Here is a 57,671-nt window from a genome sequence, read left to right as displayed (position 1 = left end):
TTTGGACGCTTTCATTGACCTTTCGGTTTACAAAAAGTGCCCCAATCGTTCGATTTTTTGAGTTTTACAGTTTCCGTAACGGTCTCTTGCACGACAAATTCGGGCTCGCCCTGACATAAATCTACCGACCGGTCGGTTTATAATCGCTCGCACTTCCACTTCATGACGGATCGCAAGCGATGGCTGTTTCTTCTGCACATTCGGTGAATTCGGGCGCGCTGGCGCAATCGGCGGTCGTCGGCGTGATCGGCGCGGGCGCGATGGGCGCGGGCATCGCGCAGGTTGCCGCGGCGGCCGGCCATGCGGTGCTGCTGTACGACCTGAACGAAGCCGCGTGCGACAAGGCGCTGGCCGGCATTCGCGCGCAGTTCGCGCGGCTCGCGGAGAAGGGCCGTCTCGAGCCGGCGCAAGCGGAGGCGGCCGGCAACCGGATTCGCGCGGTGCGCGCGCTGGCCGAGTTCGCCGGCGCGGCGCTGATCGTCGAGGCGGCGGCCGAGCGGCTCGACGTGAAGCGCGAGATCTTCGCGACGCTCGAGCGTCACGTCGACGATCGCTGCGTGCTGGCGACCAACACATCGTCGATCTCGATCACGTCGATCGCGGCCGGGCTGCGCGCGCCGCAGCGCGTGGCCGGCCTGCATTTCTTCAATCCGGCGCCGCTGATGGCGCTCGTCGAGGTGGTCAGCGGGCTCGCGACCGCACCGGAAGTCGCGCGGGCGCTGTACGACACGGCCGCCGCGTGGGGCAAGCGGCCGGTGCTGGCGAAGTCGACGCCGGGCTTCATCGTGAACCGCGTCGCGCGGCCGTATTACGCGGAGGCGCTGCGCGTGCTGAACGAGCAGGGCGGCACGCCGGCCTCGATCGATGCCGTGATGCGCGAAGCCGGCGGCTTCCGGATGGGGCCGTTCGAGCTGATGGACCTGATCGGCCACGACGTGAACTTCGCGGTGACCGAGTCGGTGTTTCGCGCTTACTTCAATGACCCGCGCTACACGCCGTCGCTGATCCAGCAGGAACTCGTGAACGCAGGCTTCCTCGGACGCAAGTCGGGCCGTGGCTTCTATTCCTATGCCGACGGCGCGACGCCGCCCGCGCCCGAACTCGAAGCGCAGCGCGATGCGCCGGCCGACGTCGCGCTGTTCGCGCAGGACGGCCCGGCCGCCGCGCTGCATGCACGCTTCGCCGAACGCATCGCGGGCGCGCGGCAGAGCGGCGCGCATGCCGACGAACTGCTGGCCGTGGCCGGCCGCGCGTCGATCGCGCTGACCGACGGCCGCACCGCGACCGTGCGCGCCGCGCAAACGGGCGTGGCCGACCTCGTGCTCGTCGATCTCGCGCGCGATTACGCGCAGGCCGGGCTCGTCGCGCTGACGCGCGCGCTCCAGTGCAGCGACGACGCCTATGCGGATGCGGTCGGCCTGTTCCAGCAAGCGGGCTTTCGCGTCGTCGGCATCGCGGACGTGCCGGGCATGGTCGCGATGCGCACCGTCGCGATGCTCGCGAACGAGGCGGCCGACACGGTGAACCAGGGCGTGTGCTCGCCCGCCGATCTCGATCTCGCGATGGAGAAGGGCGTGAACTACCCGTGCGGCCCGCTCGCGTGGGCCGATGCGATCGGCATCGGCCGCGTGCATCGCGTGCTGTCGAACCTCGCGGCGAGCTATGGCGAGGACCGCTATCGCGTGTCGCCGCGCATCGCCGCGCTGCACGCGGCCGGCCGCACGTTCCGCTAGCGGTCGGCAGCCGCACCCCGATCACGATAACGACATCACTCCATTGGAGGAGCACCCCGATGACTCACCCGACGCATCCCGCCGCCGCCCTCGAGCCGATCGAGACCGCCAGCCGCGACGAATTGCAGGCGCTGCAGCTCGAGCGCCTCAGGTGGTCGCTGCGCCACGCGTACGACAACGTCCCGCACTATCGCCGCACGTTCGACGCGGCCGGCGTGCATCCGGACGACCTGAAGACGCTCGCCGACCTCGCGAAATTCCCGTTCTCGACCAAGCACGACCTGCGCGACAACTATCCGTTCGGGCTGTTCGCGGTGCCGCGCGAGCAGGTCGTGCGCGTGCATGCGTCGAGCGGCACGACCGGCAAGCCGACGGTGGTCGGCTACACGGCGCGCGACATCGATACCTGGGCGAACGTGACCGCGCGCTCGATCCGCGCGGCCGGCGGCCGCCCGGGCGACACGCTGCACAACGCGTTCGGCTACGGGCTCTTCACGGGCGGCCTCGGGATTCACTACGGCGCGGAGCGGCTCGGCTGCATGGTCGTGCCGATGTCGGGCGGGCAGACCGAGAAGCAGGTGCAGCTGATTCGCGATTTCGAGCCGAAGATCATCCTCGTCACGCCGTCGTACATGCTGAACCTGATCGACGAGATGGTGCGGCAGGGCATGGACCCGGCCGAGTCATCGCTGAAGATCGGCATCTTCGGCGCGGAGCCGTGGACGCAGGCGCTGCGCGAGGAGGTGGAGACGCGCGTGGGCATCGACGCACTCGACATCTACGGGCTGTCGGAAGTGATGGGCCCGGGCGTCGCGTGTGAATGCGTGGAGACGAAGGACGGCCCGGTGATCTGGGAAGACCATTTCTATCCGGAGATCATCGATCCCGTGACCGGCGAAGTGCTGCCGGACGGCAGCGAGGGCGAACTCGTGTTCACGTCGCTGACGAAGGAAGCGATGCCGGTGATCCGCTACCGCACGCGCGACCTCACCGCGCTGCTGCCGCCGACCGCGCGCGCGATGCGCCGGCTCGCGAAGATCACGGGCCGCTCCGACGACATGCTGATCGTGCGCGGCGTGAACGTGTTCCCGAGCCAGATCGAGGAAATCGTCGTCGCGCAGACGAAGCTGTCGGGCCAGTTCCAGATCACGATCTCGCGCGACGGCCACATGGACCGGCTCGATCTCGCGGTCGAGCTGCGCTCCGAGGCCGCCGCGTGCGTGACCGACGGCGACCGCGCGGCGATCGCGCGCGAGCTGCAGCACCGGATCAAGACGATGGTCGGCGTGTCGGCGGGCGTGACGGTGCTCGGCGCGGGCGGCATTCCCGCGAGCGCGACCGGCAAGGCCCGGCGCGTGATCGACCGCCGGCAGGCCGCCTGAGTTTCGCCGTTCCCTGTTCTACCCCGAGGAAACCTGTTCGATGGATGGATTGAAGACCCTGGCCGTCGCCGTCGATGCGCGCGGCATTGCGACCGTCGCGCTGCAGCGCGGCGACGTGCTCAACGCGTTCGACGAGACGATGATCGCCGAGCTGACCGACGCGTTCACGACGCTCGGCGGGCGCGACGACGTGCGCGCGATCGTGCTGCGCTCGGACGGCCGCGCGTTCTGCGCGGGCGCCGACCTGCAGTGGATGCAACGCGCGAGCGCGAACGACGCGGCCGCGAATTTGCGCGACGCCGAGCGGTTCGCCGCGATGATGCGGGCGATCCGCCAGTGCCCGAAGCCGACGGTCGCGCGCGTGCAGGGCCACGCGTTCGGCGGCGGCGTCGGCCTGTGCGCGGCCTGCGACATCGTGATCGCGAGCGATCACGCGCGCTTCTCGGTCAGCGAGGCCCGTTTCGGGATCCTGCCGTCGGTGATCGGCCCGTATCTGGTCGAGGCGGTCGGCCAGCGCCAGGCGCGCCGGCTCGCGCTGACCGCGACGCAGATCGCGGCCGGCGAGGCCGTCGCGATCGGGCTGATCCACCAGGCCGTGCCGCCCGACGCACTCGACGCGGCGCTCGACAAGACCCTCGCCGAACTGAGCCGCAATGGCCCGAACGCGCTGATGGAGATCAAGCGCTTTTTCGACGCGATCGGCGAGTATCCGCCGTCGGACGAACGCGCGGCGTTTACCGCACAGACGATCTCCCGCGTGCGGGCGACGCCGGAAGCGAAGGAAGGCTTCGCCGCGTTCTTCGCGAAGCGGCCGCCGGCGTGGGAGCCGGTCGCCGAATAAGGGCGTCGCGCGGCCCGTCGGCCCGGGGCGCGATTTGCGTCGCGGGCGCGGGCGCTTGCTCTACAATGCGTGACCCCCGGCGCGCCGCCGGCCCAGCCCCGACCGTTTCCTCGCTTCCGATGATCGTCAATCGCCTTATCTCCGAGATCCTGTTCGGCTTCACCGGCCTGATCGGCATCATCAATCCGATCGGCATCGCGTTCCTGTTTCTCGAACGCACCGAGGCGCTGACCGAAGACGAGCGGAACCTGCTGGCGAAGAAGGTGGCGTTCAATGCGTTCATCGTGTTGCTGGTCGCGTTCTTCGCCGGCACGCCGGTGCTGCATTTCTTCGGGATTTCGATGGAAGCGCTGCGGATCGGCGGCGGCTTCGCGGTCGCCGTCGCGGGCTGGCAGATGCTGAACGAGCCTGACGGCCCGGCGGGCGGCGGCGATACGCCGATCAAGCCGATCAATGCGAACGCGATCATGACCCGCGCGTTCTTCCCGCTGACCGTGCCGCTGACGGTCGGCCCCGGCTCGATCGCCACCGCGATCGCGCTGAACGCGAACCGCACGCACAAGCTGTCGGAATTCATGCTGTCGAGCATCGTGTCGATCGCGGTTTCCGCGCTCGTCGCGGTCGTGATCTGGCTGACCTACAGCCGTGCCGCGCTGCTGTCGCGTTATCTCGGCACCGAAGGCACCAAGGTCGCGAAGCGCGTGTCGGCGTTCCTGCTGCTGTGCATCGGCGTGCAGATCATGCTGACCGGCTTCTCCGAATTCCTGCAGCCGCTCGCCGACCAGATCAAATAACTCCGTTCGTCATTCGACGCGCAACCCGGGCCGAGCGGCGCATCCGGGCTGCGGGGGCGGCGTTCGTCCGTCCGGCCTTGGCCGGTAGCGCGCGAGTGCACCGATACGCGTTTGCGCGCCGTGGGATACCATGCGACGTCCGGCGGATGCATGCCGCGGCGTTCGTGCCCGCCGCGGCACCGCCACGCACGGCGTTCAGCGCGCGGCGGCGAGCATCGGGTAGGTGAACAGCCCGAAGTGGATCGCGTTCAGCCCCGCATGCGCGAGCGCGGACGCGAGCAGCCCGCCGCGCCGCCAGGCGAGGCCATAGCCGATGCCGGCCACCGTGCCGAGCACGATCCAGGGCCAGCCGCCGGCCGCGTGCGCGGCACCGAACAGCACCGCGCCGATCGCAAGTGCGGCCCATGGCCCCCAGCCGAACCGGCCGAGCACGCGCGTGAGTCCACCCTGCACGTAACCGCGGAACAGCGCTTCCTCCGCGAGCGTGACGAGCAGCACGTTGTTGACGAGCCACATCCAGCCCGACGCCGGCCATTTCGGCGCCCAGCCGACCATCCCGAAGGCGAGCGCGCCAGCCAGGCAGGCCGCCGCCGTCGCGACGGCCGCCACGGCGCCGGTGCGCAGCGCGCGTGCCGGCGGGACGTCCGGTGCGGTCCACGGCAGCGCCCACAACAGCCACAGACCGACGAGCGGTTTGTCGAAATTCAGGTACATCGTGAACGGCACGGCATCCGGCGTGAAACGCGTCGGTTCGATCACGCGCGGATTGTGGAAGCCGGGGATCAGGTGCAGGCTCAGCGCGATCGCGAGCGCGGCAAACACGACGTGCGCGCCGATCCGCACCGCGACCGGACGGCCCGGCGCGACGCCCCAGGCGGCGGCCACGAGCAGCGCGAGCGGCGCGAGCACGATCGGCTCCAGCTTGCCGAACGCCAGCGCAGCGGCATAGCCGAGCGCGGCGAGGGCGATGCTCAGGCCGTGCAGCGGGCGCTGCCACGCGAATGCGGCGGCCGCGAACAGCGCGAGCCAGATCGTGGCACACGGGAGAAGCGAGAGAGACATGGGGCGATGCAGGGTCGGACGAAACGCCGCGCATCATACCCTAGCGGCCGTGACATGCCGCGGGGCGGGCGGTCAGCGGCCGGCGATTTCGGTGATGCCGTCGCGGCCAGGGATGTCGACGCGGTTGCGCTCGCGCATTCGCCGCCGGTACCAGAAGGTCCACAGCAGCAGCGTGCCGAACACCGTGTAGCCCATGATCGGCGACACGACGAGCACGCGCTCGACGGGCCAGGTGACGACCATCCACAGGCGCAGCAGCATCTCGAGCGTCATGCACGCGCCCCACACGAAGGTCATCAGCCGCAGCATCTGGCGCAGCCCCGGCTGCTCGGCCCAGACCGTCTCGAAACGCGCGGCGCCGCCGGCCATCTCGCGGGCCACCGTCGCGCGCGCGAGATAGAAGATCAGCGGACGATCGCGGAACAACGACAGCAGGAACACGACGCCGATCGTGCCGGACGCGAGCGATTCACGCATCAGCAGCGTGCGCGCGCTGCCGCCGAGCGCCATGCCGGCGATCGACAGCGCGATGCCGAGCAGCACGATGGCGGCCACCGCATCGATGCGGCGGGAGCGGATGAATTCGACGATGGACCAGACGATGGGCGGAATCGCCGACGCATACAGCGCGCCGGTTTCGCCGAAATACGGATGCGCCGCCCGGTATGCGACCCAGGGCAGCAGCAGGTTGACGACGAGTTCGAGGATCAGGCCGGCTCGTGGTTTCACGGAAGCGGGCGCGCGGGCGGCGCGCGGGGCGGTGATGTCGCTTCGAGTATATCGAAGTCCGACCCCGCGCGCGCGTGCCCGGTGCCGTTGTGCGCGCACCGAAAACGGGCGGGAACATGTGCCGGTCGGCCGGCCGTTTCGGCCGTGGCAGGGCTGCCCCGGCCCCGTTCGACGCCGCGTCCGTCCGGCACGCGGCGGTCGCCGGCCGGTCCCCGGTTCGTCAGGCGGTCGCGGGCTGGACGATGATCTTCACGTTCCGGTCCTTGTGGTTGACCAGCTCCTCGAAGCCGTGCGTGACGATGTCGCCGAGGTTGATGCGTCCGGTGATCAGCGGCTGCACGTCGATGCGGCCGTCCGCGATGAAGCGGATCACGTCCGCGAATTCGCCGTTGTACGCGAGCGAGCCGATCACTTCCTTCTCGGTCGACACGATGTCGAAGAAGTTGAACGAGGTCGGCTCCTCGAAGATGCCGACCATCACCGACTTGCCGGCCTTGCGGATCACGTCGATCGCGAGCTGCGCGGTGGCCGTGTGGCCGATGCACTCGAACGACACGTCGGCACCGTAGCCGTCCGTCAGCGCCTTGACTTCCGCGATCGCGTCGGACGCCTTCGGGTCGATGACGACCGTCGCGCCGACTTCCAGCGCCTTCTGCTTGCGCGCGGCCGACATTTCCAGCGCGATCACGCGTCCGGCGCCCGCGGCCTTCGCGCACATGATCGTGCACAGGCCGATCGTGCCGGCGCCGACCACGACGACGGTCTGGCCGACGATGTTGCCGGCCTTCTTCACCGCATGCAGCCCGACCGCAAGCGGCTCGATCAGCGCGCCGGCTTCGGTCGGGAAGTCGTCAGGCAGCTTGTACAGCAGTTCGGCCGGCACGTTGACGAATTCGGCGAACGCGCCGTTGTTCATCAGCCCGGTGAACGCGAGGTTCTCGCAGATGTTGTACAGCCCGTGCCGGCAATACCAGCAGGTGCCGCAATGCTGGCACGCGTCGGCCGTCACGCGTTCGCCGACCGCGAAGCCCGTCACGCCGGCGCCGAGCGCCGCGATTTCGCCGCTGAATTCGTGGCCGAGGATGCACTGGCCCTTCAGGCCCGTCAGCGGGTGCGGCGCGTCGACGGGGATGAATACGGGCCCGGCGACGTACTCGTGCAGGTCGGAGCCGCAGATCCCGCACCAGTGCACGCGGATCTGGACCCAGCCGGCCGGCGGATGCGCCGGAACGGGAACCTCCTCGACGCGGATGTCGTTGCGGCCGTGCCAGACGGCGGCCTTCATGCTGGGAGCGGTGTTCGGTGCCGGTGTACTCACGTTGCTGTCTCCGTCAGGTTGTCGTCGGACGCGCGGCAAGGGGGCCGGCGCGTCCGTCGCGCGATTGCGCGAGCGACCGACATGCAGGAACGGGGCCAGCCCGAATCGGCGGTCGGGTGGCGACGGAGCGGGAGGGGCGGTGTGCGGTGCAGCATCCGGTCTTGCGGCGAGATCAGGGCGTGCAGAGCGAATCGCAAGTGAAACTTGCTGCGCTTGCGACGGGCTGGAACGCGTGAGACGCCGGGACATTCGTCTCAGCCGATTGAGACGAAACGCGAGACGCTGCCACCGCTGGCGGGCAACCCATTGTGCCGATCGGCGAAACGCACCGTTGCGTTCGCCACCTCTTTACTTGAAGTTAACTTCAATTTGTATCATCTGCGGCAATGTCCGATCGCGAGCGTGCGCGGCGCGGCTCGTTTCAATCTTCACGGAATGTCGTCCAGCATGCCAAACCTCATCGAAAGCCTGATCTGCGAGTACGTGTCGTACCACATGCTGGTAGCCGACGAGCGGGACGCGATGTCGTTGCCGGCAGAGGTCGGGATGGCCCGGCAGTCGGAGCGCGCCGATCGCGCGCCGTTTCCGGAGCCTGTCGCGCCTGGCGTTTCACCGTTGCGGCCGCAACTGTTCGTGTCGATTCTGGAGGCTGGCGACGACGGCTTGCTGGTGCGCTGGAGCGAAAGCGGGCGCTGCCATTACGGCGAGCAACGCTGGCGCTTGCGCGTCGCGTTGCAGCCGGGCCGCTGCGCGATCTCGGGGCAGGCGATCGAGCCGGGCGAACCGGTGTACCGGCCGGTGCGGCGGCCGGTGCCCGTCAACGGCGACGAGATGATCCACCCCGCGTCGGTGCCGTCCGCGGCTGGCGCCGCGTGTCACGTTGCCCCAGCCTGCGGCGAGGCGACGGATCCGGTCGACGCCCTGGGCTGAGCGCGACCGGTCGCCCCCGCGCGTTACTTGAGATCCTTCCGGTACTGAATGAACCCCGCGTTGGTCGCGAGCTTGTCGTACAGCGCGCGCGCCGTCGTATTGGTTTCGTGCGTGAGCCAGTACACGCGGCTTGCGCCGGCTTCGCGGGCCCGTTCGTACACGGCCTCGATCAGCGCACCGCCCGCGCCTTGTCCGCGGGCGTCGGCCGCCGTGAACAGGTCCTGCAGATAACAGTACGGCCCTTCGGTCCAGCATGAGCGGTGATAGATCGCGTGCACGATGCCGACCAACGTGCCTGACGCGTCGAAGGCGCCGAGCACGAACATCGGTTCGGCGGGGTCCATCAGGCGCGCCCACGTCGTCGCGAACACGGCGTCGCTCAGCGCGGTCTCGTAGAACCTCTGATAACCCTGCCACAGCGGGCGCCATGCGGCTTCGTCGGCGGCGACGAGCGGGCGGACCGTGACGCGCGTCGCGTCGTTCGCGCGGCCGGCTGCGTCGCGCGCACAAGCCCGCGCGTGGCGGATCGCAACGAGCGACTCGCGCTGCGCACCGTTGGCGTCGAAGTTCTCCGGCGCGAGCCAGGCTTCGAACGCGGCGCGCACGTCCGGCCATTCGCCGTCGACGATCGAGAACCACGCCGTGTCGCGATTGCGGCCCTTGTAGATGATCGCCTGCCGGAACGTGCCCTCGTAACGAAAGCCGAGCCGCGCGGCCGCCTTGCGCGACGGCTCGTTGAGAGCGTCGCACTTCCATTCGTAGCGCCGGTAGCCGAGCGTGTCGAACGCATATTTCATCAGCAGGTACTGCGCTTCCGTCGAAATCGGCGTGCGCTTGAGCAGCGGCGAGAACGTGACGGAACCGACCTCGATCACGCCGTTGGCCGGGTCGATGCGCATCAGCGCGAGCGTGCCGACCGCTCGGTTCGTCGCGCGGTCGATCACCGTGTAGTGCAGCGGATCGGCGCTTGCCGCCGCGCCGCGCGCGTAGTCGCGGTAGCTCGACTCGTCGGTGTACGGCCCGTGCGCGAGATAGGTCCAGTCGCCGCCGTCGGGCGCCTGCGCATACGCGGCGTACAGGTCGGCGGCATGGCGGTCGGCGTCGAGCGGTTCGAGGCGGCAGTAGCGGCCCTCGAGCACGATGCGCTCCGGGCGCGGGCGCGCGGACCAGTCGGGAACGGGGTGGCCGATGGGCTGCTGGAAGTCGTTGGTGAGCGTGGACAAGGTCGATCTCGCTTCGGTTGGCGGCCGGCGACATGCCGGCATGCAGACGATCGTAGTCCCGGCGAGGTACCATGAGAAGCGCCAGACAATGGCAAATTTATGGTGCCACGAACGCGCGACGATGGCGCCATGCACCGAGACTTCCACGCCGCGATATCCCGATGACGACTGCCATTCCTTCCGGCGCCGCGCCGCTGCTGCCACTCGACGCGCCGCTCGCGCGCACGGCCGGCGCGCCTTCCTTGCAGCGGCAGTTGCTGCGTCGTGTACGTGACGCGATTCTCGGCGGCGCGATGCCGGCCGGCACGCGGCTGCCCGGCACGCGCGCGCTGGCCGAGACGCTCGGCGTGTCGCGCAACACGACCGCGGCCGTCTACGAGCAACTCGTCGCGGAAGGCTTCCTGCAATCCGATCGCCGTGGCACGCGCGTGGTCGGCCTGTCGCGGCCGGCCGCACCGCGTCGGCGGGCCGCGCCGCCGGCCGTCGCGCAGCGGCTCGGCCGGATCCGTCCGAGCCTGATCGGCACGGGCGAATCGGAGGGCTTCCGGCCGGGCGTGCCCGCGCTGTCGCATTTTCCGGTCGATGCGTGGCGGCACGCGATCGACCGCGCGTTGCGCCGCGCCGGCCGCGACCTGCTCGCGTACGGCGACCCGCTCGGCGAGCGCGCGCTGCGCGAGTCGATCGCGCGCCATCTGGCCGTGACGCGCGGCGTGCGCTGCGATCCCGAGCAGATCGTGATCACCGAGGGCGCGCAGGGGGCGATCGCGTTGTGCGCGCAACTGCTGACGAACCCGGGCGACACGGTCTGGGTCGAGGAGCCCGGCTATCGCGGCGCGCGCACCGCGATGCAGGCGGCCGATCTCGACGTCGTGCCGATGCCGGTGGACGCGGAGGGGCTGCGCGCGGAAGACGCCGACTGGTGCGAGCGGCCGCCGCGGCTCGTCTACACCACGCCGTCGAACCAGTTCCCGACCGGCGCGGTGCTGTCGATCTCGCGCCGGCTCGCGCTGATCGACGCCGCACGCCGGCATCGCGCGTGGATCATCGAGGACGACTACGACAGCGAGTTTCGTCACACGGGCGAGCCGATCGGCGCGTTGCACGGGCTCGCGGCCGATTCGCCGGTCGTCTATCTCGGCTCGTTCAGCAAGACCATGTTTCCGGCGTTGCGGATCGGCTTTCTCGTGCTGCCCGACGCGCTGCTGGCCGCGGTGCGGCCGGCGTTGCCGGAGATGCTGCGCGGCGGGACACGACACGTGCAGCTCGCGCTCGCCGATTTCATCGAGACGGGGGAATACGGACGGCATCTCGGGCGGATGCGCCGGCTGTATCGCGACCGGCGGCGCTTGCTGCTCGCCGCGCTGGACGACGCGTTCGCCGTGCCGCATCAGGTCGAGGGCGGGCCGTGCGGGCTGCATCTGGCGCTGCGGCTGCCGGCACGCTATCGCGACCGCGCGATCGTCGAGGCGGCGCGCACGCACGGGATCGGGCCGTTTCCGCTGTCGGGGTTTTCGATCCACGCGACGTCGGCGGCCAACGGGCTCGTGCTCGGGTTCGGCAATACGTCGGCCGATGCGTTCGCGCCGATGCTGCGGACGTTGTCGACGATCGCGCATCGGGTCGCGGGAGAGTGAACCGCAGCCGCGTCGCCGCGAATCGGAACTTACCGCACGCGTTCGTCGCGCATGATCCGGCGCGCAGCCGCCAGGCCGAGCACGAGCAGCACCGCGACATACGCGGCGACCGCGCCCCACGCACCGTGCTGCCAGAACGTGCCGCCGACCGAGCCCAGCACGCTCGACCCGAGGTAATAGGCCAGCAGGTAGAGCGACGCGGCGTGCCCCTTCGCAGGCCCGGCGAGCTGCCCGACCCAGCCGCTCGCGACCGCATGCGCGACGAAGAAGCCGATCGTGATCAGCACGATCCCGACGATGATCGCGACGAGCGAATGCGATAACGTGAGCGCGAGGCCGGCCGCGAACACGAGAATGCCGCTGACGAGGACGGGCGCGCGCCCAAGACGATCGGCGAGTGCACCGGCGCTCGACGACGACACCATCCCGAACAGATAGGCACCGAAGATCAGCCCGCATGCGGTCGCGCTCAGGTTGAACGGCGCGGCCGTCAGCCGGAACCCGGCGTAGTTGTACACGGTCACGAACGCGCCCATCACGAGGAAACCGATCGCGAACACGAACGGCAGGCGCGCGTGATGCAACTGCGCGCTCCACAGCCGCAGGTGGTGACGCAACGTCAGGTCGGTTCGCTTCACGAAGCGCCGCGACTGCGGCAGCAGCATCACGAACGCGATCGCCGCGACCAGGTCGACGACGCCGATCGTCAGCATCGCGGTGCGCCAGGAGAAATACTCCTCGAGCGCGCTCATCCCGATTCGCCCGATCATGCCGCCGAACGCGGTGCCGCCGACATAGAGCCCCATCGACAGGCCCAGCCCGTCGGCGGCGATTTCCTCGGCGAGATAGGCCATCGCCACTGCCGGAACGCCGCCGAGCGCGAAACCTTCGAGCGCGCGCCAGATCAGCAGCAGGTTCCAGTTCGGCGCGACCGCCGAGAGCACGTTGAACAGCGCCGCGAGCGTCATCGACGCGAACATCAGCCCGCGTCGGCCGAAGCGTTCGGACAGCGCGCCGGCGCACAGGATGGAGACCGCCAGCATCCCCGTCGACAGCGACAGGGACAGCGAGCTCGACGCCGCGCCCAGGTTGAACTCGCGCGCGAACGCGGGCAGCAACGGCTGCACGCAGTACAACAGCGAGAAGGTGGAAAAGCCGGCCAGGAAGAGCGCCAGTGCAATGCGCTTGTACGCCGCCGAGCGCGGCGACACGCCGGCGGGCAGCGCATCCGGCGGGGCGCTCGGTGCGCGAGTCGCGGTGGACGAAATCGCGGGATTCGACATGCTATGTACCCGATGGGCTGGGGAATGTCCGAATTCTTGCGCACGATCATATATATGTCCAATATATGAAAGAAACCGTAGCGATACTTTTTAAGAATGGCTCGATCGCCATTTCCATCGACCCGAGATCACATGGAACTTCGACATCTCCGATACTTCCTGGCCGTGGCGGCCACGTCGAACTTCACGAAGGCCGCGGAAGCGCTCGGCATGGGGCAGCCGCCGCTGAGCCAGCAGATCAAGGCGCTCGAAAACGAACTCGGCGTGGAGCTGTTCAGGCGGACCGCACGCGGTGCCGAGCTGACCGTCGCGGGAGAGGTGTTCGCGGAGGAGGCACGGCGCGTGCTCGACGATGTGGAGCGCGCGGCGCGGGCGGCAAAACGGGCCGCGCGTGGGGAAATCGGGCAACTGCGGGTCGGTTTCACCGGGACGGCGGCCTTCAATTCGAAAGTGGCCGACCTGATTCGCCGCTTTCGCGAAGCGTTTCCGGATACGGACCTGACGTTGCAGGAGGCGACCTCCGGCGTGTTGCTCGAGGCGCTGGACGCCGGGCGGCTCGATGTCGCGATCGTGCGGCCGGAGCGTCGCATCGCGGATACGTTGCTGGCCGCGGATTGGGACGAGGAGCCGATGTTCGTCGCGATGCCGGTCGCGCATCGGCTCGCGCAGCGGCGCCGGATCGATCTGGCGGAGTTGGCCGACGAGGCGTTCGTGCAGGTGCCGCGCGAAGCGGGCAGTGCGCTGTTCGACGACATCGTCGCGGCGTGCAATGCCGCCGGCTTCCAGCCGCGCATGGCGCAGCCCGCGCCGCAAATCGCGTCGGCGGTGACGCTCGTCGCGGCCGGGCTCGGCGTGTCGATCGTGCCGAAGGCGATCACGCAGGTGCAGGTCGCGGGCGTCGTGTATCGGCAGGTCGCGGGCAACGGGCTGCGCGCGCGGCTCGCGATTGCGTCGCGACGCGACGATCCGTCGGCGGTGGTGCGCAACTTTCTGCTGCTGGCCTGGTAGCGCGGGACGTACTTCGCCGCGCGCATCGCCGCGATGGCGGGTGAATGTTCCGATTGACGAACCGTGAACTTTGCCCGGAACGAACGCTGTCGCGGCTCCGACGCCGCGCGACGACCCGGCATGCGGGTTTCGATTCGTATGTTCCGCATGCTGCGTGGACTATAAATGGAGGGGTGTACCGGTGCTTGTCGGCGCCCGCGCGGGGCGGGGCCGCGACTGCCGGGGGAGGTGCACCGTGGTTCGCCAGACGCTTGCTCGCGCCGTGCTTCGCACCGCGTTGATCGGGGGCGTATTCGCCTCGTTGCTGTCGCCGTCGGCAGCCGTTGCCGGAACCGTCGCACCGCCCGCCACACCGCCTGTCATGAAGAACCGGCTCGCCGCATCGCCTCACGCGATGCCGGTCGACTTCCCGACGATCGTCGACCGATACGGCCCGGCAGTCGTGACCATCATGACCGCCGCGCCCGACCAGCAGGCCGGTGGCCCGTCCTTCGCGATGCTCGATTCCGACGATCCGCTCGCCGCGTTCTTTCGCCGCGGCGGTCCGCCGGCGTCCGCACAGGTTCCACCGGCGCCGGCGCCCGATACCGCGCCGCGCACGCTGTCGGGCAGCGGCTCGGGTTTCATCGTCAGCGCCGACGGGCTGATCCTCACGTCCGCGCATGTCGTCGACGATGCGACCGACGTCACGGTGCGACTCGCCGATCACCGCGACCTGAAGGCGACGGTGCTGGTCGTCGATCCGCAAAGCGACGTCGCCGTGCTGCATGTCGACGCGACGAAGCTGCCGGTCGTGCGCATCGGCGATTCGTCGCGGGTGCGCGCCGGCGAACCGGTGATGACGATGGGCGCGCCGGACGGCTCGGGCAACACGGTCACGGCCGGCATCGTCAGCGCGACGTCGCATGCGCTGCCGGACGGCAGCGCGTTTCCGTTCTTCCAGACCGACATCGCGGTGAATCCCGACAACTCGGGCGGCCCCGTGTTCAACCGCGCGGGCGACGTGATCGGCATTGCGGTGCAGGTCTATACGGGCGCCGACCGCTACGCGAGCACGACGTTCGCGATTCCGATCGCGCTCGCCGTGAAGGTGCGTGCGCAAGTGCAGGCGCAGATGCGGGCCAGTGCGCAGACGCAGCGCGCGTCGTCCGGCAACGCGTTGGGTGTCGACATGCAGGACGTCGGCGCCGGGCTGGCTGCGGCGTTCGGCCTGCCGCGTCCGGCGGGCGCGCTCGTCAACGGCGTCGATCCCGGCTCGCCCGCCGCCGCGGCCGGCGTGAGGCCCGGCGACGTGATCGTGAAGTTTGGCGGCAAGCCGATTGGCCGGTCGGCCGAACTGAACGACCTGGCCGCCGAATTGCCGTCAGGCGCGAAGGCGCCGCTGCGGGTGATCCGCAACCGCGTGCCGATGATGCTGACGGTTACCGGCGTGGGGACCGGTGATGCGATCGACAGCGCGGGCGTGACGGGGAGCGGGGGCAACACGGGCAGCGCGGGCAGCGCGGGTACGGTCGGCGTGGGCGGTGCTGCCGGCGTGGCGATGGCGGCACCGCGGGCGGCTGACAGCGGCGATCGGCTCGGGCTGACGATGCATCCGCTGAGCGACGCCGAACGACGTTCGACCGGGCTCGCGGTCGGGATGATGGTGGATGCGGTGCACGGGCCGGCCGCGAACGCGGGGATCCGGCCTGGAGATGTCGTGCTCGAACTCAACGACACGCTGCTCGAAACGCCGGACGACGTGCAGTCGCTCGAAGCGAAAGGCGGTGTGATCGCGGTGCTGATTCAGCGGGAGAACGCGCGGAAGTTTGTGTCGGTGCGGGCGCGGTAGGGGTGTTGATGGGGGCGTGGGGGGAGTGGCGGCGTGCGGCCATGAAGAGACGTTCGACGTCGGAGCTGAGGCCATTGACAATGGTCGTACTGAGACCAAGACTACCAACCCCGCAATCAGAAAATCAATCGACGGAATGGCGCCTGTTTCCATCAACATAATTGTTGCTGCAGTCGAAATTCTCGGTGCTCAAGAATGTATCGATGACGAAATCGAAAACCGAATTCGAGCATTAGTCAGAGATGACACGACAGTGCGTAGACTAGTCGATATCATTCCGGAAGCGTTCGGCTTGGTTGTGGCGTCGCATCTGCCGGCGGCAACGGGCATGACGCTACCGGACACTTTTGCAGTGCGAGATGAATCCGGGGCTTGGGTGGAGGTTCCGATCACTCATGAGCCGGTTTTCGTGGCGGCGCTGGAGATTGCCCAACACATCTTTCATTCCGGCCCTCGTCATGTATTGAGAAACAACGCGGCCAGGAGTGGCATTCTCGCTGCCGTATCCAGTGCTCTTAGTAGCGGTGGCTCGCTGGACGGGGCCACGCTCAGTGGCCCGAGCTTCCTTGGATTATCGGCTTCTCTTTATTCATGACATAGGCTATCCGTCTGCAAGCTAGGTCGATACCGACGACAAACGACCGATCGAGGCATTGGCCAGAGACAGCTCCGGGTCGATCTGCGCCGGTCGCGCGTTGCAGGGCGGCGGCCGGCCGTGATCGGCCATGAACCGTCGCTCGGCAGCTGTTCCGAGACAACATCCGTGCGGAGCTCTCGACAGATGGCTTAGAGGTAGGCGCCAGGACATGGACCCCGTGTATTCAGAGACCGGAAATGCACCCATTACTTCCACACGAGTGTCTCCGATCGGGGTGCACTTGCCGGCGGCCAGTCAGTGCTGCGGGGCGGTCGATTGCAGCAGCGCGCTCGACCGGTTGAATCCACCGCCACTTTGAGATACCTAACGTCGCCTCTGAGTAGTCAACTAGCAGTGAACAAAGAAGCCTACGCAGGTTCTGACGTATATTGACTTACGATCCGCGCTGTCCGCGAGTAGGATTTGAATTACGAAATACGGGCTTCGCACGTTGGATGCTGCAGGCAACGACGCCGAGGTATGGATGTAATGATCGCGAGATTGGCCGGCCGGGAAGTCTCCGCGTGTTAAATCCCGGCCTCAAAACAAACTAAGGACACATGGGATTCGGAAAGCACGGCGAGTCAACCGGCAATTCGACGATCGGCATGGCGGAAGGTCAGCGGTCCCGAGCCAATGATCACTTCACCACTCAACTTGAGCTGCGTAGGGCGTTTGCGGTTTTCAAGTGCTGCGCATCGTACGGCACATACGTCGATCTCAACGATATTGATACCGGGTGGAACTATCTAAGGGAAGAAGGTCTGTTTTCCACCAGTCTGGAGGCCGCTTGGAAAGAAGCAGCATGCATCCTGGCGACCTATTCCAATGCCGGAACGCTTGCCGAATCGGACAAGGAACGCGCCAGCAAGCTGATGGATGCCATCGAGGTCGGCCTCAACGCCGCAGAGGGGCAAGTCGAAGGAATTGTGGACGCCGTGGTCGCAATGAATGTTGCGCGGCTCAAATACCCTTCGAAGAGCTGGGTCGTCGATGGCATATTCGCTGCCCTGTTAGGTGTGCCTGTCGGTGCGGTCGTGGGTTCCTTGGCCGGCGAGCTTGCCGACAATACACCAGCCATCGGGAATGTGGTCTTCGGTCTCGTGATAATCGGTTCAGTTCTTGTGGCGCGTTATCGCCACCACCGGAAAATCGTTGCGGCCGACGCGAAAATTGCAGAGGCGCAAACCGAACTCGACCGCATGGTCATCCGAAACCTTTCACCTCGCGCTTTTCCGTCGCGATGATGGGGATCTCAGAATCCCCGTATTTGACGGCAGGGGATTGGCGATGCTATCGGATGGAATCGATGCTGGCCAACAGCCGGAATGTCAGCTTCGGGCCGACTAGATGCTCGATAGCAGTCATTGACCGGCATTCTGACACGTCGGCGACCGACCGCTGCAGGCAGCCTCAAGTGTGTTGCATCGACGGGTTGAATCCGCAGCCGACAAGCGACATCCACGTAAATCCACAAGCTCCTTTTCCATTGCGCACGCGCCACGTGCCCGGAGGCCACCCACTTGCAACCGAACCCGCCGATCGCTTCCGAACGAGCCGCACCGCGACCCGCAACGCTGATCCTGCTATGCGCGTTCTCGGTGCTACCGTTGAGCCTGTTCCTGCCGTCACTGCCCGCGATCGCGCTTGACCTGCGCGCCGACTACGCACTCGTCGCACTGTCTCTCGGCGGCTACGCAGCAGTCGCCGCGTCGCTCGAGTTCGTGATGGGGCCGCTGTCGGACCGATTCGGGCGGCGGCCGATCATGCTGACGAGCCTTGGCGTCTTCACGCTCGGATCGCTGGGTTGCGCGATGGCGACCGATATCCACGTGTTTCTCGCGTGCCGGCTAATGCAAGCGATGATCACGTCGGTCTACCCGGTGTCCATGGCGACGTTGCGCGACACAGCCAGCGGTTCACGCGCGGCGAGCCGGATCGGCTATGCGGCGATGGCGGCCGCGTTGGCGCCGATGATCGGGCCGACGCTCGGCGGCGTGCTCGATCAGACGCTCGGGTGGCGCGCGAGCTTCTGGTTGCTTGGTGCGACAGGCATCGCGCTGCTCGGCTGGTGCATGTTCGATCTAGCGGAAACCCATGCGACCCGCGCCGCGACGCTCGCCCAGCAGCTTCGCGCATATCCCGCGCTGCTCCGCGCGCGCCGCTTCTGGGCCTATGCGCTTTGCATGGCGTTTTCGACCGGTGCCTTCTACGCGTTCCTGGCCGGCGCGCCGCTCGCCGCGCAATCGGTGTTTCGCATTCCGCCCACGGAAATCGGCTTCTACATGGGAACGATCACGGCCGGCTTCGTTTGCGGGAGCTTTCTGGCTGCGCGTTACGCGCATCGCTATCCGCTGGCCACGACGATTCTCTGCGGCCGCGTGGTCGCATGCGCGGGGCCTGCGATCGGCCTCGTGCTGCTTCTCGGAGGGACGACGCACGCAATCGCGTGGTTTGGGCCGTGCGTGCTGATCGGCATCGGCAACGGGCTGTCGAATCCGGGTGCGCACGCAGGCGCGATGTCGGTGCGACCGGAACTCGCCGGCAGCGCATCGGGGCTGGCCGGGGCGATGACGATCGCGGGCGGGGCGGCGCTATCGTCGCTGACGGGCGCTGTGCTGACCGTCGGCAACGCCGGTCATGCGCCGCTGGTCATGATGCTGCTGTCCGCGGCGATCGCGCTGGCGGCCGCGGTGTGCATACGAATTTTCGACGCACGCGAACGGGGCGCGTAATCGATGTGACACGAACGGCATGCCAATTCGGCGCGATGCGATCACCGCCCGGATCGGCAGGGAGCGACACGACGCGACGTCCGTCGGACGAACGCCACGTCACATGCCCCCGCACACTGCGTTACGGCTTCGCCCCCATCACGAACTCGAACGTCGCGACGCCGTCGACGCCGCCCGTCACGCGGTCGCCCGGTTGCAGCGCGCCGACGCCGGCCGGCGTGCCGGTGAAGATCAGGTCGCCGGCCTTCAGCTCGACCGAGCGCGACACGTACGCGATCACGTCCGGCACGGCCCAGATCATGTCGGCGAGATCGCCTTGCTGGCGGGTTTCGCCGTTGACCGCAAGCCAGATCCGGCCGCTGGCCGGATGGCCGGTCGCGGTCGCCGCGCGCAGCGCGGTCACGGGGCCGGACGCATCGAAGCCCTTCGCCCAGTCCCACGGGCGGCTCAGCTTTTTCGCCTCGGCCTGCAGGTCGCGGCGCGTGAGGTCGACACCGACGCCATAACCCCACACATGCGACAGCGCCTCGGCCGGGTCGATCGACCGGCCGTCCTTGCCGATCGCGACGACCAGCTCGATTTCGTGATGGAGGTCGCCGGTCAGCGGCGGATACGGGACGGTGCCGGCGGCCGGGACGATCGCGTCGGCCGGTTTCGTGAAGAAGAACGGCGGTTCGCGGTCGGGATCGGCGCCCATTTCGCGCGCGTGGTCGGCGTAGTTGCGGCCGACACAGAACACGCGGCGCACCGGAAAGCGCGCGGACGACTGTTCGACTTCGACGGAAGGACGCTCGGAAGCGTCGATGACGTATGCGGACATCGGATGGCCTCGTTCGATGAAAAGACGGATGCCGTCGCCCGCGCAATCCACCACGGGCCGACATGCATGGAACGATACCCGACGCATGCGCGCCCGGATGCGACGCAACTGCGCTTTAACCGGACAAATCTACGCGTCGCCGGCCAACGTCCCTTCGTCGGCATCCGGCAGCGCGGCGTTCGCGTCGCGGTACGCCTTCGGCGACACGCCGACCCGCGCGCGGAAGCGCCGCGCGAAATACCCTTCGTCCCGGAATCCGACGGAACGCGCGATGTCGGCGATGCGCCGGCTCGTATGCGCGAGCAGCGATTGCGCGAGCGCGATCCGGCGCTCGGTCACGAGATCGGTGAAGGTGCTGCCGGTTTCCTTGCGCACCAGATGCGCGAGGTAGTTCGGCGACAGGAAGGCGGCCTCGGCGGTGGCCGCGAGCGTCAGGTCCTCGCGGGTCAGGTTCGCGCGCACGTGGCGCAGCACGCGCGCGAGCGCGTCGCGCCGGCCCGCGCGCTGGGCGCCGCGCTGCGCAAGCTTGTCGAGCGCGCCCGCGTACTGCGTGCAGACGAGCCCGATCAGTTGCAGCAGGTAGCCGCGCAGCAACGTGGTCGAGCCGAAGGTGCGCACGCGGTCGGCATCGAGCATGCACAGCGCGAGGCGGCGCGCCTCGTCGAAGGCGTCGCCGGTCAGGATGAAGTCGAGATGTTCCTGGAAGCGGAACGGCGTCAGCTCGGGAAAACGGTGCGCGGGCACGTCCTCGAGATCGAGCGGATCGACGTCGAGATCGGCGCGCAGGAACGCCTGGCTGAAGTTGATCACGATGAAGTGCGCGCCTTCCGGATGCGGAATCAGGTGCTCGCGGTGCGGCAGCACGAACGCGAGCGCGCCGCGCGGAAACGGCCGCGTGACGCCGCCGATACGCTGTTCGGTGTCGCCGCCGAGGTTGAACTGGATCTGGAAATACGCGTGCCGGTGCGGCTCGGTGATCGCCTGGCGCGACGCCTGGTCGCGGATGTAGAAATCGAGCCGGTCGCTGCGTTCGGGCATCCCGTACAGGCGCGGCGGGGCGGTGGAGGGCATGAAGGATTCTGCTGTTCGTGACGCGGTTGAGCCGCGATGGTACAGCGAACCGGGCGCGGCCGGAATCCGCGGGCGCGATCCGCATCGGCCGGCGGGGCGGCGCGCACCCGCCCGGCGACGAGTCAATCAGGCGGCCGGATGAAAGCCCAGGTAGCGGCAGCGCGTGCCGGCCTCGTCGGATGCGGCAAGCCGGCTGGATGCGCCGACCGAGCGGAGCGTGTCGGCCGTCGCGCTGCGATTCGTGAGCAGCGTCCATGCCGTCGAGGCGGCCTCGGCGGCGGCCGTCGCGCGCGCATCGTCGAGCAGGCTCAGCGCGGCCAGCAGCAGGTCGGCGGGCGGCGCATGAATCGCGAAGCCTTCGTTCGCGACGGCTGCCGTATCGATGTCGAGCGCCGCGCACAGGCGCGCGCGCAGCGGCGCCTCGGCCGCGCTTGCTTCCCGCGCGCGCACGATGTTCTCGCGCGTGAGCGCGTCGACGATCGTGCCGCCGCGGGTGAGCGGCGCGTGCTGCCACGCGTCGGACGGGCACTGCTTGCCGTCCGGCACCAGCGGCACGAACGGGTTGACTTCGGCCGGGTAGATCCGGCACACCAGCGGCCGTTCTTCGTAGATGCCGCAGCGCAAATCGTCGAGCAGGTTCGGGCATGGCCCGGCATGGGACGCGGTGAGCAGGGTAGTGACGCGCACCGGCAGCGTGCCGCTGAGCGCGGGCGACGAACGGGCGCGCTTGTACGCGGCGAACGCGTCGTCGGCGGCCGGTTCGACGGGCCATGGCATGGCGTCGCACAACAGTTCCACGTGGCCGCCGCGCCGCAGCCAGGCAGTGGCCTCGGCGACGGTCAGCGGAATGCGCAGGTCGTGGCAGCAACGGCCGCAGCCGGTGCATGAAAAGTCGATGTCGTTCTGATTCATTTCGGTAGGGAACGGGGCACGGCCGGCATGCGTCAGCCGGCGATCAGCGGCGCGATGCGCCGGCGCAGTTCGGGCACGATCTCGGCGTCGAACCACGGATGATGTTTGAACCACGCCTGATTGCGCGGCGACGGATGCGGCAGCGGCAGCACGCCGGGGCCGTAGTCGCGCCACGCGTGCACGGTGTCGGTCAGCGTCGCCTTGCGTGTGTCGCGCAGGAAATGCCGCTGCGCGTACTGGCCGATCAGCAGCGTCAGCTGGATCGACGGCAATCCGGCGAGCAGCCGGTCGAGCCACAGTCGCGCGCATTCGGGGCGCGGCGGGTTGTCGCCGCTCGCACCGCGGCCCGGGAAGCAGAAGCCCATCGGCACGATCGCGAAGCGTGTCTCGTCGTAGAACGTGTCGGGGCCGACGCCGAGCCAGTCACGCAGCCGCTTGCCGCTCGCATCGTCCCACGGGATGCCGCTCGCGTGGACGCGGGCGCCGGGCGCCTGCCCGACGATCAGGATGCGGGCGTCGCGATGGGCCCGCACGACGGGGCGCGGGCCGAGCGGGAGGTCGGCTTCGCAGGCGCGGCACGCGCGGATTTCGGTGAGCAGCACGTCGAGCGGCGTGCGCGTTCGTTTCGGCATCGATTCTGAACGGGGACGGAGTGGCGGCACGCACGCAGATGCGTCCATGCCGCACGGCGGGCCGGCGCGGACCGGCGCATCGCGTCAGGCGTTCCGCGGGATACGGCATGGCGCTGCGCGGCGGCTCCGGCAGCCCGTGTCGGGATCACCTGCCCGCCGCATCGCCCTCGGCGACCGCAGCATCATACAACGCCGTCTGCGCGATTGCCGCGGCGATCGCCGCGTCGTCGTGCGTGCCGTCGAGCATGCCCCAGCGCCGGTATTGCAGCAGGAACCAGCGGCCTTCCTGCGGATCCGGCCGGTTCACGGCGCCGCCGTCGTGGAAGCGGATCGGCAGCGGCGGCTGCGCGAACGGCCCCGCGCCGTAGTCGCCGAGCAGGCGCGGCGCGATCAGCCGGGCCGGCACGCCGAGCGCGTCGGGCGACGCGAGCCAGTCGGCCGCGTCGCGACGGTGCGCGGGGTTGTCGAGCCACGCGCACGCATCGACGAGCGTGCGGATCAGCGCCCGCGCGGTGGCCGGATACAGCGCGACGAAATCGCGCCGGGCCGCGAGCACTTTCTCCGGATGATCGGGCCAGATCTCGCTGGTGACGGCGACGGTCCGGCCCGCGCCGCAGGCTTCGGCCACGGCGTGCCACGGCTCGCCCGCGCAGAAGCCGTCGAGCTCGCCGCTCGCGAGCGCCGCGACCATCTCGGGCGGCGGGATCACGACGCTGCGCACGTCGCGCAGCGGATCGACGCCGTGCGACGCGAGCCAGTGGTTCAGCCACATCGCATGCGTGCCGGTCGGGAAGGTCTGCGCGAGCAGCGGCTTGCGGCCGAGCGTCGCGAGCGCCGCGCGGACGTCGCCGCTTGCGCGGTACGCGTCGGCGAGGCCGCGGGCGAACGTGATCGCCTGGCCGTTGCGGTTCAGCACCATCAGCGCGGCCATGTCGGCCTGCGGGCCGCCGATGCCGACCTGCAGCCCGCACACGAGCCCGTACAGCGCGTGCGCGGCGTCGAGTTCGCCGGTCAGCAGCTTGTCGCGCACGGCGGCCCAGGATGGCTGGCGGCACAGCTCCAGCGTCAGGCCGTGGCGCGCGCCGAGATTCAGGTGTTGCGCGACGATCAGCGGGGCGGCGTCGCTGAGCGCGACGAACCCGAGACGAAGATGCGCGCGTTCCGGCGCGGCGGGAGGCGAAGGTTTCATGGCATTCATGACGGGTGGGTCGCATCGAGCAGTTGGCGCGCGACGTCGACGATGCGCTGGCCCTGATCCATCGCGCGCTTGCGCAGCAACGCATACGCATCGTGCTCGGACAGCCTGCGCTGATCCATCAGCAGGCGCTTCGCGCGATCGATCAGCTTGCGTTCGGCGAGCTCGCGCTCGACGTCGGCGAGCCGGCGGCGCAATGCATCGTCGTGCGAGAAGCGCGCGAGCGCGACTTCGAGGATCGGCGCGAGGCGCTCGGCCGACAAGCCTTCGACGAGATACGCGCTGACGCCGGCGCCGACCGCCGCGTGAATCAGCGCCTGGTCGGCATCGTGGCTGAACATCAGCACGGGGCGCGGCGCGGTCGCGTGCATCACGGCGAGTTGCTCGAGCGTGTCGCGCGACGGCGAATCGGTATCGATGATCACGACGTCGGGGCGCTGCTCCTCGACGGCGGCGGGCAGGCGCGCGGGCGTCGCGACGTCGTTGAGCATCTCGTAGCCGAGGCGCGCGAGCGCGTCGCCGAGTTCGCCGATCGGCTTGTCGGTGTCGGTGACGAGCAGCACGCGCAGGCGTGCGGGCGGGACGGACGAACTCATGACGCGAACGGGGACGAGCGAGCGTCGGTGCAACGGTTGAACGGCGATTGCGGGGTGCGCACGGATGTCGACGGATTCAGGGCCTCTCGACCGCATCCCCGACAGCCGGCGCGAACGCCGCTGCGGTGACTGGAATGCCGATGCGGACCGCGCATGCTATGCCGCCCGGAACAGCATCGCTTCGCCGGCGGCATCGGTGCAGTGCACGGCGGCTTCGCCGATCGCCGCGCCGACGAGCATCACCGCCGGGCTGCCGAGCCCGGCTGCCGCGACGCCGCGCGCGAGGCCGCCGAGCGTGCCGGTCCAGCGGCGCTCGTGCGACGTGCCGGCCCATTGCACGGCGGCGGCCGGCGTTGACGCGGGCAAGGCGGCGAGCAGGCTCGCCGCGATGCTGTCGACGCGGCTCATGCCCATGTAGATCGCGAGCGTGGTGCCGGTCGCCGCGAGCGTCGCCCAGTCGGGTTCGCCGTGGTCCTGGCGGTGTGCGGTGACGAACGTGACGCCCTGGCAGTACTCGCGGTGCGTGAGCGAGACGCCGAGGCTCGCGGCGGCCGCGAAGCCCGACGAGATGCCGTTGACGATGTCCACCGGAATCCCGGCGGCGCGCAGCGTCGCGAGTTCCTCGCCGGCGCGGCCGAACAGCAGCGCGTCGCCGCCCTTGACGCGCACGACGTGCGCGCCGCGCAGCGCGTGGCGGCGCATCAGTTTCTCGATGAATGCCTGCGGCGTGGAGCGGCAGCCGCCGCGCTTGCCGACGCGGATCACGCGCGCGTGCGGCGCGAGTTCGACGATGCCGGGCGCGACGAGATCGTCGAGCAGCAGCACGTCGGCGGCCGCCAGCGCTTTCACGGCCTTCAGCGTGAGGAGATCGGGATCGCCGGGGCCGGCGCCCAGCAGCGTGACTTTTCCAGTCGTCATGTCGTGTTCCATTGCCGCGTGCGTGCGAGCGAGCGGCTGTCGATAACGCGTTGTTGCTTGCGGCGGCGGGCGGTCGACGTGACCATGGCATCCGGCCGTGCCGCGCACGGGGGGACGTCGTTGTCCTGATCTGCTGCGCCCGCCTGCGATGGCGGGCCGATTTGCGGGGACTGCCCACCGGCGCCGTTGCCGGTGTGTGGACGGAATTCAGCAATATCCGGGCCAACCTGACCTAGCGCGGCGGCGAGCGCGGCGACATGCGCGGCGCGACGCCCCGGGCGACGGAGGCCGGCACGCATGCGGCAGCGGGGACGCGGCGCACGCGATGCCGCATCGACGTGCATCGCGCCCCGTCATCGCGCACCGCGATGTCGCACGGCGACAGTGCTGCAGCGCACCACATCTGTGCCTGGCTGCATCGCGACGCATCGCGCGCCGCGCACCGCCGCCACGCGCCCGGCGGCCCGCGCGCCTTGTGCGACGGGGCCGCCGGTGCGATTCGGGCCGACATGGCATGGCGTTTGCGTAAGCTCGTCCGGGCGGATCAACGGCGATTCGTCCGCAGTACCGATTACCGACGCGCCCGGAAACGGGCTTCATGGGCAACGGCGTCCTACACATCGGGTCTCGACGAGACCGGGTGTGCAGGACGCCGTTTTTCGTTTGGCGGATGACATGACCGACAAAGCTACCCGTATCGATCTCTTCAGCTTCCGCACCGCGCCGATGCGCGCGTTCCACATGACGTGGATGGCGTTCTTCGTATGCTTCTTCGCGTGGTTCGCGTGTGCGCCGCTGATGCCGCTGATTGCGCGCGAATTTCACCTCACCGCGGCCCAGGTCGCGAACATCAACATCGCCGCGGTGGCCGCGACGATCGCCGTGCGGCTGCTGGTCGGCCCGCTGTGCGACCGCTTCGGCCCGCGCCGCGTGTATGTCGGGCTGCTCGTGCTCGGCGCGATTCCCGTGTTCGCGGTGTCGTTCTCGCACGACTACCTGACGTTCCTGATCTGCCGGCTCGGCATCGGCGCGATCGGCGCGGGCTTCGTGATCACGCAGTACCACACGTCGGTGATGTTCGCGCCGAACGTGGTCGGCACCGCGAACGCGACGACGGCCGGCTGGGGCAACGCGGGCGCGGGCGCGACGCAGGCGATGATGCCGCTGCTCGTCGCCGCCGGCCTGATGCTCGGCTTCGGCGACGACGCGTCGTGGCGCATCGCGCTCGTCGTGCCGGGCGTCGCGATGCTCGCGATGGCCTGGGCGTACTGGCGCTTCACGCAGGACTGCCCGCAAGGCGATTTCGTCGCGCTGCGCAAGCAGGGCGTGACGGTCGACAGCGGCAAGAAGGGCGGCTGGGCGAGCTTCTTCGCCGCATGCGGCAACTATCGCGTGTGGATGCTGTTCGTCACGTACGGCGCGTGCTTCGGCGTCGAGGTGTTCATCCACAACATCGCGGCGCTGTACTACGTCGATCACTTCAAGCTGTCGCTGAAGGACGCCGGCTTCGCGGTCGGGATGTTCGGGCTGCTCGCGCTGTTCGCCCGCGCGCTCGGCGGCTGGCTGTCGGACAAGATCGCCGCACGCCGCAGCCTCGACGTGCGCGCCACGCTGCTGTGCGCGCTGATCGTCGGCGAAGGGCTCGGATTGATCTGGTTCTCGCATGCGCAAGGCATCGGCATGGCGCTCGTCGCGATGCTGACCTTCGGCCTCTTCACGCACATGGCCTGCGGCGCGACCTATGCGCTCGTGCCGTTCATCGATCGCAAGGCGCTCGGCGGCGTCGCGGGGATCGTCGGCGCGGGCGGCAACGTCGGCGCGGTGGCCGCGGCGTTCCTGCTGAAGGGCGTCGGCGACGTGCAGCACACGCTGAGCCTGCTCGGGCTCGCCGTCACCGCGACCGCATTGTGCGCGATGGCCGTGCGCTTCAGCGAAGAACACAAGGCACGCGAGGCCGAGCTGCGCGATCGCGCGCTGGCCGCCGCCAGCGTCGCGAACTGATCGACCGAAGGACACGTCATCATGAAACTCATCGTCATCGGCCACGGGATGGTCGGCCACAAGCTCCTCGAATGCGTCGCTGCGCAAGCCGGCGCGGCGGGCACGCTGCAGGTCACGGTGCTCGGCGAGGAACCGCGCCCGGCGTACGACCGCGTGCACCTGTCGGAATTCTTCGCGGGCAAATCGGCGGACGATCTGTCGCTCGTCGAACCCGGCTTCTTCGAGCGTCATCCGCAGTTCGACCTGCGCCTGAACGCCCGGGTCGCGTCGATCGACCGTGCCGCGCACACGGTCACGCTCGCGTCCGGCGAAACGCTCGCGTACGACAAGCTGGTGCTCGCGACGGGCTCGCGTCCGTTCGTGCCGCCAGTGCCGGGCCGCGATCGCGCCGGTTGCTTCGTGTACCGAACGATCGAGGATCTCGAAGCGATGCAGGCGTGGGGCACGCACGCGAAGTGCGGCGTGGTGATCGGCGGCGGGCTGCTCGGCCTCGAATGCGCGAAGGCGTTGCGCGACATGGGGCTCGACACGCACGTCGTCGAATTCGCGCCGCGGCTGATGGCGGTGCAGGTCGACGACGGCGGTGGCCGGATGCTGCGCGCGAAGATCGAGGCGCTCGGCGTGACCGTGCATACGGGCAAGAACACGCTCGAGATCGTCGACGGCGACGAAGGCACGCACCGGATGGCGTTCGCCGACGGCTCGCATCTCGACGCCGACATGATCGTGTTCTCGGCCGGCATCCGCGCCCGCGACGAACTGGCGCGTGCGTGCGGTCTGGAAATCGGCCCGCGCGGCGGCGTCGCGATCGACGACGCGTGCCGCACGAGCGACGCCGACATCTACGCGATCGGCGAATGCGCGGCCTGGAACGGAATGGTGTACGGCCTCGTCGCACCGGGCTACGACATGGCGCGCGTGGTCGCGAAGCAGCTCGGCGGCGACACGGAAGAAGCGGCCGACGCCGCATTCGCCGGTGCCGACATGAGCACCAAGCTGAAGCTGATGGGCGTCGACGTCGCGAGCATCGGCGACGCGCACGGCGCGACGGCCGGCAGCCGCACCTACCAGTACGCGGACGAACGCCGCCAGGTCTACAAGAAACTGGTGGTGTCGGACTGCGGCAAGTTCCTGCACGGCGCGGTGATGGTCGGCGATGCGGCCGAATACGGCACGCTGCTGCAGATGATGCTGAATCGCATCGAGTTGCCCGAGTCGCCGGAATTCCTGATCCTGCCGTCGTCGGACGGCGCGGCGAAGCCGGCGATCGGTGTCGACGCGCTGCCGGACGGCGCGCAGATCTGCTCGTGCAACAACGTGTCGAAGTCGCAGATCTGCGCGGCGGTGGCGGATGGCGCGACGAGCCTGGGCGCATTGAAGTCGTGCACGGGCGCGGGCACGTCATGCGGCGGATGCGTGCCGCTCGTCACGCAGATCATGAAGGCCGAGATGAAGAAGCAGGGCCTCGCGGTCAACAACCATCTGTGCGAGCACTTCCCGCATTCGCGCCAGGAATTGTTCCATCTGATCCGCGTCGAGCGCATCACGACGTTCGACGAACTGCTCGCGAAGCACGGCCACGGGCTCGGCTGCGACGTGTGCAAGCCGGCGGTGGCGGGCATCCTCGCGTCGTGCTTCAACGAGTTCGTGCTGAAGAAGGAGCATGCGGGGCTGCAGGATTCGAACGACTACTACCTCGCGAACATCCAGCGCGACGGCACGTACTCGGTCGTGCCGCGCATGCCGGGCGGCGAGGTGACGCCGGAAGGGCTGATCGCGGTCGGCCAGGTCGCGAAGAAATACGGGCTCTACACGAAGATCACGGGCGGCCAGCGCGTCGACCTGTTCGGCGCGCGCGTCGAGCAGCTGCCGTCGATCTGGGAAGCGCTGATCGCGGCCGGCTTCGAATCGGGGCATGCGTACGGCAAGTCGGTGCGCACCGTGAAGTCGTGCGTCGGTTCGACGTGGTGCCGCTATGGCGTCGACGATTCGGTCGGCCTCGCGATCGACATCGAGAACCGCTACAAGGGCTTGCGCGCGCCGCACAAGATCAAGTTCGGCGTGTCGGGCTGCACGCGCGAGTGCGCGGAAGCGCAGGGCAAGGACATCGGCATCATCGCGACCGAGAAGGGCTGGAACCTGTACGTGTGCGGCAACGGCGGGATGAAGCCGCGCCATGCGGAACTGCTCGCGTCCGATCTCGACCGCGCCACGCTGATCCGCTACATCGACCGCTTCCTGATGTTCTACGTGCGCACCGCCGACCGGCTGCAGCGCACCAGCGTGTGGCGCGACAACCTCGAAGGCGGGCTCGACTACCTGACCGACGTCGTCGTGCACGACAAGCTCGGGATCGCGGCCGAACTCGAGGCCGACATGCAGCACGTGGTCGACACCTACGAATGCGAGTGGAAGAAGGCCGTCACCGATCCGGAAACGCGCAAGCGCTTCCGCCATTTCGTGAACAGCGACGCGCCCGATGCGACCATCGCGTTCGTCGAAACGCGCGGCCAGATCCGTCCCGCCACACCCGACGAGCGCGCGGGCGGCAGGCCCGTTGCGATTCCCGTCGTCGCCGAACCCGCAACCGTCTGACGCTGACCGACAGCCGCGTCTTTTTCAAGGAGCCCATCATGAACGATCGTCTTCACCTGTCCTGGACCCGCGTGTGCCCGCTCGACGACATCGTGCCGAACACCGGCGTGTGCGCGCTCGTCAACGGCGAGCAGGTCGCCGTGTTTCATGTCGCGCATGCCGAGGAAGGCGGCGTGTTCGCGATCGACAACGTCGATCCGGTGTCGCAAGCGGCCGTGATGTCGCGCGGGCTGATCGGCAGCCTCGGCGAGCGCGTGGTGGTCGCGTCGCCGCTGTACAAGCAGCATTTCGACCTGCGGACCGGCGAATGCCTCGAATCCCCCGAGAAATCGGTGCACGCGTATCCGTCGCGGGTCGAGGACGGTTTCGTGTGGATCGCCGTCTGAGCGCCGACGGAGCACGCATGACCGCCACCTCCGTCAAGAGCGTGTGCCCATACTGCGGCGTCGGCTGCGGAATGGTGCTGCACGTCGAGGATGACGAAGTCGTCAAGGTGTCCGGCGACTCCGATCATCCGACCAACTTCGGGCGGCTGTGCACGAAGGGCTCGTCGGCGCACGTCGCGTTGCGCCGTTCCGGGCGGCTCGACCGCGCGTTCGTGCGGCGCGCGCGCGAGGACGACCTCGTGCCGCTGCCGGCGCGCGACGCGATCGTCGAGACCGCGCGGCGGCTGCGCGCGGTGCTCGACGCGCACGGGCCCGATGCGTTGTCGTTCTACGTGTCGGGGCAGATGTCGATCGAGGCGCAATACCTCGTGAACAAGCTCGCGAAGGGCTTCGTCGGCACCCACAACATCGAGTCGAACTCGCGCCTGTGCATGGCGAGCGCGAGCACGGGCTACAAGCAGTCGCTCGGTGCGGACGGCCCGCCCGGGTCGTATCAGGATTTCGATCGCGCGAACCTGTTCTTCGTGATCGGCGCGAACATGGCCGACTGCCACCCGATCCTGTTCCTGCGCATGATGGATCGCGTGAAGGCCGGCGCGAAGCTGATCGTCGTCGATCCGCGCCGCACCGGCACTGCCGACAAGGCCGACCTGTTCCTGCAGATCCGGCCCGGCACCGATCTGGCGCTGACCAACGGGTTGCTGCATCTGCTGCACGCGAACGGCCGCACCGATGCCGCGTTCATCGATACGTACACCGAAGGTTGGGACGCGATGCCCGCGTTTCTCGCCGACTACACGCCCGAGCGCGTCGCGGCAATCACCGGTCTCGCGGAAGCCGACATTCGCACGGCCGCGCAATGGATCGGCGACGCGCAGGAATGGATGAGCTGCTGGACGATGGGACTCAACCAGAGCACGCATGGCGTGTGGAACACCAACGCGATCTGCAACCTGCATCTCGCGACCGGCGCGATCTGCCGCCCGGGCAGCGGGCCATTCTCGCTGACCGGCCAGCCGAATGCGATGGGCGGGCGCGAGATGGGCTACATGGGCCCCGGCCTGCCGGGCCAGCGCTCGGTGCTGTCCGACGACGACCGGCGCTTCGTCGAAAACCTGTGGCGTGTGCCGGCCGGTACGCTGCGCAAGGACGCCGGCCGCGGCACGGTCGACCTGTTCGAGCGAATGGCGGCCGGCGACATCAAGGCGTGCTGGATCGTCTGCACGAATCCGGTTGCGACCGTGCCGAACCGGCAGAAGGTGATCGCGGGGCTGCAGGCCGCGGAGCTCGTGATCGCGCAGGACGCATTCCTCGACACCGAGACCAACCGCTACGCGGACATCCTGCTGCCTGGCGCGCTGTGGGCCGAGGGCGACGGCGTGATGGTCAATTCCGAGCGCAACATGACGCTGATGCGTGCCGCGGTCGCGCCGCCCGGCGACGCGCTGCCGGACTGGCGCATCGTCGCGGAAGTGGCGCGCGCGATGGGCTTCGGCGATGCGTTCGAGTATGCGTCGGCGGCCGACGTGTTCGACGAGATCGTGCGGTTTTCGAATCCGGCGACCGGCTACGACCTGCGCGGCGCGAGCCACGCGGCGCTGCGCGACGGCCCCGTGCAATGGCCGGTCGCGCCGGGCACGGCGCGCGAGCGGCACCCGATCCGCTATCTGAACGACGGCGTGAGCCAGACGCCGCGCCAGGCGGCCGACGGGCACGACGCGCCGCGTATTGCGTTTCCGACGGCGTCGGGCAAGGCGCGCTTCCTCGCGCGGCCGCACGTCGCGCCGGCCGAACTGCCCGACGACACGTTCCCGATCGTGCTGAACACCGGCCGGCTGCAGCATCAATGGCACACGATGACGAAGACGGGCAAGGTCGCGATGCTGAACAAGCTCAATCCGCGCCCGTTCGTCGAACTGCATCCGGACGATGCGAACGCGCTCGGCATTGCGACGAAGGACAGCGTCGAGATTCGCTCGGCGCGCGGCCGCGCGGTGCTGCCGGCCGTCGTGACCGAGCGCGTGCGGCGCGGCAACTGCTTCGCGCCGATGCACTGGAACGACGTGTACGGCGACGACCTGTGCATCAATGCGGTGACGAACGACGCGATCGATCCGGAATCTCAGCAGCCCGAACTGAAATATTGCGCGGTCGCGCTGACGCGCGTCGACACGGACGCGTTCGCGTCCGCTGCCGACGACGACACGGCGCGACCCGATGCCTCGGCTACCAACGCGCGGCCCGCGCCCGCGTCGGCGCAGATCACGGCTTCACAGGAATCCGACATGGCAGACCTCGACACTTTCGCGGCCGCGCTCGGCGTGGCCGATCTCGCGCCGCCGCCGCTCTCCGATACGGAGCGCCTGTACGTGGCCGGCCTCGTCAGCGGGCTGAAGGCGAGCGCCGGGCGGCGCGACGGCGGCGTGCCGGTGCTGCCGGCCGGCGCGCCGCTCGCGCCGCCGGTGCGGTTCTGGGTCGAGGGGATGCTCGCGGGGCTGTTCAGCCGCTCGGTGCCTGCCCACGCATCGGACGGTGCCGCGCCCGCGCTGCCGTCCGAGGCCGCCGCGCCCGGCGGCGTGCGGATCGTGCGCATGCGGCCGAAGGTCGTGCTGCTGTGGGCGTCGCAGACGGGCAACATCGAGTCGCTGACCGAGGACTACGCGACGCAGCTGATGAACGCCGGCTTCGAGATCCGCACCGCGTGCATGTCCGACTATCCGGTTGCGTCGCTGGCCGGCGCGCAATACGTGCTGCTGATGACGAGCACGTTCGGCGACGGCGACGCGCCCGACAACGGCAGCGAGTTCTGGGATGCGCTGCAGGCCGGCAGCGCCGCGCGCCTCGAGGGCGTGCACTTCGCGGTGCTCGCGCTCGGCGATCGCAACTACGACCAGTTCTGCGGGCACGGCCGCCGGCTCGACGCGCGGCTCGCGGAACTCGGCGCGGCGCGCCTGTGCGCGCGCGTCGATTGCGACGTCGAGTTCCAGCGCGATGCGGACCAGTGGCTCGAACGCGTGGTTGCCCGGATCAAGGAAGCGGATGCCGCGCTGCACGCTGTGCCGTCCGCCGGGGTGAGCGCGTCGGGGCTGCTGCCGACCAAGGCGCATCCGGCGCCGTCGAAGCTCGTCGCGAACCTGCGGCTCAACCGGCCGGGCGCCGCGAAGGACACGCGCTACGTGTCGCTGTCGACCGAAGGCGCGAACCTCGAATACGAAACCGGCGACGCGCTCGGCGTGTGGCCGACCAACTGCCCGGAGCTGGTCGACGAGCTGCTGTCCGTCACCGCGCTGAAGGCCGATGCGCCCGTGTCGGTCGCGGGCATCGGCGACGTGCGGCTCGGCGATGCGCTCGCGCGCCACTTCGACATCACGCGCCCGCATCCCGACACGCTCGCGTTCATCGCGTCGCGCAGCGCGAACGGCGCGCTGAAGGCGCTGCTCGGCGACGATCGCAAGGCCGACCTGAAGCAATGGTTGTGGGGGCAACAACTCGCGGACGTGCTGCACGAGTTCCCGGTCGATCTGTCGGGCACGGAGCTGGTCGGGATGCTGAAGCGGCTGCAGCCGCGCCTGTATTCGATCGCGTCGAGCCCGAGCGCGCACCCGGGCGAGATTCACCTGACGGTGTCGGCCGTGCGCTATCACAACGGCCGGCGCGCGCGCAAAGGCGTCGCGTCGACGTTCCTCGCCGATCGCGCGGATGACGGCCGCGTGCCGGTGTTCGTGCAGAAGTCCGCGCATTTCCGGCCGCCGGTGAACGGCGACGTGCCCGTCGTGATGGTCGGACCCGGCACCGGCGTCGCGCCGTTCCGCGGCTTCCTGCACGAGCGGCAGGCGCGCGGCGCGCGCGGACGCAACTGGCTGTTCTTCGGCGAGCAGCATGCGCAGACCGACTTCTACTACGGCGACGAACTGAGCGCGATGCGCGACAGCGGTTTCCTCACGCGGCTCGATCTCGCGTTCTCGCGCGACCAGGCCGACAAGATCTACGTGCAGGACCGGATGCGCGAGCAGGGCGCCGAGCTGTACAAGTGGCTGGAGGAGGGCGCGCACTTCTACGTGTGCGGCGACGCCGCACGCATGGCCAAGGACGTCGATACCGCGCTGAAGGCGGTCGTCGCCGAGCACGGCGGGATGTCGGACGAAGCCGCGAACGACTACGTCGCGCGGCTTTCGAAGGCGCGGCGCTACATGCGGGACGTGTATTGAGCGCGGGCGATACGGCCGTGCGGGCTTGCCGGCCCGACACGGCGGCCGGCAAGCCGAAACCGCCGGCGGCCCGGGCTGCCGGCGTGGCATCTTCGCGATCATTTCCTCCGGGCGTGCTGCGCGAACGGGCCGGCACCGACGAGCGCGCACGCTGCAGCGATGCGCGGGACGGCGCATGATGACGGCGTCATCCATGCAGCCACGGAGTCGCGTCATGACGGCACGCCGGAATCACCCGCTTCGAACCCTTGCGATCGTCGCATCGCTGGCCGCGGCCGCATTCTGCGGCGCGCCGGCCGTCGGGCAGACGTCGACGGTACCGGCCGGCACGGCCGCCGCGACGCCCGACAACGCGGTGCTCTTGACGGTCTTCCTGAAGCACGACCAGTCGCGCCCGCTCGCCGAGCTGAACGCGCAGCTCGCGAAACAGGGGTTCTACAAGGCGTTTCCGCCGCCGGGCGTCGAGGTGGTGAGCTGGACGGTAGCGATGGGAATCGGGCAGATCGTCGTGCTGCGGTTGCCGGCGTCGCGGGTGCGGGAGGTCAATCGCGTGCTCGAGGACACGGCCTGGGGCGCGTACCGGACGGAGTTCTATCCGACCTACGACTACAAGGCGATCGGGCTCGCGGCGCACGAGCGGGCGAAGTGACGAAGTGACGAAGTGACGAAGGGCGCGGCGCGACGATCCGTCCCTATTCGCTGAAACCCGCGCCCGGTCGCGGTTTTGCCCTCGCTCGCCCGGCCGGGCCGGAGAATTTCTCCCAAATGCATCACAAGTCATTCATCTGATGAGAAAACCCGGTCGGTTCCCGGTATCATGCGCACCTTGCGTGTGTCGAACCCACGATTTTGATGCGGTATTGATGCGCCTCGCGTGCCACAAAACCGCACAATCCGAACTTGAAAGATTCTGTAATATAAATTCCGTATACTCGTAAGTTCTGATCCAGGCGCCGCCTGCCTCCGTCTTCGGCCGACCGCCCACGCAGAACAACCCGATATGTCGCCGCCGGGCCAACCCGCGCCGCGACTCGCTATGCACCACCACTGAACAACCTATGTCTTCCCGCCACCCTGGTTCGCCCGGCCGCGCCGCGGCGGTGATCGCCCGTGTCCGGGCGCTGATCCGCAACGAACGCGTGCTGTCGCCGCTGCTCGCGCTCGGCATCGGGCTGCTGCTGATCGTGGTTTTCCAGCACCTGTCGGAATCCGTCGACTACCGGTCGGTGATCCGCGAGTTGCGTCACATGTCCGCCGAAGAGTGGGGCGCGTCGCTGGCCGCGACGGCCCTCAGCTATCTCGCGCTCGTCGCCCGCGACGCGGTCGGCCTGCGCTATGTCGCCGCGAAGGTGCCGCGCGTCGCGTTGTGGATCGGCGCGATCGCCGGGTCCGCGCTCGGCAACGCGACCGGCTTCGGCGCGCTGACGGGCGGCGCCGTGCGCGCGCGCGTGTACGGCGTGTCGGGCGTCACGCCGGCGCAGATCGGCCGCATGACGGTATTCACGAGCGGCACGCTCGCGCTCGCGCTGGTGCTGATGACGGCGGTCGGCATGGTCTGCGTGCCGCAGACGCTCGCCGCGATGCTGCATGTCGCGCCCGGCGTCCTCACGTGGAGCGGCGCCGCGCTGCTCGTCGTGCTGGCCGTGATGACGATGATGTGCGGCAACACCGCGCGCCCGGTCGTCACGCGCTTCAAGTGGCTCTCGTTCGACGTTCCGGCGCGGCGCGACCTCGTCGCGCAGGTGGTCTATGCGGTGCTCGACGTCGTGGCCGCCGGCCTGACGCTGTGGGTGCTGCTGCCGGCCGCGCCGGTCGGTCTCCCGACCTTCATCACCGTATACGCGGCCGCGCTGCTGCTCGGGATGATCGGCCATACGCCGGGCGGGATCGGCGTGTTCGAAGCGGCGATGGTCTTCACGCTGGGCCGTGAAGTGCCCGCGCATGCGATGGTCGCCGCGCTGATCGCCTATCGCGCGATCTACTTCGGCGTGCCGCTCGTGTTGTCGGCCGGCCTGCTGGCCGGTTTCGAGGGCCGCGCGCTGCGCCGCCGGCTCGTGTCGCGGCAGGCCGCGCGCGTGTCGCAGCTGGCGCCGCTGTTCCTGAGCCTGGTGACCTTCGCGGTCGGCAGCATGCTGGTGATTTCGAGCGCGACGCCTGCGTTCTGGTACCGGATCGCGATCCTGCGCAACATCGTCCCGTTGTGGGTGCTCGAAGGCTCGCAGGTGATCTGCAGCGTGCTGGGCGTCGCGTTGCTGTTCGTCGCGCGCGGGCTGCTGCGCCGGCTCGACGGCGCATGGTGGATGACCTTCGCGCTGACGCTCGCGAGCCTCGCGCTGTCGCTGGCGAAGGGCCTCGCGTTCGTCGAGGCCGGCGTGCTCGGCACGCTGCTGGTGCTGCTGCTCGTCAGCCGCCGCCGCTTCAACCGGCATTCGTCGCTGCTCGCCGAGCGCTTCACGGTGAGCTGGTTCGTGTCGGTGACGATGGTGCTGATCCTCGCGGTGTGGGTGCTGTGCTTCGCGTTCCGCGACGTGCCTTACACGCGCGATCTGTGGTCGCATTTCTCGTTCGACGCACGCGCGCCGCGGGCGCTGCGCGCGACGCTCGCGGCCGGCGTGTTCGTCGCGATGTTCGCGCTGTGGCAGCTGCTGCGGCCGGCGCCCGGACGTTTCGTGAAGCCCGCCGAGCAGGACCTGGTCGACGCGGAGCAGATCATCCGCGCGCAGGAATGCAGCGATGCGGGCCTCGCGCTGATGGGCGACAAGTCGTTCCTGTTTTCCGAATCGCGCCGCGCGTTCCTGATGTACGCGAAAAACGGCCGCACGTGGGCCGCGCTGCACGACCCGGTCGGGCCGCGCGAGGAATGGCCGGCGCTGATCAGCAAGTTCATCGCGCTGGCGCACGCGCACAGCGGCCGCGCGGCGTTCTACCAGGTGCGCGCGAATGCGCTGCCGCTGTATCTCGACGCCGGGCTCACGCTGATGAAGCTCGGCGAGGAAGCCCACATCGCGCTCGACCGGTTCGACCTGAAGGGTTCGAACCGGTCGCACCTGCGCTATGCGCTGCGCCGCGGCGACAAGGACGCGCTGACGGTCGAGGTGATCGCGCCGTGCGACGTGCCGGCCGCGCTGCCGTCGCTGCGCGACATCTCCGACGGCTGGCTCGACAGCCGCGACGCGCGCGAGAAGAGTTTCTCGGTGGCCGCGTTCCACGACGGCTATCTCGCGACGCAGTCGGTGATGCTCGTGCGCCAGGCCGACAAGCCGATCGCCTTCGTCACGTTCATGACGACCGACCTCAACACCGAGGCGACGGTCGGCGTGATGCGTCATCTGCCGGACGCGTCGCCGTATGCGATGGAGTATCTGTTTACGCAGCTCGCGCTGCATCTGAAGGAAGCGGGATTCCGCAAGCTGAGCCTGGGCATCGCGCCGTTCTCGGGGATGGGGGCGGCGAAGATGCCGTCGCCGTGGCACCGGTTCGGGCTGATGGTCTGGCGCTTCGGCGGCCGCTTCTACAACTTCCGTGGCTTGCGTGCATTCAAGAGCAAGTTCGAGCCGCACTGGGAGCCGCGCTATCTCGCGGCCTCGGGCTCGGTCGGCGTGTTCGTCACGCTCGCGGATCTGTCCCTGCTGGCTGGAGGTCGGCGTTCATGATGTTGAAGAAGGGTATCGCGCAGGCGGCGCTCGCCTGTGCGGGAATGATGTTGGCCGGCGCCGCGCTCGCGGCGCAGCCGGAAACCGTATCGGGCGGCCGCTACGGTCCCGTGACCGTGACGAAGCCGGGCGGCCCGCTGCGCGGCTTCGTCGTGCTGTTCTCGCGTGAGCGGGGCTGGGGCGCCGCCGACCAGCAGGCGGCCGATGCACTCGCGAAAGCGGGCGCGATGACCGTCGGCGTGGATTCGGAACGCTATGCGGCGAACCTCGCCGCGAAGCAGGAAACCTGTCATCACCTCGACGGCGACGCCGAGGCGGTCAGCCACCAGCTCGAACGCCTCGCGCAATCGGCGCGCTATTACACGCCGATCGTCGCGGGCATGGGCCAGGGCGGCGCGATCGCGAAGCAGATCCTGTCGATGGCGCCGGAAAACACCATCGCCGGCGTCGTGTCGGTCGCGCCGGCGGCGAAGCTCGATGCGCGCTTCAAGCCGTGCCCGCCCGATCCGACGATCGTGCGCCGCGCGATGCCGGGCTTCGTCGAAACGGCCGCGGCCGGCGACACCGCGAAGCTCGTGTCGCTCGTCACGTCGCACCTGCATGACACCAGCAGCAGCGACGAGCTCGACGTGTCGGACCTGCCGCTCGTCGAGCTGCCGGCCAAGGGCGGCAGCGACCGCCTCGCGATCGTGATCTCGGGCGACGGCGGCTGGCGCGATCTCGACAAGACGATCGCCGAGGCGCTGCAACGCGACGGCGTGTCGGTCGTCGGCATCGACAGCCTGCGCTATTTCTGGAGCGAGAAGCCGCCCGCGCAGGTGAGCCGCGACCTGGCGCGCGTGATGCGCACGTACATGGCGCGCTGGCATGCGAACCGCGTGGCGCTGGTCGGCTACTCGTTCGGCGCGGACGTGATGCCGTTCGCATACAACCGGCTGCCGGCCGACCTGCGCGACAAGGTCGCGGTGATGTCGCTGCTCGGCTTCGCGCCGGCGGCGGACTTCCAGATCCGCGTGACGGGCTGGCTCGGCATGCCGGCGAGCGACAAGGCGATGAAGGTCGCGCCGGAAATCGCGAAGGTGCCGCCGCAGCTCGTGCAGTGTTTCTACGGCGCGGAAGAGAAGGACACGATGTGTCCGGCGCTCGCGAATACCGGCGCCGACGTGATCAAGACGGGCGGCGACCACCACTTCGGCCACGACTACATCGCGCTCGAGAAGAAGATCCTCGGCGCGTTCGGCAAGCCGGTGGCGGCGCGCTGAACGCCGGCGCCCGCTTCGCGGCGGGCGCGGTTGTCGTTCATCGGACGGGCGGCCTGCGGGCCGCCCGTTTTCATTGCGCCGTCTGCGTCGCCGCGTCCTGCCGCGGCGCTACCGTTCTCGCGTCGCGCTGATAGAAGCCGGGAAACCGGTCGAGCTGCCGGCGCGCGGCCGCGAGATCGGCATCGGCGCCGAGCACCGCGCTCGAAAACCCGGTGCGTTCCATCAGCAGCAACTGGTCGATCAGCACGTCGCCCGTCGCGCGCAGGTCGCCGGCGAAGCCGAAGCGCTTGCGCAGCAGATACGCCTGGCTGTATGCGCGGCCGTCGGTGAAGGACGGGAAGTGCAGGTCGATGCGCGCGGCCTGCGCGATCCGCTCCGCGAGCGGCGCCAGTTCCTCGTCGTTGCCGATCGTCAGGGTCGTGAGCGTCGCCGTGTCGGGCGAGTGCGTGTCGTCGGCGTGTTCGGCCGGCGTCAGCAGCCGGATGCGTGCGTGGGTGTTTGGGTCGGTCGCGTTCATGCGTGCTCCGCCTGGTGACGTGCGTCGTTTGCCGCAACCTTGAAGGGCTCGACGCCGATGCGGCGCACCGTGTCGATGAATCGTTCGCCGCGGCCGTCGGCGTCGAGCCGCGCGTCGAGATAGACGTTGACGAGCGCGTCCACGACATCGACGATCTCGTCCGCCGAGAACGATGGGCCGATCACCTTGCCCGGCCGCGCGGGGCCGCTCGCGCTCGAACCGTCCGAGCCGCCGAGCGTCACCTGGTACCACTCGGCGCCGTCCTTGTCGACGCCGAGGATGCCGATGTGCCCGCTGTGATGGTGGCCGCACGAGTTGATGCAGCCGCTGATGTGCAGGTCGATGTCGCCGACGTCGTGCAGCATGTCGAGATCCTGGAATCGTTCGGCGATCGCGTCGGCGATCGGAATCGAGCGCGCGTTCGCAAGCGCGCAGAAATCGCCGCCCGGGCACGCGATCATGTCGGTCAGGAGTCCGACGTTCGCGCTGGCGAGACCGATTGCGCGCGCGTGTTCCCACAGCAGGAACAGGTCGTCGACGTGCACCCACGGCAGCACCACGTTCTGCGTATGCGTGACGCGCGCTTCGCCGGCCGAGAAGCGGTCGGCGAGTTCGGCGAGCGCGTCGAGCTGCTCGGGCGACGCGTCGCCGGGCGCCTGCAGGCGGCGCTTGAACGACAGCGTGACGATCCTCAGCGCCGGGTCGCGGTGCGCGGCGACGTTGCGCGCCAGCCACCGCGCGAAGGCCGGATGGCGACCGGCGTGCGCGGCCATGCGCGCTTCGGCATCCTGCAGGTCGAGCGTGCGCGGCGCGATGCGCGGCGGCTCGAACGATGCCGCGATGCGGTCGAATTCGGCCTGCGGGATCGTGTGCGGACCGCCGTCATGCTCGACGATCTGGCGAAACTCTTCCTCGACGTCGTCGATGTAGCGCTGGCCCTCGCTCTTCACGAGGATCTTGATGCGTGCCTTGTACTTGTTGTCGCGCCGTCCGTAGCGGTTGTAGACGCGGACGATCGCCTCGATGTAGTTCATCACGTGCTGCCACGGCAGGAACGCGCGCAGCAGCGTCGCGATCAGCGGCGTGCGGCCCATGCCGCCGCCGGCGCTCACGCGAAAGCCGAGTTCGCCCGCGTCGTTGCGCACGAGTTTCAGCCCGACGTCGTGCCAGTCGGTTGCCGCACGGTCCTCGGCCGCGCCCGTGATCGCGATCTTGAACTTGCGCGGCAGGAACGCGAATTCCGGATGCAGCGTCGTCCACTGGCGCATCACTTCGGCGAACGGACGCGGATCGGCGATCTCGTCCGGCGCGACGCCCGCGCGCTCGTCGCACGAAATGTTGCGGATGCAATTACCGCTCGTCTGGATCCCGTGCATGTCGACGGTCGCGAGCAGGTCCATCACGTCGGCCGCCTTCGCGAGCGGAATCCAGTTGAACTGCACGTTGGTGCGGGTCGTGAAGTGCGCGTTGCGGATCGGCAGGCGCAGCGTGCCGAGCAGCGCCTGCGCGTCGCGGGCGGCGCGATAGGTGGCGTCGTCGGGCACGTCGTAGTCGCGTGCGATCCGGGCCAGCACGCGAAGCTGCGCGCTCGACAGTTCGCCGTACGGCACGGCCACGCGCAGCATCGGCGCGTGGCGCTGCACGTACCAGCCGTTCTGCAGGCGCAACGGCCGGAACGCGTCCTCGCTCAGCGTGCCGTGCTGCCAGCGTTCGAGCTGGTCGCGGAACTGGGCGGCGCGGCTGTGCACGAGCGCCCGGTCGAAATCGGTATATCGGTACATGACGTGATACGCGAGAGGAGCGGCGGTGCAGGGCGCGCGCCGCTCGGAAGGGGACGTTGCGACGGGTGTCGGGCAACCGGAGACAGCGTAGGGAACGCGGGGCGGCGGGACAAGCAGCAGATCGGGACGAAAAGGGCGCAGCAGATCGGCGATGCGTCGGCCGCCGTCGGGCATGCGTTGCGCATGCCCCCGTCGGGTTCAGGCTTGCGCTTGCGCGTCGACGATCAAGGCCGGATCGAGCGCGCGGATGCGCTGGTCGATGAAGTAGCCGCCGCCTTCCTGGTAGCGCAGGAACAGCCGCCCGCACGACACGCAGCGGCCGACGTTGCAACGGTTGTACGGAAAGTGGCGCGGCGCGATCGGCGCGCGGTCGGACCAGTAGCGCGTGCCGTCCGGATGGAATTCGTCGTAGGTCGGCTCGGGGTCGTCGGGCGGCGCGAGCGTCGCCACTTCGACGAGTTGCGTGTCCTGCAGCGACAGCGGCAGGCTCGTCCAACCGGCAAGCGGGGTCTTAGTACAGGTGCACGGCTGCGTGACGCCGGCGGCTTCGGCGGCGAGCGTCAGCAGCGCGGCGTGATCGAGGTACGGCAATGCGCTCATGAGATGGGTCGAGGGAGCGAAGAGAGGTGCACTGTAACCCGTGCGTGCGTCGGCTGCACGGCGGCGGCCGCCTGCGTGCGGGCTCAACCGGCCTTGCGTACAGCGGGCTCGGCGACCAGTTCGCCAAGCACGCGGATCGCGCGTTCGATGTCGCGGCTCCACGGATGGCCGAAGTTCACGCGCACGCAGCGCTCGAAGCCGTGCGCGGCCGAGAACAGCGGCCCCGGCGCGAAGCTGATGCCGCGCGCGATCGCCTGGCGATGCAGTTCCATCGCGTCGATCGCATCGGGAAACGACAGCCACAGGAAATATCCGCCGTCCGGCCGCACCCACTCGACGCCGTCCGGCAGCCAGCGCCGCAGCGCGTCGTCCATGCGGGCGAGCTGCGTCTGCAGCGCGCCGCGCAGCTTGCGCAGATGACGATCGTAGCCGCCGTGCTCCAGATAGTTCGCGATGCCGGCTTGTGCGGGGATGCTCGCCGACAGCGTGGTCATCAGCTTGAGCCGCTGCACTTTTTCCGCGAACCGGCCGGCGGCGGCCCAGCCGATCCGGTAGCCCGGCGCGAGCGTCTTCGAGAACGAACTGCAGTGCATCACGAGACCGTGCCTGTCGAAGGCGCGCGCGGGCAGCGGATAGTCAGGGCCGAAATGCAGCTCGCCGTACACGTCGTCCTCGATCAGCGGCACCTCGCGCGCGGCAAGCATCTCCACGAGCGCGCGCTTCTTGTCGAGCGACAGCGTGACACCGGTCGGATTCTGGAAATTGGTCATGAACCAGCACGCGCGGATGTCGTGCCGGTCGAGCGCGTTCGCGAGCGCATCGAGATCGAGGCCCGTGCGCGGATCGACGGGAATCTCGACCGCGCGCAGGTCGAGCCGCTCGATCGCCTGCAGCGCCGCATAGAAGCCGGGCGATTCGACCGCGACGACGTCGCCGGGCCGCGTGACGGCCATCAGGCACAGGTTCAGCGCTTCCAGCGCGCCGTTCGTGACGACGATCTCGTCGACGGGTTGCGCGACGCCGGTTGCCAGATAGCGCCGCGCGATCTGCTGGCGCAGCGCCTCGTTGCCCGGCGGCAGGTCGACGACCGTGCTCCACGGGCTGACGAGCCGCGTCGCCTGCGCGAGCGATTTCGCGAGGCGCGGCAGCGGAAACAGCTGCGGCGCGGGGAACGCGGAGCCGAGCGGCACGATGCCGGGTTGCGTCGCGGCGTCGAGCACCGAGAACACGAGATCGCTGATGTCGACCTTGCGCGTGGCGCCGGCGCGGTTCGCGCGGCGTTTCGCGGGTGGGTGCGCCGCCGGGCTCGCGCCCGGCGCGACGTAATAGCCGGAGCGTTCGCGTGCGCGGATCAGCCCCCACTGTTCGAGCAGGTAGTACGCGCGAAACACCGTCGACTGGCTCACGCCATGCTGCGCGATGATCTGGCGCAGCGACGGCAGGCGCGTGCCGACCGCGAGGTTGCCGTTGCGGATTTCGTCGGCGATCGTATGGGCGAGGGTTTCGTAGCGTTTCATGTGCGCGGGTGGAGCATGCGTGCGCCGCGCGCGGGCCGGTGCGGCGCCGCGCGCGGCGGAGGCGGGACATTGTCCGACGAGCGGCCCGAAAAGAAAAGTGCGACGGGCGGGCGCCATCGCGCCGTCGCGCCGTCGTGGCGATGCCGATGCGTGCGCATCCGTCGCGCGTGATCGCGGCGTTCACTCGTGTGCCGCGTGGCTGCAACCGCGCGCGGCACGCGTCGAGTCATGCCTATCACCTGAGGATTCTTCGCGCGCGGACGCGGTGTGCGTGCGGCTTGTTCCAATTGCGCGGCGATATTTTTTGTGGTCTTGTTGCAAGCTCAAGCATCGACTTAAAAAAGGCCAGTCGAATGCATACGGGGAATGCGGGCGAGGACCGATTGATCAGGGGAATCGGCGCGCGTCGGCGTGCGCGCCGGGCCGTATGCCGTTGGTTTGTCATCCTGACGCTGGGCTTGCAGGGCCTGCCCGCGTGCGCGGCTTCTCCCGAGACCGTCAACGACAACGTCCTGCGCGTCCTTGCATGGCCCGGCTACGCGGACAACGATGTCGTCAATGCGTTTGAGACGCAATTCCACGTACGCGTCGAAGTGACGTTCGTCGATTCCGACGAAGCGTTGTGGACGCGAATGCACAGCGCGTCGCCGCCGCCGTACGACCTACTCGCGGCCAACACGGCAGAGATCCAGCGCTATGCGCGCGACGGCCTGCTCATACCGATCGACCTGTCACAGGTCCCCAACCGTCGGCGGCAACAACCGAATTTCCAGCAGCTCGCGACGATCGGCGGACTCGTGCACAACGGCTCGACCTATGCGATTCCGTTCACATATTCGTCGATGGGACTGATCTACGATCGCAGGCAGGTGCCCGCCGCGCCGCGCTCGATGCTGGAACTGTGGAATCCGCGCTACCGCGGCAAGGTGCTCGACTTCAACAGCGCGCAGCATAATTTTTCGTTCACCGCACTCGCACTCCGCTACCCCGACCCCTTTCACCTGTCGCCCGCGCAAACGCTTGCCGTCGCGCACAAGCTGGTCGACCTGCGACGCAACCTGCTCACGTATTACACGCTTCCGGAAGAAGCGACCGCGCTGTTCGTCCAGCATCACGCGGCGCTGATGTTCGGCAACTACGGCACGCAGCAGGTCGAACAACTGCGTCGCGCCGGTGCGGACGTCGGCTACGTGATTCCGGACGAAGGCGCGCTCGCGTGGCTCGACTGCTGGGGCGTCACGCGCGGCGCGGAGCATCGCGAACTCGCGTTCGCATGGATCAACTACATGCTCGAACCGGCGATCGGCGCGCTGCTGACCGAACGCCAGGGGCTCGCGAATACTCTCGAGCCGCCACCCGGTCTCGAGTCCGGCAACCGGCACCTCGTGTGGATCCAGCCGGTCGAGGACATCGCGCGGCGCGAGTCGCTGTGGAGCCGCATCGTGTCGGGCGACCGGCCGGAGCGGTTCGACAAATGATCAGGCTCGGGCTCACGTCGAAGCTGTCGGTGCTGTTCGCGTGCATCGGCGTGATCGCGTCCGGCACGACCGGCTACTCCACCTACCGCGCGAACCGGACGATGCTCGTGCAGGAAGCACAGCACAACCTGCTGATGTCGACGCAATTGCTCGGACAGCGCTTCACGACCGCGCTGTCCGACGTGGCCGACGATGCGCTCGTGCTCGCGCAATTGCCGTCCGCGGCGAGCGTCGCGAGCGGCGAGGGCACCGATCCTGCGCCGCGCTCGCGGCTCGAGCAGGTGTATGTCAGCTTCATGAAGAACCACCCCGAGTACCTGCAGATCCGGCTGATCGCGCGCGGCGATTTCGGGCTCGAGCGGATTCGCGTCGATCGCGACGCGCGCGGCATCGTCGTGCTGCCGGAGAGTGCATTCCAGGAGAAAGGACAGTTTTCCTATGTATTCGATACGCTCGCGACGGCACCCGGTCATATCTACCTGTCGCCGATCGTGATCAATCACGAGACCGGCGCGCATGCGGCCGAAGGGCTGCCGATTCTGCGCGTGGGCACGCCGGTCGTCGACCAGGCCGACGTGGTGGTCGGCGCGCTGGTCGTCGACGTCGAGCTGTCGCGCATGTTCGATCGGCTCGAGCGCGACCTGCCGCAAGACTATGCGGTGTTCCTCGCGAACGAGTGGGGCGACTTCCTCGTGCATCCCGATCCGTCGCAGACCTTCGGCTTCGATCGCGGCCGGCGCGTGCTGATGCAGGACCGCTTTCCCGGCACGCGGCTGCTGTTCGCCGGGACGCGCACGAACGTGACGCTCAACGGTCTCGCGCAGCCCGACGACGTACCGGGCGAGATGCTCGCGTTCGTGCGCACGCCGTTCGGCAACAACGAGGGCAACCGCTTCGTTGTCCTCGGCATGGCGCGTCCGCTCACGGACGTGCTGGCGCCGGCCGGGATGCTCGGCGAACGGATCATCCGGATGGTGTTCCTGATGAGCCTGGCGGCGGTGATTCTCGCGATCCTGTTCGCGCGCGCGATCACGCGTCCGTTGCAGATGCTCGCGCGCGCGGCGACCCACGTGTTCGACGATCCGGCCGCCGAACGATTGCCCGTTGCGCGGGCCGACGAGATCGGCGTGCTGGCGCGCTGTTTCGACAGCATGCGCGTCGAGATCCGCACGCAGGTCGCGATGCTGCGCGCGAAGCAACTGGAGCTCACGCACCTGGCCGGCCACGATCCGTTGACCGGGCTGCCGAACCGCCTGTTGTTCATGGAGCATCTCGAGGCCGCGATCCGGCATGCGGCGGCGGTGCGCGAGGGGCTGGCGGTGATGTTCGTCGATCTCGACCGCTTCAAGCAGATCAACGACCAGCACGGGCACGCGGCCGGCGATCGCACGCTCGTCGCGGTCGCGAAACGGCTGAGCCTCGTGCTGCGTAGCGGCGACATGGCCGCGCGGCTCGGCGGCGACGAATTCATCGTGCTGATTTCGGACGTGCGATCGCCCGAGGTGATCGGCGATATCGCGTCGCGTATCCAGATCGTGATGGCCGAGGAGCTGGAGTTCGGCGAACGTCACCTGGCCGTGGGCGCGAGCATCGGCGTCAGCGAATATCCGGCCGATGGCGCGTCGGCCGAGGAGCTGCTGGTCAAGGCCGACGCGGCGATGTATGCGGCGAAGGCGTCCGCGCAATGCGCGTACGTGCGTTACCAGGAATTGCTGGGCGGCGGCATCGGCGCGGATGCGGGCGCCCGCGTGGCGGTGGGCGGCAGCGGCTGACGACGGGCCGGCCCTGCGTGCCGCGCAAACGCGACGAGCCCGTCACGGGACGGGCTCGTCGGAACCGGGCGGACTGCGCGATGCGCGCAGCGGCGGGCTTAGTGGCCGAAGTAGACCGAGTCGCGCGCGTTCTGCACCTTGACTGCCGGTGCGCCGCCCTGGACGACCGGGGCCGGTTGCGCGCCGTAGCCGCTGGCGTCGGCGGCGTGCACGCGCGCTTGCGCGGCCTGGATGTCGGCCGGGTAGTACGGGCTCGACTGGCTCGGCTTGTAGCCGGCGCTTTCGAGCTGGACGAGTTCGTTGCGCACTTGTGCGCGGGTCACGGTGCTTTGGGCGAATGCGCCGAACGAAGCGGACAGGGCAACAGCGGCAACGACTGCGGAAACGAGCGATTTCATGATGACCTCCGATGTTCTATTGAGTTCGCCGGCGACACCATGTCGTAAGCGATTGATTACATCGTAGGCGTCAGCCGATTCAGGGTAAACGTGGATTCCGACGAAAGATCGTTGCGGCCGAGGTAATAATCGCCGCGGAAATTCGATCCGTCCCCGTCCGGCGTTGCGGGAATGGCAAACCGATGGCGGGCGGATGACACGATGCGCGGCGCACGGCCGTCGGGGCGGGATCGGGGGTCTTGCGCGATCAGACGCCGTCGGCGTCGTCGATTTCCTTGCGCTCGCGGCGTTCCTCGTTGCCGCGGCGGGCCCGCAGGCGCTGACGCGACAGGACGGCGATCACCTGCTGGGTCGGCGCGCCGGACGGCAGCTCGTTGCGGATGCGATCGGGCACCATCGGCAGGCCCGCGCGCTGCCGGCGCAGGGCCTTCGCGATTGCCCGGCGGCATTCGTCCCCGTGGCAATCCCATTCATCGCGGATTCTCTGGCAATAACGGCATTGTTCCATCGGGACAGTCTAACGCGTCTTGGGGATCGGGGCCGAAGGGGGGAACGGACCGTGACCGGGCCAGCGGGCGGCCGGCGTCATTTCGCGTTCGCGTGCGGGCTGTCGACCGGTGCGACGGGCGAGGCCGCGTGCCGGAAGACGCCCGACTTCCAGATCATCTGGGACGCGGCCACGAGCACGAACAGCAGGACGACCATCCGGAATACGCGCGGCGACATCTTGTCCCGCAGCGGGCGAACGAGCCACATGCCGGCGATGGCGGGCAGGCTTGCCGCGGCGGAAATCGCGAGGTCGGCGGCGCTCGCGTGGGCGGCGCCGCTGAACGTCGTGATCAGCGTGACGATCGACACCACGAGGATGATCGCGATCTGCTTCGTGAACGCGCGGCCGGTCGCGCCGGATGAAATCAGGTAGGTGGCGAGCAGCGGCCCCGGCACCGACGCGATGCTTTCCATCAGCGCCGCGCCGAACCCGAGCGTGAACCCGACCGGCTTTTGCCATGCCTCGGGCAGGTTCAGTTTCGGCGCGCTCAGCATCAGCGCCGCGGCGACGATCAGCAGCGCGCCCGACGCGGCCTGTGCGTGGCCCGCGTTCAGCGACAGGAGAATCGCGACGCCGACGACGTTGCCGAGCACGGTGCCCGCGATCGGTGCGGCGATCTTGCGCGCGGTCGCCAGCACCTCGCCGCCTTCCAGCGCCTGCGGAATGTTGCCGAGGATGATCGGCATCGACAGCAGCAGCACCGCGTGACGGATCGGCAGGAACTGGCTCAGGATCGGCATCGCCACCAGCGGAACGCCAATGCCCGTGATTCCCTTGACCATCCCGCCGAGCAGCAGTGCGACCGCGATGCCGATCAGGTCGAGCAGCGCGAGCCCGTGCAGGCTGGACACCAATACACCTTCAGTCAGATCGAGATGAGTCATCGGGAGCAGGTCGGGACATGAGCGGCGGCGGGACGGTCGACGGCACCCGTTGCCGGTGCGTGCGGTGGCGCACGCGGTTGTATGGTTTTGGGTCGAACCAGTCGCCCCGGTGCATCGTCCGCCGTCGGCATTCGACACGGTTCGAGGCTGAATCTTACCCGAGCGCGGCGCGTGGCATCGGGCGTGGTCGAGGGCGCGCGTTCGTCGAAGGTCGTTGAGGCGATTCGATGCAATTCATGATGCACGGCCCTATCATGTGAAAAATACATGGACCGAAACAAGGAGGCGAAATGACGCTTGCGCAGTTGCAGGCCCTGGCGGCCGTGGTCGAACTCGGCTCGCTGACGGCCGCGGCCGAGCGGCTCAGTCGCAGTCAATCCGCGATCAGTCATGCGTTGACCGAACTGGAGGACATCACCGAGGTCAAGCTGCTGTTGCGCGACCGCCAACCGGTCGTCCTGACTGCCGCCGGCGAACGCCTGTGGCCGTACGTGCAGAACGTGGTTCGCGAGGCACAGACGCTGCGCCAGCAGTTCGGCCTGTCGCGCGGCAAGCTCGAAGGGTGTCTGGTGGTCGCGTCGCTGCCGAGTGTTTCGCTCGCATTCGTCGTGCCCGCGCTCGAGGCGTTGAAGGCGGCGCATGAGGGCGTGACGGCGGTACTGCTCGAAGGCACGGACGCGGAGGTCGAAGGATGGCTCGATGACGGCACCGCCGACGTCGGCGTGGTCGCGGGCACGAAGACCTTCGCGAACAATCTGCCGTTGCTCGACGAGGATTTCGTCGCGGTGGCGGCGGACGGCATGTTCGACGGCCGCAAGAGCATATCCGCGAAACGGTTGTCAGCGACGCCGTTCATTTTCTCGAAGGCGGGGTGCGGGCCGCTCATCGCGGACTACTTCGCGCGCAACGGTGCGTCGCTTCGCGCCGCGTTCAACGTGGTCGAGATGCGGACCATCCTGTCGATGGCGGAGGCGGGAATGGGCGTGTCGATCGTCCCGCGCATCACGCTCACCTACACCCGGTTCGGCGGCCAGGTGCTGGCGCTGTCGCCCAGGCTGCACCGTTCCGTGCGGCTGTCGTGGAACGCGACCGGCAACGCGGTCGCAGACGCCTTCGTGAAGCTGGTCGACGCCCAGCGCGCGAAGGCGGGAAAGGCGATTCAGGCGCGCACGAAAAAGGGAAGGTAGCGCATCGGCGGCGCGATGAGGCGATGAAGCGATGAAGCGCGCGCATGGGCGACTTGCAGTTTATTCATGCCGGCAGATGTCGACATGCAATATATTGTGTGTCACTCGCCCTGACTTCACTGCCTCGAAGGAGACCGCCGTGCCGGCCTTGCCCACCCTGATCGCTTTCGGACTCGTGTCGCTCGGCATGGTCCTGACGCCCGGCCCGAACATGATCTACCTGATCTCGCGCTCGATCTGCCAGGGCCGCCGCGCGGGGCTGGTGTCGCTCGGCGGCGTCGCGCTGGGGTTCGTGTTCTACATGTTCTGCGCGGCATTCGGCATCACCGCGCTGGTGCTGACCATGCCGTATGCGTATGACGCGCTGCGTTTCTCCGGCGCGCTGTACCTGTCGTATCTCGCGTGGCAGGCGCTCAAGCCGGGCGGGCGCTCGGCGTTTCAGGTCCGGCAATTGCCGCACGACAGCGGCGCGCGGCTCTTCACGATGGGTTTCGTCACCAACCTCGCGAACCCGAAGATCGCGGTGATGTATCTGTCGCTGCTGCCGCAGTTCATTTCGCCGGGGCACGGCAGCGTGCTCGCGCAATCGCTGGCACTGGGCTGCGTGCAGATCGCGGTCAGCGTCAGCGTCAACGCGCTGATCGCGAGCATGGCCGGTGCGATCGCGGCGTTTCTTGCCGATCGGCCGGTCTGGGCGCGCGTGCAGCGCTGGTTGATGGGGACCGTGCTGGCCGGACTGGCCGTGCGTATCGCGCTGGAATCGCGCGGCTAGCCGGTTGAACGGCTTGCGGACGCAATCGACGTACCGATGCGCACGCAACCTTCGGATGGCGAACGGATGCAGCCGATTCGCGTGAAGCAGGCCACCGCCCATTCGCCATACCGGTAAGCGGACGGCGCGCGTTGCGCGCGATGTCCCGCATGAGCCGACCCCAACCTCGACCGCCCGCCGCGCGATCGCGCGCCGCGGGCGGCCGTCACTTCAGCGCTCGCGGCGTTTCTTGCTCAGCTCGATCGTCTCGAACAGCTCGTACTGCGCGGTCGGGTGCTGATCCGCGCCCGGCGCGTGGTAATAGCGCATCGTGATCGTCGTGTGGCCGCCCGGCTGGCCCGGATCGTGGTCGAACACGGCGATCCCGTAGCCCGTGCCCGTATCGCGGCGTGCGGACCAGATCGCATCCTCGAGCGCATCGGCCGGCTTGCGCACGAACGTGTTCGGCGAGGTGCCCGGCACCGGCCGGTTCGGCTTCGTGAAGACCTTGGCCTGTGCAAAGCCGGTCGCCGGGTTTTCGCCGTACACGTCGAGCGGCGCACTGGTGCCGCCGCCGCCGAGAATCAGGTGGATCGTGCCGTGGCTCGTGTCGAACGTCGTGCTGCTCGGATCGGTCGACCCGACCGGACGCGGCTGCAGCGTCTCGACGACTTCGCCGGTCGAGGCATCGACGCCCGCACGGTGATTGCAGCCGCGCACCGGGTAGCTGCGCTCGTAGTCGTGATCGTGACCGCACAGCACGAGGTCGACGCCATAGCGGTCGAACAGCGGCAGCCATGCCTCGCGAATGCCCTTGTCCGAGCCGTTGCCCGTCTTCGACGAACTCAGCGCGTCCTGGTGCATCTGCACGACGATCCAGTCGATGTCGTCGTCGTGCGACGCGTGACGCAGCGTGTGCTCGAGCCAGCGCGTCTGCTCGCCGTTGCTGTAGCCGCGTACGTAGAACGACGTGCCCGGTTCGATCGGCGCGCGGCCGGTGCTCGCGGCCGGCACGAGCGGATTCGGGCCGCCGACGAATGCGGCCGCATCCTGGTAGACGACGTCGTCGGCGTCGAGCGAGATGAACAGCACCGAGCTCACGCGGAAGCTGTACCAGCGGCCCGGAAAGCGCGTGCCGTTCTCCGGGAGCGTGTAGCGCGCGAGATACGAGTCGAGCCCCTGCGGGCCGTTGTTGAATTCGATCTCGTGATTGCCGGGGCATGGCATCCACGGGCGGTTCGCGGCCGACGTCTGGTTGTTGTTGCCGAAATCGCGCCACACCTCCGGCTGATGCGCGGGGTTCAGGTTCGCGTAGCAGAGGTCGCCGTTCAGCAGGTGGAACAGCGGCTGGAACTGCTCGACGGCCTGCACCGCGAAGCGGCTTTGCGGCGACGACAGCACCCACGCGCCGTTCGGCGTCGCGAGGTCGCCGTAGCTCGTGAAGCGGAACGGCGCGCGCCCGCGCGGCGCGGTCGTGAAGGTCGCGGCAAACGGCTGCGCGGCGTTGCTGTCGTTGTCGGCCGTCAGTTCATAGCGGTAGCGCGTGTTCGGCTTCAGGCCGTGCACGCGTGCGTGGTACGTGAACACGGTTTCGCCGTTCAGGCCGTCGGTGTATAGGCGCTGCACGCCGTGCACGGTGCGTGCCGGTTCGCCGTCGGCGACGATCCGCGCGCGCGGATTGACGGCCGGTGCGAGCGACGCCCACGAGATCGCGACTTCCGATGTCGGGTCGCTGCCCCACGTCAGGTGCACCTGCTCGGGCGTGCCGTCCGGATTCGACGCGGCGGCGCGGGCGGCCGCCAGCCCGCCCGCGGCGGTGGCGAGGCCGGAAACGCCGGCCAGTTTCAGGAAGCCGCGACGCGATACGGAAGCGGCCGGCTCGTTCGACTCGGCGGGGAGGTTTTCCTGGTTCGACATGATCGTATTTTCGTTGAATGACACGCGAGATGCGGAACCGCCCGGCCGTGCGCGAGCGCGTCGGGGGCGTGGGCCGGAAACGAGCGGGATCCCGGTGACACGCATTGTCGGAGGGCAGTTTTGCCGGGTTGTGACAGACGGTAATCGATGCGCGAGCCCGATGCGTCGATGGCGCGCGCGGCGTTGCCGGCGCGGCAGAAATTTATTTGCGTGTGTCGCGACGGATTTTTTCCGCATGCGTCGTTTAACGAACGAACGGCCACCTCCGGCCGGGAAACGATGCTTCGGAGTCTTGCATGAAACTTTCCATTTCATTACGGTTTGCCACGGGATGCGTGGCCGCGCTGGCGACGTCCGCCGCATTCGCGCAGGCCGTCATCGTCGCACCGGTCGCACCGCCGCCGCCGCGCGTCGAAGTGATGCCGGCGCCGCGCGCGGGCTACGTCTGGGATCAAGGCCACTGGCACTGGCGGCAGGGCCGCTACGTGTGGATTCCGGGGCACTGGCAAGTGGTACGTGCCGGCTATCACTGGGTGCCCGGACAATGGGCCGCGCGCGGCCCCAACTGGCGCTGGGTACCGGGCCACTGGGCGTAACGCGCAGGGCGCCGCGCGGCGCGCAGTGCCTGCCCGTGCGGCGGAATTTCCACACAACCTCATCGGCTGAGTCATGCCTTTTCGAACCATACTTGTCCTGACAGCCGCGGCCGTCGTGCTGGCCGGCTGCGTCGTGGTGCCGGCGCGTCCGGTGTATTACCGGCCTGCGCCGGTCGTCGTATATTGATCGCGCCGGTCGGTGGGCGATCGACAGGATCGATATGCCGTTCGAACCGGATCTCGGTGAAATCGACCGGGCCGATCCCCGGCGTGGCGCATCACGTGTCGCCGATGTGCCGGTCCGATGCCTGCAAGGAGAGCACGACGATGAGCTTCAGCCGGACAACGGGCGCAACCGCCGGCAGCATGCGGCGTTCGCACCGCGCATCGCGGAGCGGCCTGCGTTGAGCGATGCCGATCCGGACGCGGAACTCGTCGCGCGGGTGGGCGCGCGCGACGCGTCGGCCGTGCGTGCGCTCGTCGCACGCAAGCTGCCGCGCTTGCTCGCGCTCGCGACGCGCATGCTCGGCGACCGGACCGAAGCCGAAGACGTTGCGCAGGAAACCTTCCTGCGGATCTGGAATCATGCGCCGCGCTGGCGGGATGGCGAAGCGCGCTTCGACACGTGGCTGCATCGCGTCGTGCTGAACCTGTGCTACGACCGTTTGCGCGGACGGCGCGAGGAGCCGGTCGACACGGTGCCCGACGTGCCCGACCCGCAACCCGAGCCGGCCGCGCACGCGGAATTGCGCTCGCGCGACGCGCGCGTGCGCGAGGCGCTCGCCGCGTTGCCGCCGAGGCAGCGGGAAGCGCTCGTGCTCCAGTACTATCAGGACATGTCGAACGTTGAAGCGGCCAACCTGATGGGCATCACCGTCGATGCGCTGGAAAGCCTGCTCGCGCGCGCAAGGCGCAACCTGCGCGCGCAATTGGCCGGCGACCCACCTAGCGAGGACAAGCGATGACACCCGAACGATTCCGTACCATCGTCGCCGCGTACGGCTCGGATGCGCGGCGCTGGCCGCAAGACGAACGCGCGGCGGCCGAAGCGTGGGCGCAAGCGCATCCGCGTGACGCGCTGGAGGCGCTCGACGATGCCGCCGAGCTCGATGCCTGGCTCATGCAGGACACGGTCGCGCCGCCGACGCCGGCACTCGTCGAACGCATCGTCGCGTCGGCGCCGGCGCCTCGACGTGCGCGGCGTCGGGGCCGGGTGTGGTGGTCGGGCGCGGCGTTCGCGGGTGTCGGGCTGGCCGGCGCGCTGGCGGGCGCGGTGGCCGTGTCGATGCTGATGCTCGGCAGCGCACCGATCGCGCAACACGAACCGGGCTACCTGACGACGACGTTCGGCGGCCCGAGCATCGACGGAGGCGACGAATGAGCGAACGCGGCTGGAAATTCGTGCTCGTCGGGTCGGTCGTGCTGAACGTGTTCATGCTCGGCGCGATTGGCGGCGGCGCGTATCAGTGGTTCTCGACGCATCCTGACCTGCATGGAACGGGAATGCCCGGACAGCGCACGGCGTTGCGGTTTGCCGCGGACGGATTGTCGGATGCGCGTCAGCGGGCGTTCGCGGCGGCGCTGAAGGCGGCACGCAAGGACGCTCGGGATTTCGCGCGGGAAGGGCGTGACGGGCGGATCACGGTGCTCGATCTGCTGGCCGCGCCGCAGCTTGATCGGCCGGCGATCGATGCGGCGCTCGAACGGACGCGTGCGGCCGATAGCGCGTTGCGAGGGCAAGTCGAGCGCAGTGTCGTCGATTTCGCGGCGACGCTGACGCCGGACGAGCGCGCGAAGTTCGTCGACGGGTTGCGGCGTAGCGGGAACTGGCGCTTGCCGGCGAGATTGCAGAAGCAGCAGGGGGCGGCGGGAAGCGAGTGAGCCGCTCGTCGTCCGGTGACGGCGCGGAATGACCGTTCACGCCGATAGCCGTCCCGGGATTATGATGGCGCGATCGACAGCATCTTCCCGATGATTTCACCGCAACGCGAGGCGGCAATCTCGAGCGCCGCGGCAAGGACGAATCATGGATCGAAGCGAAGACTTTATCGTGCGCACCATGTCGGCCGGTGACGTGGCCATGTCGGTCGAATGGGCGGCTGCGGAAGGGTGGAATCCCGGTCTGCACGACGCGCATTGTTTCAGGGAAGCGGACCCGGCCGGTTTCTTCGTCGGCATCTGGCGCGGCGAGCCGGTCGCTTGCCTTTCGGCGGTTGCTTATGACGAACACTTCGGCTTCATCGGTCTCTACATCGTGAAACCGGCGTTTCGCGGCAAAGGCTTCGGCATGCGCATCTGGCAGCACGGCATGCGTTATCTTGGAGAACGAAACATCGGCCTGGACGGTGTCGTTGCCCAGCAGGCGAATTACAGGAAGTCGGGGTTCCGGCTCGCGTATCGCAACATCCGCTATCAGGGGCGCGTGGGCGGCATCGGGTGCGCACATGTGGCGGCAGCGGCCGATGTGCCGTTCGAGCAGTTGCTCGCCTACGATCGTCAGTGTTTTCCGGCGGCGCGCGAGCGTTTCATCTCCGTCTGGATCGCGCAGCCCGATACAGTTGCGCTCGCAACGATCGACGGGGGACGAGTTGTCGGTTACGGGGTCGTGCGCCGCTGCCATGCGGGCTGCAAGATCGGCCCGCTCTTTGCCGATGACGCCGACGTCGCGACGGGGCTGTTTCGTGCGCTGGCGTCGCGTATGCCAGGCGAGGTGATCGTGCTCGACGTGCCGGAAACGAACCCCGCAGCCGTCGCGCTGGCGGAACGTCACGGCATGTCGAGCGTGTTCGAGACCGCGCGGATGTATACGAAGGAAGCGCCCGCGATTGCGATCGACCGCGTGTTCGGGGTGACGTCTTTCGAGCTGGGGTGACCGTCGCGAGCGTGACCGGACCGGGCCGGAAGCCGGATGCGCTCATGCGTTCGCCGACCCGCCTCAATCGGCACTGATATCTAACAGTCTTTGACCACGAAGCATGGTCGGTCGCTGTAGCCTTAGAGATGGATTCGCAAAGGTCGTTCGACGCCGTAACCGCGATCGGCGTGGCGCAATACCCGGTCTCGGTTGTTCCAATGCCTTGGGTTATGCGAGCAACGAAAGTTGCAGCCCCACGAGGCCCTTGTGAAGCCGTCTCTTTTACATGCGCTGCGAGTGCAAGCATCCCCGTGCCGTACGCACCGGTGCCGTCCTGTTCAAAAAAAGGTGATCCCCGTGAGGACCATTGCATTGATCGTGTTGACCTGTCTGGCACTGACCGCCTGTGGGGGCGACGATAGTTCCTCTTCCCCGGCGCAGGCCGGGAACGGAGCAGAGTCCACCAACAACGGTCGCATCGGGGGTAGCGACGGCTCTGGCAACAGTACGCAGACGCTGCGATACGATGCACTGCCGACTGCGGCGGATCAGGCGAGCTTCCTGACGCTGATCAACAACGAAGGCGCAAAGGGCTATCGCTACCTCGGCGACTACTTCTACGACGCCAGCAATGGCGGTTCGCAATCGATCTTCGTGAACGACGGCGCCGCGCAGATATACACCTACCAGTTGCAGGCGACGCCGACCAGCATGACGGGCTTTGTCAGCCAGGCCAACGCGCAAGGCGCGAGCGGCTACCGGTTCGAGGGGCCGCTCACGTACGGTTATCTCTATCGCAAGGACGGCGGCTCGTCGGCCACCTACACATACACGACAACGGACCTGTCGACGAACCCGGACGCGTTCGTCGCGCAGGCGAACGGCGAGGGGCAGTCGGGCTACTGGTTCCTGGGCCCGATGGTCGTGGGATCGGAACAGGCGAACGTGTACATGAAGAACAACGTGTCGAACGCGACCTATACATATGATGTAGTGATGCCGACGTCGACCGTCGGCGACTTCATCACGCAGGCCAACAGCGAGGGTGCGAAGGGCTATCGATCGAAGGGCAAGATGCAGTTCGGCCCGTTGCAACCGACTGGCGCGATCAATCTCTCGTGGATCTACATGAAGGACCAAACTCAGTCGGCGACTTTCACGTACCAGTCGGCCGCGGTCCAGGCGACCGGCGCGAGCTTCGTCCAGCAGTTGAATACGTTCGGCGCGCAGGGCAATGCGTATTTCGGCGATCTCCCTCTCGGCATGCCGTCGCCGACGGCATCTTTCTACTTCGAGGCCAGCAACTGCACGAGTTTCCTGTGCACAACGCTGAATCCGCTCACGCAGAACTAAGAGACGGTTTCAAAAAGAGCCCGTGGGCCTGTTAACTTTCGCGGCGAGCTGTAATGGGATGGTCACCCCCACCTCTCAGCGAGTAGGCTGCTGAGAACTTTCCCCGGGAGGTCGTTGCCATGGACAG

Annotated in this window: 48 protein-coding genes; 28 read left to right on the top strand and 20 right to left on the bottom strand. The window is 68.5% G+C overall.

What is annotated here, in order from left to right; all coding sequences use genetic code 11:
* The first annotated feature begins 179 nt into the window (after positions 1-179).
* From WS46_RS17585 to WS46_RS17570, 4 genes are all read left to right on the top strand, one after another.
* On the top strand, positions 180-1,733 hold the full coding sequence (locus WS46_RS17585; RefSeq protein WP_059691274.1) for a 3-hydroxyacyl-CoA dehydrogenase: 1,554 nt from the start codon (positions 180-182) through the stop codon (positions 1,731-1,733).
* Between the two features lie 59 nt (positions 1,734-1,792).
* On the top strand, positions 1,793-3,115 hold the full coding sequence (paaK, locus tag WS46_RS17580; protein ID WP_059691273.1) for a phenylacetate--CoA ligase PaaK: 1,323 nt from the start codon (positions 1,793-1,795) through the stop codon (positions 3,113-3,115).
* A gap of 40 nt (positions 3,116-3,155) precedes the next feature.
* On the top strand, positions 3,156-3,956 hold the full coding sequence (locus tag WS46_RS17575; protein ID WP_059691272.1) for an enoyl-CoA hydratase-related protein: 801 nt from the start codon (positions 3,156-3,158) through the stop codon (positions 3,954-3,956).
* Positions 3,957-4,075: 119 nt separating this feature from the next.
* Positions 4,076-4,750 carry a MarC family protein gene (locus WS46_RS17570; protein ID WP_059533833.1) on the top strand — a complete coding sequence of 225 codons (675 nt, stop codon included), beginning with the start codon at positions 4,076-4,078 and terminating at the stop codon, positions 4,748-4,750.
* A gap of 195 nt (positions 4,751-4,945) precedes the next feature.
* Here WS46_RS17570 and WS46_RS17565 read toward each other — a convergent pair whose 3' ends face one another.
* The 3 genes from WS46_RS17565 to WS46_RS17555 all read right to left on the bottom strand — a co-directional run bounded on the left by WS46_RS17565 (position 4,946) and on the right by WS46_RS17555 (position 7,826).
* Positions 4,946-5,812: a CPBP family intramembrane glutamic endopeptidase gene (locus WS46_RS17565; RefSeq protein WP_059691271.1), complete on the bottom strand. Its 867-nt coding sequence runs from the start codon at positions 5,810-5,812 to the stop codon at positions 4,946-4,948.
* Positions 5,813-5,884: 72 nt separating this feature from the next.
* Complete coding sequence (locus tag WS46_RS17560) at positions 5,885-6,541, bottom strand: VC0807 family protein (protein ID WP_059691270.1); 657 nt, start codon at positions 6,539-6,541, stop codon at positions 5,885-5,887.
* A gap of 220 nt (positions 6,542-6,761) precedes the next feature.
* Entirely contained in the window at positions 6,762-7,826 is a 1,065-nt protein-coding gene (locus tag WS46_RS17555; RefSeq protein ID WP_059691269.1) for a 2,3-butanediol dehydrogenase, read from the bottom strand.
* A gap of 480 nt (positions 7,827-8,306) precedes the next feature.
* Here WS46_RS17555 and WS46_RS17550 point away from each other — a divergent pair, with 480 nt between their 5' ends.
* The gene (locus WS46_RS17550; RefSeq protein WP_059691323.1) at positions 8,307-8,789 is read left to right on the top strand and encodes a DUF3331 domain-containing protein; all 483 of its coding nucleotides are present in this window, start codon (positions 8,307-8,309) and stop codon (positions 8,787-8,789) included.
* Positions 8,790-8,812: 23 nt separating this feature from the next.
* On the opposite strand, the gene WS46_RS17545 is transcribed toward WS46_RS17550, so the two are convergent.
* Positions 8,813-10,012, bottom strand: a complete 1,200-nt coding sequence (locus WS46_RS17545; protein ID WP_059691268.1) for a GNAT family N-acetyltransferase — start codon at positions 10,010-10,012, stop codon at positions 8,813-8,815.
* A gap of 161 nt (positions 10,013-10,173) precedes the next feature.
* Between WS46_RS17545 and WS46_RS17540 the strand changes: the two genes are divergently transcribed.
* Complete coding sequence (locus tag WS46_RS17540) at positions 10,174-11,646, top strand: PLP-dependent aminotransferase family protein (RefSeq protein WP_059691267.1); 1,473 nt, start codon at positions 10,174-10,176, stop codon at positions 11,644-11,646.
* Between the two features lie 29 nt (positions 11,647-11,675).
* On the opposite strand, the gene WS46_RS17535 is transcribed toward WS46_RS17540, so the two are convergent.
* Positions 11,676-12,929, bottom strand: a complete 1,254-nt coding sequence (locus WS46_RS17535; protein ID WP_059691266.1) for an MFS transporter — start codon at positions 12,927-12,929, stop codon at positions 11,676-11,678.
* A gap of 132 nt (positions 12,930-13,061) precedes the next feature.
* Here WS46_RS17535 and WS46_RS17530 point away from each other — a divergent pair, with 132 nt between their 5' ends.
* From WS46_RS17530 to WS46_RS17515, 5 genes are all read left to right on the top strand, one after another.
* Positions 13,062-13,937 carry a LysR family transcriptional regulator gene (locus tag WS46_RS17530; protein ID WP_059691265.1) on the top strand — a complete coding sequence of 292 codons (876 nt, stop codon included), beginning with the start codon at positions 13,062-13,064 and terminating at the stop codon, positions 13,935-13,937.
* 235 nt (positions 13,938-14,172) lie between these two features.
* Positions 14,173-15,768, top strand: a complete 1,596-nt coding sequence (locus WS46_RS17525) for a trypsin-like peptidase domain-containing protein (RefSeq protein ID WP_059691264.1) — start codon at positions 14,173-14,175, stop codon at positions 15,766-15,768.
* Positions 15,769-15,904: 136 nt separating this feature from the next.
* The gene (locus WS46_RS35420) at positions 15,905-16,363 is read left to right on the top strand and encodes a hypothetical protein (RefSeq protein WP_179949166.1); all 459 of its coding nucleotides are present in this window, start codon (positions 15,905-15,907) and stop codon (positions 16,361-16,363) included.
* Positions 16,364-16,965: 602 nt separating this feature from the next.
* Entirely contained in the window at positions 16,966-17,652 is a 687-nt protein-coding gene (locus WS46_RS17520; RefSeq protein ID WP_156443147.1) for a hypothetical protein, read from the top strand.
* Positions 17,653-17,928: 276 nt separating this feature from the next.
* Entirely contained in the window at positions 17,929-19,140 is a 1,212-nt protein-coding gene (locus tag WS46_RS17515) for an MFS transporter (RefSeq protein ID WP_059691262.1), read from the top strand.
* A gap of 121 nt (positions 19,141-19,261) precedes the next feature.
* Here WS46_RS17515 and WS46_RS17510 read toward each other — a convergent pair whose 3' ends face one another.
* The 7 genes from WS46_RS17510 to cobA form a co-directional block, all read right to left on the bottom strand.
* Positions 19,262-19,960 carry a fumarylacetoacetate hydrolase family protein gene (locus WS46_RS17510; protein WP_059537530.1) on the bottom strand — a complete coding sequence of 233 codons (699 nt, stop codon included), beginning with the start codon at positions 19,958-19,960 and terminating at the stop codon, positions 19,262-19,264.
* Between the two features lie 129 nt (positions 19,961-20,089).
* Positions 20,090-21,031 (bottom strand): helix-turn-helix transcriptional regulator, encoded by a 942-nt coding sequence (locus WS46_RS17505; protein ID WP_059691261.1) that lies wholly within the window; start codon positions 21,029-21,031, stop codon positions 20,090-20,092.
* Positions 21,032-21,157: 126 nt separating this feature from the next.
* Positions 21,158-21,943, bottom strand: a complete 786-nt coding sequence (locus tag WS46_RS17500) for a YkgJ family cysteine cluster protein (RefSeq protein WP_059691260.1) — start codon at positions 21,941-21,943, stop codon at positions 21,158-21,160.
* Between the two features lie 32 nt (positions 21,944-21,975).
* The gene (locus WS46_RS17495; RefSeq protein WP_059691259.1) at positions 21,976-22,575 is read right to left on the bottom strand and encodes a uracil-DNA glycosylase family protein; all 600 of its coding nucleotides are present in this window, start codon (positions 22,573-22,575) and stop codon (positions 21,976-21,978) included.
* Positions 22,576-22,720: 145 nt separating this feature from the next.
* Positions 22,721-23,764, bottom strand: coding sequence for a CmpA/NrtA family ABC transporter substrate-binding protein (locus WS46_RS17490; protein ID WP_059691322.1), 1,044 nt, complete (start codon positions 23,762-23,764; stop codon positions 22,721-22,723).
* A gap of 5 nt (positions 23,765-23,769) precedes the next feature.
* Positions 23,770-24,366 (bottom strand): ANTAR domain-containing response regulator, encoded by a 597-nt coding sequence (locus WS46_RS17485; RefSeq protein ID WP_059537542.1) that lies wholly within the window; start codon positions 24,364-24,366, stop codon positions 23,770-23,772.
* Between the two features lie 156 nt (positions 24,367-24,522).
* Positions 24,523-25,284, bottom strand: coding sequence for a uroporphyrinogen-III C-methyltransferase (gene cobA / locus WS46_RS17480; protein ID WP_059691321.1), 762 nt, complete (start codon positions 25,282-25,284; stop codon positions 24,523-24,525).
* A 675-nt stretch (positions 25,285-25,959) separates the two neighbouring features.
* Here cobA and WS46_RS17470 point away from each other — a divergent pair.
* The 7 genes from WS46_RS17470 to WS46_RS17440 all read left to right on the top strand — a co-directional run bounded on the left by WS46_RS17470 (position 25,960) and on the right by WS46_RS17440 (position 39,389).
* Positions 25,960-27,285, top strand: a complete 1,326-nt coding sequence (locus tag WS46_RS17470) for an MFS transporter (RefSeq protein WP_059691257.1) — start codon at positions 25,960-25,962, stop codon at positions 27,283-27,285.
* 21 nt (positions 27,286-27,306) lie between these two features.
* Positions 27,307-29,880, top strand: a complete 2,574-nt coding sequence (gene nirB, locus WS46_RS17465) for a nitrite reductase large subunit NirB (protein ID WP_059691256.1) — start codon at positions 27,307-27,309, stop codon at positions 29,878-29,880.
* 38 nt (positions 29,881-29,918) lie between these two features.
* Positions 29,919-30,266, top strand: a complete 348-nt coding sequence (gene nirD, locus WS46_RS17460; protein ID WP_059691255.1) for a nitrite reductase small subunit NirD — start codon at positions 29,919-29,921, stop codon at positions 30,264-30,266.
* A 17-nt stretch (positions 30,267-30,283) separates the two neighbouring features.
* A complete protein-coding gene (locus WS46_RS17455) occupies positions 30,284-34,474 on the top strand; it encodes a bifunctional nitrate reductase/sulfite reductase flavoprotein subunit alpha (protein ID WP_059691254.1) in 4,191 nt (1,396 codons plus the stop codon).
* Positions 34,475-34,688: 214 nt separating this feature from the next.
* The gene (locus WS46_RS17450) at positions 34,689-35,123 is read left to right on the top strand and encodes a hypothetical protein (RefSeq protein WP_059537561.1); all 435 of its coding nucleotides are present in this window, start codon (positions 34,689-34,691) and stop codon (positions 35,121-35,123) included.
* Positions 35,124-35,532: 409 nt separating this feature from the next.
* Entirely contained in the window at positions 35,533-38,127 is a 2,595-nt protein-coding gene (gene mprF / locus WS46_RS17445; RefSeq protein WP_059691253.1) for a bifunctional lysylphosphatidylglycerol flippase/synthetase MprF, read from the top strand.
* Complete coding sequence (locus WS46_RS17440; RefSeq protein WP_059691252.1) at positions 38,124-39,389, top strand: virulence factor family protein; 1,266 nt, start codon at positions 38,124-38,126, stop codon at positions 39,387-39,389. Before mprF ends, WS46_RS17440 begins: the two co-directional genes overlap by 4 nt.
* 70 nt (positions 39,390-39,459) lie before the next feature.
* Here WS46_RS17440 and WS46_RS17435 read toward each other — a convergent pair whose 3' ends face one another.
* From WS46_RS17435 to WS46_RS17420, 4 genes are all read right to left on the bottom strand, one after another.
* Positions 39,460-39,906 (bottom strand): DUF934 domain-containing protein, encoded by a 447-nt coding sequence (locus tag WS46_RS17435; protein ID WP_059691251.1) that lies wholly within the window; start codon positions 39,904-39,906, stop codon positions 39,460-39,462.
* Positions 39,903-41,687 carry a nitrite/sulfite reductase gene (locus WS46_RS17430; protein WP_059691250.1) on the bottom strand — a complete coding sequence of 595 codons (1,785 nt, stop codon included), beginning with the start codon at positions 41,685-41,687 and terminating at the stop codon, positions 39,903-39,905. Before WS46_RS17430 ends, WS46_RS17435 begins: the two co-directional genes overlap by 4 nt.
* 198 nt (positions 41,688-41,885) lie before the next feature.
* Complete coding sequence (locus tag WS46_RS17425) at positions 41,886-42,287, bottom strand: hypothetical protein (protein WP_059537578.1); 402 nt, start codon at positions 42,285-42,287, stop codon at positions 41,886-41,888.
* A gap of 83 nt (positions 42,288-42,370) precedes the next feature.
* Positions 42,371-43,804, bottom strand: coding sequence for a PLP-dependent aminotransferase family protein (locus WS46_RS17420; RefSeq protein ID WP_059691249.1), 1,434 nt, complete (start codon positions 43,802-43,804; stop codon positions 42,371-42,373).
* 353 nt (positions 43,805-44,157) lie between these two features.
* Here WS46_RS17420 and WS46_RS17415 point away from each other — a divergent pair, with 353 nt between their 5' ends.
* Together WS46_RS17415 and WS46_RS17410 are read left to right on the top strand one after the other, a co-directional pair.
* Positions 44,158-45,282, top strand: coding sequence for an extracellular solute-binding protein (locus tag WS46_RS17415; RefSeq protein WP_059691248.1), 1,125 nt, complete (start codon positions 44,158-44,160; stop codon positions 45,280-45,282).
* Positions 45,279-47,054 (top strand): diguanylate cyclase domain-containing protein, encoded by a 1,776-nt coding sequence (locus tag WS46_RS17410; protein WP_059691247.1) that lies wholly within the window; start codon positions 45,279-45,281, stop codon positions 47,052-47,054. The genes WS46_RS17415 and WS46_RS17410 overlap by 4 nt, the downstream gene beginning before the upstream one ends.
* Before the next feature lie 98 nt (positions 47,055-47,152).
* On the opposite strand, the gene WS46_RS17405 is transcribed toward WS46_RS17410, so the two are convergent.
* The 3 genes from WS46_RS17405 to WS46_RS17395 all read right to left on the bottom strand — a co-directional run bounded on the left by WS46_RS17405 (position 47,153) and on the right by WS46_RS17395 (position 48,886).
* Positions 47,153-47,452 carry a DUF4148 domain-containing protein gene (locus tag WS46_RS17405; RefSeq protein ID WP_059537592.1) on the bottom strand — a complete coding sequence of 100 codons (300 nt, stop codon included), beginning with the start codon at positions 47,450-47,452 and terminating at the stop codon, positions 47,153-47,155.
* Between the two features lie 247 nt (positions 47,453-47,699).
* A complete protein-coding gene (locus WS46_RS17400; protein WP_006760082.1) occupies positions 47,700-47,960 on the bottom strand; it encodes a hypothetical protein in 261 nt (86 codons plus the stop codon).
* A 77-nt stretch (positions 47,961-48,037) separates the two neighbouring features.
* Positions 48,038-48,886, bottom strand: coding sequence for a sulfite exporter TauE/SafE family protein (locus tag WS46_RS17395; protein ID WP_059691246.1), 849 nt, complete (start codon positions 48,884-48,886; stop codon positions 48,038-48,040).
* A gap of 290 nt (positions 48,887-49,176) precedes the next feature.
* Here WS46_RS17395 and WS46_RS17390 point away from each other — a divergent pair, with 290 nt between their 5' ends.
* Positions 49,177-50,073: a LysR family transcriptional regulator gene (locus WS46_RS17390; RefSeq protein ID WP_059691245.1), complete on the top strand. Its 897-nt coding sequence runs from the start codon at positions 49,177-49,179 to the stop codon at positions 50,071-50,073.
* Positions 50,074-50,212: 139 nt separating this feature from the next.
* Positions 50,213-50,845, top strand: a complete 633-nt coding sequence (locus WS46_RS17385; protein WP_059691244.1) for a LysE family translocator — start codon at positions 50,213-50,215, stop codon at positions 50,843-50,845.
* 210 nt (positions 50,846-51,055) lie between these two features.
* Here WS46_RS17385 and WS46_RS17380 read toward each other — a convergent pair whose 3' ends face one another.
* A complete protein-coding gene (locus tag WS46_RS17380; protein WP_059691243.1) occupies positions 51,056-52,741 on the bottom strand; it encodes a metallophosphoesterase family protein in 1,686 nt (561 codons plus the stop codon).
* Positions 52,742-53,037: 296 nt separating this feature from the next.
* On the opposite strand from WS46_RS17380, the gene WS46_RS17375 reads away from it, so the two are divergent.
* From WS46_RS17375 to WS46_RS17350, 6 genes are all read left to right on the top strand, one after another.
* The gene (locus WS46_RS17375; protein ID WP_059691242.1) at positions 53,038-53,337 is read left to right on the top strand and encodes a YXWGXW repeat-containing protein; all 300 of its coding nucleotides are present in this window, start codon (positions 53,038-53,040) and stop codon (positions 53,335-53,337) included.
* Between the two features lie 221 nt (positions 53,338-53,558).
* The gene (locus tag WS46_RS17370; RefSeq protein ID WP_082721801.1) at positions 53,559-54,302 is read left to right on the top strand and encodes an RNA polymerase sigma factor; all 744 of its coding nucleotides are present in this window, start codon (positions 53,559-53,561) and stop codon (positions 54,300-54,302) included.
* Complete coding sequence (locus WS46_RS17365) at positions 54,299-54,718, top strand: hypothetical protein (RefSeq protein ID WP_059537616.1); 420 nt, start codon at positions 54,299-54,301, stop codon at positions 54,716-54,718. The genes WS46_RS17370 and WS46_RS17365 overlap by 4 nt, the downstream gene beginning before the upstream one ends.
* Positions 54,715-55,218 carry a periplasmic heavy metal sensor gene (locus tag WS46_RS17360; RefSeq protein ID WP_059691241.1) on the top strand — a complete coding sequence of 168 codons (504 nt, stop codon included), beginning with the start codon at positions 54,715-54,717 and terminating at the stop codon, positions 55,216-55,218. The genes WS46_RS17365 and WS46_RS17360 overlap by 4 nt, the downstream gene beginning before the upstream one ends.
* 145 nt (positions 55,219-55,363) lie before the next feature.
* The gene (locus WS46_RS17355; protein WP_059691240.1) at positions 55,364-56,209 is read left to right on the top strand and encodes a GNAT family N-acetyltransferase; all 846 of its coding nucleotides are present in this window, start codon (positions 55,364-55,366) and stop codon (positions 56,207-56,209) included.
* A 339-nt stretch (positions 56,210-56,548) separates the two neighbouring features.
* Positions 56,549-57,544 carry a hypothetical protein gene (locus tag WS46_RS17350; protein ID WP_059691239.1) on the top strand — a complete coding sequence of 332 codons (996 nt, stop codon included), beginning with the start codon at positions 56,549-56,551 and terminating at the stop codon, positions 57,542-57,544.
* Positions 57,545-57,671: the final 127 nt, after the last annotated feature.

The organism is Burkholderia sp. RF4-BP95 (assembly GCF_001521985.1).
In the GTDB taxonomy this organism is placed as follows: Bacteria; Pseudomonadota; Gammaproteobacteria; order Burkholderiales; family Burkholderiaceae; genus Burkholderia; species Burkholderia diffusa.
Note: the sequence above shows the minus strand (reverse complement) of the source record. Positions and strands in the feature narration are given on the sequence as shown.

Excerpts from the sequence above, each read along its gene's own strand:
- WS46_RS17585 (WP_059691274.1), top strand. The coding sequence starts at position 180 with ATGGCTGTTTCTTCTGCACATTCGGTGAATTCGGGCGCGCTGGCGCAA.
- paaK (WP_059691273.1), top strand. The coding sequence starts at position 1,793 with ATGACTCACCCGACGCATCCCGCCGCCGCCCTCGAGCCGATCGAGACC.
- WS46_RS17575 (WP_059691272.1), top strand. The coding sequence starts at position 3,156 with ATGGATGGATTGAAGACCCTGGCCGTCGCCGTCGATGCGCGCGGCATT.
- WS46_RS17570 (WP_059533833.1), top strand. The coding sequence starts at position 4,076 with ATGATCGTCAATCGCCTTATCTCCGAGATCCTGTTCGGCTTCACCGGC.
- WS46_RS17565 (WP_059691271.1), bottom strand. The coding sequence starts at position 5,812 with ATGTCTCTCTCGCTTCTCCCGTGTGCCACGATCTGGCTCGCGCTGTTC.
- WS46_RS17555 (WP_059691269.1), bottom strand. The coding sequence starts at position 7,826 with ATGAAGGCCGCCGTCTGGCACGGCCGCAACGACATCCGCGTCGAGGAG.
- WS46_RS17550 (WP_059691323.1), top strand. The coding sequence starts at position 8,307 with ATGCCAAACCTCATCGAAAGCCTGATCTGCGAGTACGTGTCGTACCAC.
- WS46_RS17540 (WP_059691267.1), top strand. The coding sequence starts at position 10,174 with ATGACGACTGCCATTCCTTCCGGCGCCGCGCCGCTGCTGCCACTCGAC.
- WS46_RS17535 (WP_059691266.1), bottom strand. The coding sequence starts at position 12,929 with ATGTCGAATCCCGCGATTTCGTCCACCGCGACTCGCGCACCGAGCGCC.
- WS46_RS17530 (WP_059691265.1), top strand. The coding sequence starts at position 13,062 with ATGGAACTTCGACATCTCCGATACTTCCTGGCCGTGGCGGCCACGTCG.
- WS46_RS35420 (WP_179949166.1), top strand. The coding sequence starts at position 15,905 with ATGGCGCCTGTTTCCATCAACATAATTGTTGCTGCAGTCGAAATTCTC.
- WS46_RS17520 (WP_156443147.1), top strand. The coding sequence starts at position 16,966 with ATGGGATTCGGAAAGCACGGCGAGTCAACCGGCAATTCGACGATCGGC.
- WS46_RS17510 (WP_059537530.1), bottom strand. The coding sequence starts at position 19,960 with ATGTCCGCATACGTCATCGACGCTTCCGAGCGTCCTTCCGTCGAAGTC.
- WS46_RS17505 (WP_059691261.1), bottom strand. The coding sequence starts at position 21,031 with ATGCCCTCCACCGCCCCGCCGCGCCTGTACGGGATGCCCGAACGCAGC.
- WS46_RS17500 (WP_059691260.1), bottom strand. The coding sequence starts at position 21,943 with ATGAATCAGAACGACATCGACTTTTCATGCACCGGCTGCGGCCGTTGC.
- WS46_RS17495 (WP_059691259.1), bottom strand. The coding sequence starts at position 22,575 with ATGCCGAAACGAACGCGCACGCCGCTCGACGTGCTGCTCACCGAAATC.
- WS46_RS17490 (WP_059691322.1), bottom strand. The coding sequence starts at position 23,764 with ATGAAACCTTCGCCTCCCGCCGCGCCGGAACGCGCGCATCTTCGTCTC.
- WS46_RS17485 (WP_059537542.1), bottom strand. The coding sequence starts at position 24,366 with ATGAGTTCGTCCGTCCCGCCCGCACGCCTGCGCGTGCTGCTCGTCACC.
- cobA (WP_059691321.1), bottom strand. The coding sequence starts at position 25,284 with ATGACGACTGGAAAAGTCACGCTGCTGGGCGCCGGCCCCGGCGATCCC.
- WS46_RS17470 (WP_059691257.1), top strand. The coding sequence starts at position 25,960 with ATGACCGACAAAGCTACCCGTATCGATCTCTTCAGCTTCCGCACCGCG.
- nirB (WP_059691256.1), top strand. The coding sequence starts at position 27,307 with ATGAAACTCATCGTCATCGGCCACGGGATGGTCGGCCACAAGCTCCTC.
- nirD (WP_059691255.1), top strand. The coding sequence starts at position 29,919 with ATGAACGATCGTCTTCACCTGTCCTGGACCCGCGTGTGCCCGCTCGAC.
- WS46_RS17455 (WP_059691254.1), top strand. The coding sequence starts at position 30,284 with ATGACCGCCACCTCCGTCAAGAGCGTGTGCCCATACTGCGGCGTCGGC.
- WS46_RS17450 (WP_059537561.1), top strand. The coding sequence starts at position 34,689 with ATGACGGCACGCCGGAATCACCCGCTTCGAACCCTTGCGATCGTCGCA.
- mprF (WP_059691253.1), top strand. The coding sequence starts at position 35,533 with ATGTCTTCCCGCCACCCTGGTTCGCCCGGCCGCGCCGCGGCGGTGATC.
- WS46_RS17440 (WP_059691252.1), top strand. The coding sequence starts at position 38,124 with ATGATGTTGAAGAAGGGTATCGCGCAGGCGGCGCTCGCCTGTGCGGGA.
- WS46_RS17435 (WP_059691251.1), bottom strand. The coding sequence starts at position 39,906 with ATGAACGCGACCGACCCAAACACCCACGCACGCATCCGGCTGCTGACG.
- WS46_RS17430 (WP_059691250.1), bottom strand. The coding sequence starts at position 41,687 with ATGTACCGATATACCGATTTCGACCGGGCGCTCGTGCACAGCCGCGCC.
- WS46_RS17425 (WP_059537578.1), bottom strand. The coding sequence starts at position 42,287 with ATGAGCGCATTGCCGTACCTCGATCACGCCGCGCTGCTGACGCTCGCC.
- WS46_RS17420 (WP_059691249.1), bottom strand. The coding sequence starts at position 43,804 with ATGAAACGCTACGAAACCCTCGCCCATACGATCGCCGACGAAATCCGC.
- WS46_RS17415 (WP_059691248.1), top strand. The coding sequence starts at position 44,158 with ATGCATACGGGGAATGCGGGCGAGGACCGATTGATCAGGGGAATCGGC.
- WS46_RS17410 (WP_059691247.1), top strand. The coding sequence starts at position 45,279 with ATGATCAGGCTCGGGCTCACGTCGAAGCTGTCGGTGCTGTTCGCGTGC.
- WS46_RS17405 (WP_059537592.1), bottom strand. The coding sequence starts at position 47,452 with ATGAAATCGCTCGTTTCCGCAGTCGTTGCCGCTGTTGCCCTGTCCGCT.
- WS46_RS17400 (WP_006760082.1), bottom strand. The coding sequence starts at position 47,960 with ATGGAACAATGCCGTTATTGCCAGAGAATCCGCGATGAATGGGATTGC.
- WS46_RS17395 (WP_059691246.1), bottom strand. The coding sequence starts at position 48,886 with ATGACTCATCTCGATCTGACTGAAGGTGTATTGGTGTCCAGCCTGCAC.
- WS46_RS17390 (WP_059691245.1), top strand. The coding sequence starts at position 49,177 with ATGACGCTTGCGCAGTTGCAGGCCCTGGCGGCCGTGGTCGAACTCGGC.
- WS46_RS17380 (WP_059691243.1), bottom strand. The coding sequence starts at position 52,741 with ATGTCGAACCAGGAAAACCTCCCCGCCGAGTCGAACGAGCCGGCCGCT.
- WS46_RS17375 (WP_059691242.1), top strand. The coding sequence starts at position 53,038 with ATGAAACTTTCCATTTCATTACGGTTTGCCACGGGATGCGTGGCCGCG.
- WS46_RS17370 (WP_082721801.1), top strand. The coding sequence starts at position 53,559 with ATGCCGTTCGAACCGGATCTCGGTGAAATCGACCGGGCCGATCCCCGG.
- WS46_RS17365 (WP_059537616.1), top strand. The coding sequence starts at position 54,299 with ATGACACCCGAACGATTCCGTACCATCGTCGCCGCGTACGGCTCGGAT.
- WS46_RS17360 (WP_059691241.1), top strand. The coding sequence starts at position 54,715 with ATGAGCGAACGCGGCTGGAAATTCGTGCTCGTCGGGTCGGTCGTGCTG.
- WS46_RS17355 (WP_059691240.1), top strand. The coding sequence starts at position 55,364 with ATGGATCGAAGCGAAGACTTTATCGTGCGCACCATGTCGGCCGGTGAC.